53 protein-coding genes (1 of these 53 running past the window's edge) are annotated in these 57671 nt (G+C 52.1%); 20 read left to right on the top strand and 33 right to left on the bottom strand.

Going from position 1 to position 57671, the window contains the following annotated elements:
- Nucleotides 1-632 carry the 3' portion of a hypothetical protein gene (locus O0S09_RS04575; RefSeq protein ID WP_268922785.1) on the top strand. Its footprint begins 307 nt before the window's first position, so 632 of the gene's 939 nt are visible here — the last part of the coding sequence; the start codon falls outside the window, past its left edge; it ends in the stop codon at nucleotides 630-632.
- Nucleotides 629-1798 carry an MFS transporter gene (locus O0S09_RS04570; protein ID WP_268922784.1) on the top strand — a complete coding sequence of 390 codons (1170 nt, stop codon included), beginning with the start codon at nucleotides 629-631 and terminating at the stop codon, nucleotides 1796-1798. The genes O0S09_RS04575 and O0S09_RS04570 overlap by 4 nt, the downstream gene beginning before the upstream one ends.
- Nucleotides 1799-1960: 162 nt before the next feature.
- Here the strand turns inward: O0S09_RS04570 and O0S09_RS04565 are convergent, their stop codons facing one another.
- The 5 genes from O0S09_RS04565 to O0S09_RS04545 form a co-directional block, all read right to left on the bottom strand.
- Nucleotides 1961-2668: a PEGA domain-containing protein gene (locus tag O0S09_RS04565; RefSeq protein WP_268922783.1), complete on the bottom strand. Its 708-nt coding sequence runs from the start codon at nucleotides 2666-2668 to the stop codon at nucleotides 1961-1963.
- 271 nt (nucleotides 2669-2939) lie between these two features.
- Nucleotides 2940-3578, bottom strand: coding sequence for an orotidine-5'-phosphate decarboxylase (pyrF, locus tag O0S09_RS04560; protein WP_268922782.1), 639 nt, complete (start codon nucleotides 3576-3578; stop codon nucleotides 2940-2942).
- Nucleotides 3578-4516 carry a deoxyhypusine synthase gene (locus tag O0S09_RS04555; RefSeq protein WP_268922781.1) on the bottom strand — a complete coding sequence of 313 codons (939 nt, stop codon included), beginning with the start codon at nucleotides 4514-4516 and terminating at the stop codon, nucleotides 3578-3580. Before O0S09_RS04555 ends, pyrF begins: the two co-directional genes overlap by 1 nt.
- 147 nt (nucleotides 4517-4663) lie before the next feature.
- Nucleotides 4664-5584: a hypothetical protein gene (locus O0S09_RS04550; RefSeq protein WP_268922780.1), complete on the bottom strand. Its 921-nt coding sequence runs from the start codon at nucleotides 5582-5584 to the stop codon at nucleotides 4664-4666.
- A 65-nt stretch (nucleotides 5585-5649) separates the two neighbouring features.
- A complete protein-coding gene (locus O0S09_RS04545; RefSeq protein WP_268922779.1) occupies nucleotides 5650-6894 on the bottom strand; it encodes a tRNA(Ile)(2)-agmatinylcytidine synthase in 1245 nt (414 codons plus the stop codon).
- Nucleotides 6895-6944: 50 nt separating this feature from the next.
- On the opposite strand from O0S09_RS04545, the gene O0S09_RS04540 reads away from it, so the two are divergent.
- The 4 genes from O0S09_RS04540 (at nucleotide 6945) to O0S09_RS04525 (ending at nucleotide 11845) form a co-directional block, all read left to right on the top strand.
- Nucleotides 6945-7895 (top strand): transcriptional regulator, encoded by a 951-nt coding sequence (locus O0S09_RS04540; protein ID WP_268922778.1) that lies wholly within the window; start codon nucleotides 6945-6947, stop codon nucleotides 7893-7895.
- Between the two features lie 307 nt (nucleotides 7896-8202).
- Nucleotides 8203-9864, top strand: coding sequence for a thermosome subunit alpha (gene thsA, locus O0S09_RS04535; RefSeq protein WP_268922777.1), 1662 nt, complete (start codon nucleotides 8203-8205; stop codon nucleotides 9862-9864).
- Between the two features lie 116 nt (nucleotides 9865-9980).
- Entirely contained in the window at nucleotides 9981-10529 is a 549-nt protein-coding gene (locus O0S09_RS04530) for a hypothetical protein (protein ID WP_268922776.1), read from the top strand.
- A 74-nt stretch (nucleotides 10530-10603) separates the two neighbouring features.
- Entirely contained in the window at nucleotides 10604-11845 is a 1242-nt protein-coding gene (locus O0S09_RS04525) for a hypothetical protein (protein WP_268922775.1), read from the top strand.
- Between the two features lie 7 nt (nucleotides 11846-11852).
- On the opposite strand, the gene O0S09_RS04520 is transcribed toward O0S09_RS04525, so the two are convergent.
- Both O0S09_RS04520 and O0S09_RS04515 read right to left on the bottom strand, forming a co-directional pair.
- Complete coding sequence (locus O0S09_RS04520; protein ID WP_268922774.1) at nucleotides 11853-13031, bottom strand: hypothetical protein; 1179 nt, start codon at nucleotides 13029-13031, stop codon at nucleotides 11853-11855.
- Between the two features lie 67 nt (nucleotides 13032-13098).
- Nucleotides 13099-14601, bottom strand: a complete 1503-nt coding sequence (locus O0S09_RS04515) for a hypothetical protein (protein ID WP_268922773.1) — start codon at nucleotides 14599-14601, stop codon at nucleotides 13099-13101.
- Nucleotides 14602-14980: 379 nt separating this feature from the next.
- Here O0S09_RS04515 and O0S09_RS04510 point away from each other — a divergent pair, with 379 nt between their 5' ends.
- A complete protein-coding gene (locus O0S09_RS04510; protein WP_268922771.1) occupies nucleotides 14981-15403 on the top strand; it encodes a DUF3788 domain-containing protein in 423 nt (140 codons plus the stop codon).
- Between the two features lie 98 nt (nucleotides 15404-15501).
- On the opposite strand, the gene O0S09_RS04505 is transcribed toward O0S09_RS04510, so the two are convergent.
- From O0S09_RS04505 to O0S09_RS04465, 9 genes are all read right to left on the bottom strand, one after another.
- Nucleotides 15502-16977 carry a hypothetical protein gene (locus O0S09_RS04505; protein WP_268922769.1) on the bottom strand — a complete coding sequence of 492 codons (1476 nt, stop codon included), beginning with the start codon at nucleotides 16975-16977 and terminating at the stop codon, nucleotides 15502-15504.
- A 79-nt stretch (nucleotides 16978-17056) separates the two neighbouring features.
- Nucleotides 17057-18001 carry an alpha/beta hydrolase gene (locus O0S09_RS04500; protein ID WP_268922767.1) on the bottom strand — a complete coding sequence of 315 codons (945 nt, stop codon included), beginning with the start codon at nucleotides 17999-18001 and terminating at the stop codon, nucleotides 17057-17059.
- Nucleotides 18002-18057: 56 nt separating this feature from the next.
- Nucleotides 18058-19215 carry an SPFH domain-containing protein gene (locus tag O0S09_RS04495; protein WP_268922766.1) on the bottom strand — a complete coding sequence of 386 codons (1158 nt, stop codon included), beginning with the start codon at nucleotides 19213-19215 and terminating at the stop codon, nucleotides 18058-18060.
- Nucleotides 19215-19751, bottom strand: a complete 537-nt coding sequence (locus O0S09_RS04490; RefSeq protein ID WP_268922765.1) for a hypothetical protein — start codon at nucleotides 19749-19751, stop codon at nucleotides 19215-19217. Before O0S09_RS04490 ends, O0S09_RS04495 begins: the two co-directional genes overlap by 1 nt.
- Nucleotides 19752-19761: 10 nt before the next feature.
- Nucleotides 19762-20055, bottom strand: a complete 294-nt coding sequence (locus O0S09_RS04485) for a hypothetical protein (RefSeq protein ID WP_268922764.1) — start codon at nucleotides 20053-20055, stop codon at nucleotides 19762-19764.
- Between the two features lie 34 nt (nucleotides 20056-20089).
- The gene (locus O0S09_RS04480) at nucleotides 20090-20704 is read right to left on the bottom strand and encodes a TFIIB-type zinc ribbon-containing protein (protein WP_268922763.1); all 615 of its coding nucleotides are present in this window, start codon (nucleotides 20702-20704) and stop codon (nucleotides 20090-20092) included.
- An 11-nt stretch (nucleotides 20705-20715) separates the two neighbouring features.
- The gene (locus tag O0S09_RS04475; protein WP_268922762.1) at nucleotides 20716-21735 is read right to left on the bottom strand and encodes a hypothetical protein; all 1020 of its coding nucleotides are present in this window, start codon (nucleotides 21733-21735) and stop codon (nucleotides 20716-20718) included.
- The gene (locus O0S09_RS04470) at nucleotides 21732-22490 is read right to left on the bottom strand and encodes a TFIIB-type zinc ribbon-containing protein (protein ID WP_268922761.1); all 759 of its coding nucleotides are present in this window, start codon (nucleotides 22488-22490) and stop codon (nucleotides 21732-21734) included. The genes O0S09_RS04475 and O0S09_RS04470 overlap by 4 nt, the downstream gene beginning before the upstream one ends.
- 213 nt (nucleotides 22491-22703) lie before the next feature.
- Complete coding sequence (locus O0S09_RS04465) at nucleotides 22704-24911, bottom strand: adenosylcobalamin-dependent ribonucleoside-diphosphate reductase (protein ID WP_268922760.1); 2208 nt, start codon at nucleotides 24909-24911, stop codon at nucleotides 22704-22706.
- 180 nt (nucleotides 24912-25091) lie between these two features.
- Between O0S09_RS04465 and O0S09_RS04460 the strand changes: the two genes are divergently transcribed.
- From O0S09_RS04460 to O0S09_RS04435, 6 genes are all read left to right on the top strand, one after another.
- Complete coding sequence (locus O0S09_RS04460; protein WP_268922759.1) at nucleotides 25092-25643, top strand: pyruvoyl-dependent arginine decarboxylase; 552 nt, start codon at nucleotides 25092-25094, stop codon at nucleotides 25641-25643.
- Nucleotides 25644-26022: 379 nt separating this feature from the next.
- Nucleotides 26023-27786, top strand: a complete 1764-nt coding sequence (locus O0S09_RS04455) for a lectin like domain-containing protein (protein ID WP_268922758.1) — start codon at nucleotides 26023-26025, stop codon at nucleotides 27784-27786.
- 195 nt (nucleotides 27787-27981) lie between these two features.
- Nucleotides 27982-29391, top strand: a complete 1410-nt coding sequence (gene purF / locus O0S09_RS04450; RefSeq protein ID WP_268922757.1) for an amidophosphoribosyltransferase — start codon at nucleotides 27982-27984, stop codon at nucleotides 29389-29391.
- A gap of 472 nt (nucleotides 29392-29863) precedes the next feature.
- Nucleotides 29864-32032 (top strand): PAS domain S-box protein, encoded by a 2169-nt coding sequence (locus O0S09_RS04445; RefSeq protein ID WP_268922756.1) that lies wholly within the window; start codon nucleotides 29864-29866, stop codon nucleotides 32030-32032.
- Nucleotides 32033-32371: 339 nt separating this feature from the next.
- On the top strand, nucleotides 32372-34081 hold the full coding sequence (locus tag O0S09_RS04440) for a cache domain-containing protein (RefSeq protein WP_268922755.1): 1710 nt from the start codon (nucleotides 32372-32374) through the stop codon (nucleotides 34079-34081).
- Nucleotides 34082-34083: 2 nt separating this feature from the next.
- Entirely contained in the window at nucleotides 34084-35547 is a 1464-nt protein-coding gene (locus O0S09_RS04435; protein WP_268922754.1) for a substrate-binding periplasmic protein, read from the top strand.
- 88 nt (nucleotides 35548-35635) lie between these two features.
- On the opposite strand, the gene O0S09_RS04430 is transcribed toward O0S09_RS04435, so the two are convergent.
- The 6 genes from O0S09_RS04430 to O0S09_RS04405 all read right to left on the bottom strand — a co-directional run bounded on the left by O0S09_RS04430 (nucleotide 35636) and on the right by O0S09_RS04405 (nucleotide 42058).
- Entirely contained in the window at nucleotides 35636-36526 is an 891-nt protein-coding gene (locus O0S09_RS04430; protein WP_268922753.1) for an ABC transporter ATP-binding protein, read from the bottom strand.
- On the bottom strand, nucleotides 36523-37593 hold the full coding sequence (locus O0S09_RS04425) for a FecCD family ABC transporter permease (protein WP_268922752.1): 1071 nt from the start codon (nucleotides 37591-37593) through the stop codon (nucleotides 36523-36525). Before O0S09_RS04425 ends, O0S09_RS04430 begins: the two co-directional genes overlap by 4 nt.
- 10 nt (nucleotides 37594-37603) lie before the next feature.
- Entirely contained in the window at nucleotides 37604-38743 is a 1140-nt protein-coding gene (locus O0S09_RS04420) for an iron ABC transporter substrate-binding protein (RefSeq protein ID WP_268922751.1), read from the bottom strand.
- 4 nt (nucleotides 38744-38747) lie between these two features.
- Nucleotides 38748-39896 carry an ABC transporter substrate-binding protein gene (locus O0S09_RS04415; RefSeq protein ID WP_268922750.1) on the bottom strand — a complete coding sequence of 383 codons (1149 nt, stop codon included), beginning with the start codon at nucleotides 39894-39896 and terminating at the stop codon, nucleotides 38748-38750.
- Between the two features lie 137 nt (nucleotides 39897-40033).
- Nucleotides 40034-40741, bottom strand: coding sequence for a class I SAM-dependent methyltransferase (locus tag O0S09_RS04410; RefSeq protein WP_268922749.1), 708 nt, complete (start codon nucleotides 40739-40741; stop codon nucleotides 40034-40036).
- 165 nt (nucleotides 40742-40906) lie between these two features.
- Nucleotides 40907-42058: an ABC transporter substrate-binding protein gene (locus tag O0S09_RS04405; protein ID WP_268922748.1), complete on the bottom strand. Its 1152-nt coding sequence runs from the start codon at nucleotides 42056-42058 to the stop codon at nucleotides 40907-40909.
- Nucleotides 42059-42177: 119 nt separating this feature from the next.
- Between O0S09_RS04405 and O0S09_RS04400 the strand changes: the two genes are divergently transcribed.
- A complete protein-coding gene (locus O0S09_RS04400) occupies nucleotides 42178-42762 on the top strand; it encodes an FmdE family protein (RefSeq protein ID WP_268922747.1) in 585 nt (194 codons plus the stop codon).
- Here the strand turns inward: O0S09_RS04400 and O0S09_RS10030 are convergent.
- The 6 genes from O0S09_RS10030 to O0S09_RS04375 all read right to left on the bottom strand — a co-directional run bounded on the left by O0S09_RS10030 (nucleotide 42747) and on the right by O0S09_RS04375 (nucleotide 47388).
- Nucleotides 42747-43163, bottom strand: a complete 417-nt coding sequence (locus tag O0S09_RS10030) for a DUF3795 domain-containing protein (protein ID WP_425438237.1) — start codon at nucleotides 43161-43163, stop codon at nucleotides 42747-42749. The genes O0S09_RS04400 and O0S09_RS10030 overlap by 16 nt on opposite strands.
- Complete coding sequence (gene cofD / locus O0S09_RS04395; protein WP_268922746.1) at nucleotides 43160-44074, bottom strand: 2-phospho-L-lactate transferase; 915 nt, start codon at nucleotides 44072-44074, stop codon at nucleotides 43160-43162. The genes O0S09_RS10030 and cofD overlap by 4 nt, the downstream gene beginning before the upstream one ends.
- Nucleotides 44075-44168: 94 nt before the next feature.
- A complete protein-coding gene (locus tag O0S09_RS04390) occupies nucleotides 44169-45506 on the bottom strand; it encodes a sodium-dependent transporter (protein ID WP_268922745.1) in 1338 nt (445 codons plus the stop codon).
- Between the two features lie 50 nt (nucleotides 45507-45556).
- Nucleotides 45557-46957, bottom strand: a complete 1401-nt coding sequence (gene purF / locus O0S09_RS04385; RefSeq protein WP_268922744.1) for an amidophosphoribosyltransferase — start codon at nucleotides 46955-46957, stop codon at nucleotides 45557-45559.
- Nucleotides 46958-46969: 12 nt separating this feature from the next.
- Entirely contained in the window at nucleotides 46970-47143 is a 174-nt protein-coding gene (locus tag O0S09_RS04380) for a 50S ribosomal protein L37e (protein WP_268922743.1), read from the bottom strand.
- Nucleotides 47144-47160: 17 nt separating this feature from the next.
- Nucleotides 47161-47388, bottom strand: coding sequence for an LSM domain-containing protein (locus tag O0S09_RS04375; RefSeq protein WP_268922742.1), 228 nt, complete (start codon nucleotides 47386-47388; stop codon nucleotides 47161-47163).
- Nucleotides 47389-47600: 212 nt separating this feature from the next.
- Between O0S09_RS04375 and O0S09_RS04370 the strand changes: the two genes are divergently transcribed.
- The 6 genes from O0S09_RS04370 to O0S09_RS04345 all read left to right on the top strand — a co-directional run bounded on the left by O0S09_RS04370 (nucleotide 47601) and on the right by O0S09_RS04345 (nucleotide 52425).
- The gene (locus O0S09_RS04370; protein ID WP_268922741.1) at nucleotides 47601-48281 is read left to right on the top strand and encodes a DUF7289 family protein; all 681 of its coding nucleotides are present in this window, start codon (nucleotides 47601-47603) and stop codon (nucleotides 48279-48281) included.
- Entirely contained in the window at nucleotides 48281-48892 is a 612-nt protein-coding gene (locus tag O0S09_RS04365) for a hypothetical protein (RefSeq protein WP_268922740.1), read from the top strand. The genes O0S09_RS04370 and O0S09_RS04365 overlap by 1 nt, the downstream gene beginning before the upstream one ends.
- 148 nt (nucleotides 48893-49040) lie before the next feature.
- Complete coding sequence (locus tag O0S09_RS04360; RefSeq protein WP_268922738.1) at nucleotides 49041-50111, top strand: DMT family transporter; 1071 nt, start codon at nucleotides 49041-49043, stop codon at nucleotides 50109-50111.
- 61 nt (nucleotides 50112-50172) lie between these two features.
- Nucleotides 50173-50784, top strand: a complete 612-nt coding sequence (locus O0S09_RS04355) for a LytS/YhcK type 5TM receptor domain-containing protein (protein WP_268922737.1) — start codon at nucleotides 50173-50175, stop codon at nucleotides 50782-50784.
- Nucleotides 50785-50878: 94 nt separating this feature from the next.
- A complete protein-coding gene (gene ribH, locus O0S09_RS04350; RefSeq protein WP_268922736.1) occupies nucleotides 50879-51298 on the top strand; it encodes a 6,7-dimethyl-8-ribityllumazine synthase in 420 nt (139 codons plus the stop codon).
- Nucleotides 51295-52425, top strand: a complete 1131-nt coding sequence (locus O0S09_RS04345; protein ID WP_268922735.1) for a pyridoxal phosphate-dependent aminotransferase — start codon at nucleotides 51295-51297, stop codon at nucleotides 52423-52425. The genes ribH and O0S09_RS04345 overlap by 4 nt, the downstream gene beginning before the upstream one ends.
- Nucleotides 52426-52644: 219 nt before the next feature.
- On the opposite strand, the gene O0S09_RS04340 is transcribed toward O0S09_RS04345, so the two are convergent.
- From O0S09_RS04340 to O0S09_RS04320, 5 genes are read right to left on the bottom strand one after another with little or no spacing between them, the layout of a single operon-like run.
- Nucleotides 52645-53202 (bottom strand): hypothetical protein, encoded by a 558-nt coding sequence (locus tag O0S09_RS04340; RefSeq protein WP_268922734.1) that lies wholly within the window; start codon nucleotides 53200-53202, stop codon nucleotides 52645-52647.
- A gap of 34 nt (nucleotides 53203-53236) precedes the next feature.
- Nucleotides 53237-54037: a formylmethanofuran dehydrogenase subunit C gene (locus tag O0S09_RS04335; RefSeq protein WP_268922733.1), complete on the bottom strand. Its 801-nt coding sequence runs from the start codon at nucleotides 54035-54037 to the stop codon at nucleotides 53237-53239.
- Nucleotides 54038-54049: 12 nt separating this feature from the next.
- Nucleotides 54050-55771 (bottom strand): formylmethanofuran dehydrogenase subunit A, encoded by a 1722-nt coding sequence (locus O0S09_RS04330; RefSeq protein ID WP_268922732.1) that lies wholly within the window; start codon nucleotides 55769-55771, stop codon nucleotides 54050-54052.
- Nucleotides 55772-55775: 4 nt separating this feature from the next.
- Entirely contained in the window at nucleotides 55776-57173 is a 1398-nt protein-coding gene (locus tag O0S09_RS04325; RefSeq protein WP_268922731.1) for a formylmethanofuran dehydrogenase subunit B, read from the bottom strand.
- A gap of 9 nt (nucleotides 57174-57182) precedes the next feature.
- Nucleotides 57183-57605, bottom strand: coding sequence for a molybdopterin dinucleotide binding domain-containing protein (locus tag O0S09_RS04320; protein WP_268922730.1), 423 nt, complete (start codon nucleotides 57603-57605; stop codon nucleotides 57183-57185).
- Nucleotides 57606-57671 lie beyond the last annotated feature (66 nt).

The following is a 57671-nucleotide window of genomic DNA, read 5'->3' as shown; positions in this document are numbered from 1 at the left end:
TTTGTCATCGTCCCTGGGTTCGCTATGAACGTGAATTCAGCCTTGAAGCTGTCCATATGGACCGGCATGTCAGCAAATTCAACGGGAAACGGGTTTGTGTCGTGTTGAATGATGCAAGCAGAATGATTCTCGCAGGGAAAAAGTTTGACGCTGCAACCACGCAAAATTCAATCTCAGTCCTGAAACTGGTGTATCAGGCAGATCTTCCCCACGGAAAGACAGGGGAAATAATTACAGATCATGGCTCGCAGTTACTTGCAAGCCAGTGGCTGGATCACTGCTTCGGCTTGCAGCCCTGTTTTTATACAAATAAACGGGACTGTTACGGAGAAGCAAATCATGTATGTGAAGAACATTGTAGAAAAATGGGAATAAAACACAATCTCTCAAAAATAACCATCCGCAAAGTAATGGAACGGTGGAGAGATGGTTCCAGATTTACAAAACAATTCCGCACGGAGTTCTCAAGCCTTGATGAAATGCAGATCTGGTACAACACCGTCATGCCTCATCAGAGGCTGGACTGGAACATCATGAAAACACCGGACGAGGCATTTATCAGAAAATTGAGAGTAAATACGGAGAATCATAGTGAGAGACAACAGAAAGACAACACGGAGATACCAGCATGAACCATCTTGCAAAACGGATTGCGGTTCTTGCCGCCGGACACGGCGCGGTTGACTTCTACCTGCCGGTCATCTCAGCGGCCCTTCCGGTACTGCTGCCGTTCTTTGCCGCACAGGGAATCACCTCATATGCGATGGCCGGATTTCTGGTAACGATTATCAATATCATCCCCGCGGTTGTACAGCCGGTTGCCGGATGGATACAGGATCGGGGCGGCTGGACGCTCGGTACAAGCTGGTGCGTACTGATGACTGCGGTTGCCATCAGTTGTTTTGCGTTTGTGCAGAACTACTGGCTGCTGCTGGGCCTGGCGGTCGTTGCCGGAATCGGCAACTCGCTGTTTCACCCCAACGCGTACCAGCAGATCTATCAGTTTTCCACTCCCACCAACCGGGGAACGTTGCTGTCGCTGTTCTCGATAGGCGGCAGTTTCGGCTACGGGGCTGCACCGCTGGTTGTCGGCGCCCTTCTTGTCTGGGCAGGTCTTCCGGCCCTCATCTATCTGATCATTCCGGGAATCATTGTCGCGTTTATTATTTCCCGCTTCCCGCAAAAACCGATGCATGAACCGGCAGTCGCTGACCGTTCGGTCAGCGGCGGCAGTGCAAACTGGCGATGTGCTGGACTGATGCTTGGCCTCAGTTCACTGCGGACCTGGGTGTACTACGGGTTTCTCGCGTTCGCAACGGTGTACCTGACCACGTATGCGGGCGTTGAGTACTTCGTTGCAACACTGTTCGTCACCGGCATGTTCTATGCAGGAATGATCGCAACCCTAGTTGCGGCTGTCAGTTCGGATAAAGTCGGCAGAAAGGAAGTTCTTCTGATCTCCTATGCCTGTTCCGTCCCCGCATATCTGGGTATTTTTCTACTGCCCGCCCCGTTCTCGCTACTGTCACTGCTTGCCGCGGGTTTCTTCCTGATGGCTCCGGCAACGATTGAGATCGCAACCGTGCAGGAGATGATGCCCGGCAGCGTGGGTCTTGCGTCCGGCATTGTGATCGGTATTCCACTGGGAGTGAGTGCGTTTGCGAGTCTGGTGATCGGTGTCCTTGCCGACATCGTCGGCAGCATGCCCGAGGTACTGATGATGCAGGCGATACTGATGGCGGCGACGGTAGTACTGTGTATCTTCCTGCCGTATCCGCTGAAGTTGTGGAGTCGGTGAACGGCGGTACATCCGGAAGGTTCACTAAAAAAGGGTATTGCATCGTTATTCCTGATCATCCCACGACTCGCATGGTTCTGCCATGCAAATCTTGGGCTGAAATTCGATCAATGATGATTGTTTGTAGATAAAACGAATTTCGGTGTGATGCCCTAAAAAAATTCAGGTTCTCCGTATCAGGAGAACTGCTGCGGCAAGACCGAGAAGCAGACCAAGCACCGGCACCGGTGCTTTGGTCGGCGGAGCGGAGGGTGCAAACGTGGTCGGTACCGTGGTAACTTCGGTCGGGGCAACAATGGTCACCGTCGGTTCCGGAGTTGCGGCGGCTTTTCCCAGTGTCACCCGCAGGGTCTCCGTATTTCCGGCGGTGAGCATGTAGTTGTTTTTCGTAACGGTGTTGTAGCCATCCTTTTCAAACCGGAAATCGTGCTTCCCCGGCAGATAGCCTGCCAGCTGGAGACCCCCATCCTTTGCCTCCGGCACCGTTCCGGCATACACGTCATCCACATACACGTTAACGCCTGCCGGCTCCGCATACACCACGACGCCGGCAATCGACGTATTCTTCATCAGATTCGCTGTTACCGACGCAACACCGGAACCGAGAGGTTTCACATACAGATCCGGAACAATGTACTCATCGTATCCGGCGAGAACAACCCGGACATTGTAATGTCCTTCGTAGTGATCGGGCGAAGTGACCGGTGTCTTTCCCTGATAGACACCGTCAATGTACACATCAGCGGACGGCGGACTGGATTGAACGGTGATGAAGTTGGTATTTTCAATCATCGAAGCATTTGCAGCAGCGGCAGGAACGACCAGCAGGAGCGCTGCAAGAAGCGTGAGAAGAACAAGATGTTTCAGCATGGAATGTTTCTCCGGGTATCGGTAATGAAGTACTGGACGGGAGAGGATTAAATCTTTTTTCCTCACAAGGTGTTAGATTTTCATTCCTGCGTCTCCCGCGGAAAATGCAGAACATGCAAAAACTGATTCATTTAGGATTCCGTGATGTATTTACTTCCGTGTGTTTTGCGGGCTGAAATACGATCACTAACAAAAATTGGCTCTCAATCACAGATTTACCGGCAAAACTCCTCAAAAAAAGTTTTGTGAATTTTGTATGGAATATTCTTTTTTATCTCGCCCGCACGCGGAATTCGTGTGCCGCAGCCTTCGGGTCGGTCGCCTCATAGATTGCCCGGCCCACGATGATACCGTCCACGTACTTCTTCACATCCTCCGGCTGTGCACCCTGCGCACCGACACCCGGCGAATAGATCTTCATTGCATCCCCGATAACTCCGCGAAGCATTGCTGTTCGCTCCGGTCGCGTTGCCGGCGCAATAATTCCGTCAGCTCCCGCAGCTTTTGCCATCTCCGCCATCCGCACAGCATTGTCTCCGGATAGGAAATCAAGAGCGCCGGGGTGGCTCATCTCACATACCACAAAACAGACGCCGCCGTGATCATGCGCCGCATCTACACAGGCCGCAAGCGAATCTGATCCGCAGAACGCATGCGTAATGATACCTGAACAGCCCGCGCCAAACACCTCCTCGCAGATAAGCGTATTCGTATTCGGAATATCGGCAACCTTGAAGTCCGCAATGATTGGAATCTCCGCGTTTGTCAGATCTTTCACAATTCCAAGACCCGTCGAAAGCACCAGTGGGTACCCGATCTTAATTGCATCCACCTCGCCGGTACACGCATTCGCCACGCGGACAGCTTCGGTCTTCCCCTTCACATCCAGCGCAAGAAGAAGATCTGCCATTACTTCTGCTCCAGCCGCTCAAGCGTTGCGGCAGCAAGAATCGGCAGGGTAATCGTTGCATCGCCGTACACCGTAACGCCGATACCGCCCTCGCCGATCTTTCCCCAGGACTTTGCCTCATCCAGTGTCGCACCGGACAGCCCACCGAGGTCAGGCCGGTCACCGGTCAGCTGAACCACATACGTAAATGCATTCTCCGTCATCAGCATCGTCTGTAATGTGAAGTTCTTCGGAACACCGCCGCCCACCAGAACCGCGCCCGCCTTCTTCACCGAAAACGCCGTGTTCAGCAGATCATGCATGTCGCCGATCGCATCCAAGATGGTCTTTTTGTGGAACTGGGAAAACATCCAGTACTGCAGACCCAGCACCGAATCCTGAAACGCCGGACAGTACACCGGCACATCATGCTTTGCCGCGGTTGCAAGAATTCCGGTATCCACCTGCTCGCCGATCGTCCGCAGCAGCTTGCTGATCGTAACCGGCTGCTCCGGCAGACTGTTGTACACATCCTGAATGAACTCTTCGAGCTCCTCATACGCTTCGTTGGGGAGGAACACATCATAGATTCTGTTGATCTCATCTTTTCGGAGTTCAAGATCATCGCACCCCGCCTGCCCGTGATAATGGTGGCAGCCGATAGCCTCGATTAAATCATGCGTGAGGTTTGCGCCCGTTGACGTGAGAATGTCGATATGTCCCTTCTCGATTAACGTTGAGACAATACCGCCCATTCCGGCCGGAACCATCGCGCCGGACAGACCGAAGAACTTTGTCATATCCGGATCGGACAGCATCTTCTCATAAACATCAACCGCGTGGAAGAGGCTTCCGCCGTTGTATGCTCCCGCTCCCCCCATTTCCCGAACCAGCTCGTTCACCGTCATGCCTGCGCGGGGAATAAACTGTTTTACTGGATCATTACAGTGTTTGTGCATTCTCTTGTACCTGACCTGAAAGTAATTCCATAAAGTTAGGTGAGATACAGCAATAAGATATTGGAAAACAGGTTTGGCTGTGGTGAGGGCAGCAGTATCCACACTGCTTTGTACTCCACATCCCCCACCTAACTATACTATTATGCGTTAGCAACTTTTAATCTTGCCGTCTCTTCCCTTGAGGAAACCCTGTTTGCGGAGGTCGTTGACGACTCCCGCAAGGTACTCGGCGGAGAGGTCAAAGGAGATCACATCCTCGGTCACACCGAGCGGGAAGGCCGGCGCTTCAAACGCTTCCAGCAGTCCGGCTTCGGTGGCGATGCCGCCCGAAACAAGATCATGGATCTTTGCAACCAGTGCCTGTTTGAAAAAGATTGCATCCACGAACCGGCCTGCTTCATCATCATCCACATCAAGGTGGTCAAGGAAGTCACCAAGATCGTCAATACCCTGGGCAAGCACGATCTCGGCACCGGTTGTGACCACGTATCCGGTTGTCGATGATGTTCTGATGTGGCTCGTAATGCCGGTTCCTTCGAGATCCTCGGGTGCAATGCCGCCGAGATCGGTGTAGGCATACATGACGCGCAGTTCCTTGGGGTCCTTTACGCCGATCAGCGTGTACTCCGGCGTCTCTCCTTCAATCTTCAGGAGTTCATTGTCCTCAAGGGTTCCGAGAATCATCAGTGAGTTGACGAACTTTTCCGTTGCGGTCTTCTGTATGTCGTCGTTGCCGTTTGCATCGATGCTTTCCAGCTGCGCAAGCAGCTGTGCGGGCGTTGCATCGGCCAGCACGTCGCCCTCTTTGTGTGCGGAGAAAAATTCGGCAAGGGTTTTCTCGCGGTTCTCCAGATCAGTTTTGATCTGGGCAAGGTCGCTGTCCTCTTCTTTTGCAAGGAGTTTGGTGATGAGTGCATCGAATGCGGCGATGGTTCCTTCAAAGTACGGGGTGCCGGAGAATGTATGCTCAACCGAGATGCGGGCGGAACAGTCCTTCTCTTTGAGATATTTCTGGAACTCTGCGGCGTCCTCCCGCGAATAAAATGTGATCTTCTCCTCAAGAGTCATTGTTATGTATCTCTTTGGTGCGGGTGGTGTTATCTTTTCCGCCGTGTGATCTTTTCCTTCAGCGGTTACTCACGGAGACTATTCGTTTCTTCCTGTATACGGGCAATCGGTTTTGCCAGATGCCGGCGTGCATCGGGCGGGACTTCATACCAGCCTTCGGCAATCCCCCGTATCTGTTCCGTAATCTCTTGGGTCCGGATCCGCCCGGAACAGCTGCGGCATTTGTATCCTTTGCCGTATCCGGCAGAGGTCATGCGGCCGCCGCAGACCGGACACTTCGGGGACTTCCGCACCCGCGCGGGACGGAGCGTGTTTGCCCGGAACTTTTCCAGATGCAGCGCATCTTTCCTCCAGCTGCCGCAGAGCGTAAGATGGTCGCCGGACTGAAGTTTGCGGACCGTGTGCCGGAAGTCCTTCGTCGGTTCAAACGCAAACACCCTGAGGTTTGGTCCGCCCGCGTCGGGAGTGAACAAAAAATCCACGTGACCCCCGCATTCGGTCATCGGGGTGTCGGCTACAACCCCGTCGATGCGATAGGAGCATCCCTCCTGCGGTTTGCCCTCGTAGTCCAGAAGGTGCGCATCGGTTCCCTGATTGGTCTTCCATACCTGGGAGAACGCCGGGGGTTCGGAGATGAGCAGTTCGGCGGAACGTTTCACCCATTCCGGTGATTCTCCGCGAATGCCGTAGAGTACGGGATCCTTTCCGTGCGGTACACAGACAACCGTACCTGCGGCGGGGTCCACGGTGTCCCAGGTGTGCGGGAATGTTGCGGCGGCCGACGCGAAGAAACTCTCCGCCATAATTTCCCGCGGCGTTCCAAATCTTTCTACTGACCGGTAGGCGAGCAGTTCATAGGTTGCGTCCGGCAGGACGGAGGAGACTGCGGCGAGAGCACCGATGAGCCCGCGGCCGCATTTGTAGCCGCGGTAGAGTGCGCCGATCTTTTCCAGCCGCCGTACCGTTTCCCCGATGGTACAGAATCTTTGCAGTGCCTGATAGTAGAATGCCGGGTCTGGCCGTTCGTTTACGACGACGACACCCGGATTGGTGTTTTCACAGTCGAACTCTGCGAACTCCTCGACCAGTTCGCATGCGGCATTGAAGACAGCCTCCGGTGTTCCGCCGGAGATTTCCAGACAGACCGCCGCGTTGCCCCGCGTTTTCCAGATCACATTCGGGTTCAGACGAACCAGCCGCAGCTCTCCAAGGGTGTATCCTGCGCGCTGTAGATTTTCTGCGAGCATTGCGCCCAGATAGGTGGTGCACATACCGTCCGGAGAGTCCGTGTCGTCTATGCCGAGGAACATTTTATCGATACTAATTTATTGAACTGCATTACTATTACGATTATACGATCATGTCCAACGACCGGCTGCTTCAGAATGTGGTCAGTATCCTGATCATGGCAGGCTATAATGTATCGGAACGCTGCGAGATACGTCCGCGGAGTTTCGATCTGATGACCTCAGACGGTGAGCATCTGCTGGTCATCAAGGTCGTGTCCCAGATAGACAGTGTCAACGAGGACATTGCCTGGGACCTGGACAAAATTGCCCGGCATCTGGGTGCCGTTCCCCTCATCATCGGGGAGCGGGCGCGTGATGCGCCGCTGGAGCGCGGTGCAATCTATCTGCGGTACAGTATCAATGCGGTGTCTTCTGCGACGCTGTATGATTATCTTGCGGAGGGTGAGCTGCCGCTCGTGTATGCATCGCCCGGCGGTCTTTATGTAAACATTGACGCCGACCGGCTCCGGGAACTGCGCGAGGAACAGTCGATGTCCCTCGGCGATCTCGCCCATGCGCTTGGGGTTTCCCGCCGGACCATCAGCAAGTACGAGGGCGGCATGGGTACTACGCTTGAGGTTGCCATGCGGCTTGAGGAGCTGTTCAATGATGATATTGTGATGCCGATCGATCTTCTCAGGTATACGCCGGCAGCGGAGGAGCGAACGCCGGCATCACTGCCGTCGGGACACAGTGATGATGCCGATCCCCATCAGCAGCCTGCCGACCGGCTGCGATCGATCGGTATCAGTGTGCAGGAGCTCCGCCGCGCGCCGTTCCATGCGTTCGCGGTGTTCGAGAATGAGACGATTCTCACCTGTTACGGTACTGCACAGAAGACCGTGCGCCGGGCTGAACTGGTCGGAAACATCTCGCAGATTTCCGGTACCCATTCTTTGTGTGTGGTCTCGGACTACCGCAAGGAGAAAAAGATCGGCAAAACGCTTGTGATCGGTGAGGAGCGGCTGAAGGATGTCTCCGACGGTTCGGATCTGCTGGAGATGGTGACAGAGAAACAATAATTTTTCCCGCGGGACGGATTCCTGACTATCTTTTTTTCTGCAAACCTCTGTTCCCACCACAGACCTCTTGGAAAAGGCCGTGCTGTCCGCGGCCTTTTTTTCTGTCGTATGTCTCAGGAATAATCGGTTTGGCCGGTATTGCTCCGCCCTGCGGGCGCGCCCCGGCAGAGGATCTCCGCCCCCGGAAAATTATCTTACATTCTTGTCCCGATGCATTTGCAATACAATCAAATTTATATAGAACAACAAAGCAACCTAATCTGCATACATTACTCTGTATGCCACAGAGTATTTGGAGATAAAAATCATGTCAGCACAACTTGGCGGACAGCCTATTCTGATTCTGAAAGAAGGCGGATCCCGTACCCGTGGACGGGATGCCCAGAGCATGAACATTGCTGCAGCAAAGGCAGTTGCCGGTGCAGTAAGAACCACCCTCGGTCCGAAGGGCATGGACAAAATGCTCGTCGACACCATCGGCGATGTCGTCATCACCAATGACGGTGTGACCATCCTCAAAGAGATGGACATTGAACACCCGGCCGCAAAGATGATGGTCGAGGTCGCAAAGACCCAGGACGACGAAGTCGGCGACGGAACCACCTCAGCAGTCGTCATTGCAGGTGAGCTTCTGAAGAAGTCCGAAGAGCTTCTTGAGCAGGACGTCCACCCGACCGTTATCACCCTCGGATACCGCCAGGCCGCAGAGAAGGCACAGGAGCTTCTCAAGACCATCGCAGTCGATGTCAAGGCAAAGGACAAGGAAATCCTCGCAAAGATTGCAGGAACCGCAATGACCGGCAAGAACGCCGAGGCATCCAAGGACAAACTCTGCGACTTAATTGTCCGTGCAATCACCCTTGTTGCCGATGCAGACGGAACCGTTGACACCGAGAACGTCAAGGTCGAGAAGCGTGTCGGCGGTGCAATCGAGGACTCCGAGATTGTCGAAGGCATGATCATCGACAAAGAGCGTGTCCACCCCGGCATGCCGAAGACCGTGAAGAGTGCAAAGATTCTCCTCCTCAACGCAGCAGTCGAGTACAAGAAGACTGAAGTTGACGCAGAGATCAGCATCACCAGCCCCGACCAGCTCCAGCTGTTCCTTGATGAGGAAGAGCGCATGATTAAGGGCATTGTCGAAAAGATCAAGGCATCCGGTGCAAACGTCCTCTTCTGTCAGAAGGGTATCGACGACATTGCACAGCACTACCTCTCAAAGGCAGGCATCCTTGCCGTCCGCCGTGTCAAGAAATCCGATATGGAAAAACTCGCCCGTGCAACCGGCGGCGCACTGATCTCCTCCATCGACGCAATCAGCGCTGATGAACTTGGTGTTGCAGGTCTTGTCGAAGAGCGCAAGGTCGGCGGTGAAGAGATGATCTTTGTGGAGAAATGCAAGAACCCGAAGGCAGTCTCCATCATCATCAAGGGCGGAACCGAGCACGTGGTTGACGAGCTTGGCCGTGCACTTGAAGACGCACTCCGTGTTGTCGGTGTTGTCGTTGAGGACAAGAAGATTGTCGCAGGCGGAGGAGCACCGGAAGTCGAGCTTTCCCTCAGACTCCGTGAGTACGCCGCAACCCAGGGCGGACGTATCCAGCTTGCCATCGAGGCATTCGCATCCGCACTTGAGGTCATCCCGAGAACCCTCGCAGAGAATGCAGGTCTTGACCCGATCGACAAGCTTGTCGAGCTTCGTGCAGCCCACGAGAAAGGCAAGAAGACCTTTGGTCTGGATGTCTTCGAAGGCAAGCCGGTTGACATGCTGGCAGCAGGTGTTGTTGAGCCGCTCCGGGTAAAGACTCAGGCAATTGCATCCGCAGCAGAGGCAGCCGTCATGATTCTCAGAATCGACGATGTCATCGCATCCGCAAAGTCCGCAGGCCCGTCTCCGGAAGAGATGGCAGCAATGGGCGGAGCAGGCGGCATGGGCGGTATGCCCGGCGGCATGCCCGGTATGATGTAAATCTCCCCAATATCAATTTTCTTTTTTCACCGATCATACCGCGGAACTCCTGTTTGAAAAAACCTTTTCCTCCCTGAAACGCTATATTCTCCCGCAGCAAAACAGTACAGCAGTTCATGGATCCGCTGACCATTCTTTTCGCATACCTTTCCACGTGGGTGAACAGCCTCAACTACACGCTGGGTGCCGCAGTAATTGCCCTTGCGTTCATCTATTTCACCCGGACTCTTCCCATCAGCCAGCGGATTGCGATTCCCGCAGTTGTCGGCGTGTTCGTGTCGGTTCTGGGAACTGGCATACTGTTTCCTGCGTCCGCCCTGCCGCAGCTTGGTTATCCTCTCTGTCTTTTTGCGCTCGGCAGCGGCTGTGCTCTCAGCTATCTTGCGGTAACAACCTTCACGAAACAAAATCTCGGCTGGGTGCTGATCATTGTGGCATCGCATCTTGCGGCATACTGCGTTATGCTTTCCACAGGATTTGTTCCGCTGGTGGGCAGTTCCGTTTTTGGATTCTTCCTTGCAGCAATCCTCTTCTGTGCTGTCTTTTCCGGCGTGTTCACCGTTCTTGTCCGGTGCTGGAATCCTGCATGGACACCGTGGTGGATCTCCGGGGATGAGGAGGGACGCAACGCATTTCTCCGCAAACTCCGGAGAAAAAAGAAGTGACCGGGCACTGCTGAATTACGAACTTTAACAAAGAACCAGCACCAACCATTTATGCAATATCTGAGACGGTAACTGTGCGACCCGAAGTTCTCTATGAATACGATCTCCCGATCGAGATACTGGATGAGATCCCGGCCGACGAAGAGGTGCTGGAAGTGCTCTACGCCCGCAGCAGTGAGAACTATCATCTTCCGATCTTAATCACGCGGTTGCGGATTGTCTGTGCGTATCCGGAGACGTCGGTGGTGTACCGGGTGTTTCAGATCAATTATGTGGATCTGATGCAGGTTCATGTGAAGTTTACCCGCGGTCTCTCCACGGTTCTGACCTTTACCCGTCTGGACGGCGAGATGAATGTGTTTGACCGCATCCGCAATAAGCCCGAGGAGGTGCGGGCAGCCCTTCTGACGTTCCGCGATCTGATGATCGAGAAGGTGGGCGGTGAGTGGAAGTTCCTGCACCGGCAGAGTCTGCTGACGGATGAGTACATGGTGAAGGAGAGCGATCCGGTTCTCTCCTCGGTTCCGACCATTCCGGCAGAAGATCTGTTCGAGGATAAAGAAATGCCGGGTCTTGGATGCTATGAACCGACGGAGAAACTGTTTGAACATTTCCCGCCGGAAGCTGAAGACGGGGATGTGTTTGAGGAGGTCCCGGAGATCGTTCCGGCAGTTGATGCGGAGGTGAAATCGGCTGCCATGAACTCACGGGTGCAGCGGATGATCGAGACGGCAGAAAGCGAAGCCGAAGAGGCGGAGATTGCGGAGCTGACGGACGCTTCCGTTGATGATGCGACGGTTCTCGGAGACGGTCCCGGGGTTACCGATTCTCAGTGGGCGAATGAGGACGGAGGGGATGCAATGATTCTGCCGGAGCAACATCCGCATTACCGCAGCTCCGGCGGCGGTACACTTGCGAAGCTTGCAGCCGAGCCGCTGGTGCCGGTCGACGAGGATGATTCCGAGGTGTATGTGACCCCGAAACCGTCACCGAAGAAACAGATGGAGGAGGAAGCGGCGGCGGTGATTGCAGAGGAGCTTGATAGGCTGCCGGTTCCAGAGGTAAGAGAGCCGGTAAAGGTGTCGCTGCCGACTCCTCTGCCGCGTGCTTCATCTGCGCAGATGATGCCGTCCGCACCTCCGACGGAAAAGACGACGATTCCGATGTCGATCACGCTTGAGCCGCAGGATTCTTTTGAGGAGGAGACGGTTGATGCGTGTCTTGAGTCGCTGAAACTTCTGCGGGATACGGGTGTGATCACGGAGGAGGAGTATAAGGATCGCTGCCTCCGGCTGTTCAAGAAGAACGGTGCGTGATCTTTTTTTATTTTCTGCGGAGCGTTCCGAGGATTACCGCTATTCCGAATGCAACTGCGAGGATGCCGAGTCCGAATCCGGGTGTCTGCGTGGCGGTTGGGATGGTTTCTTTGTTCAGCAGTTCGATCTCTGCCGCGGCGGTGACCGGTGTGTTGAGTGCTGAGATTTTCAGCGTATAGTTTCCTGCTTTGAGTCCTGCGGTGTCGATTGCCGTTTCCCAGAATGTTTTGTCAAAGGTTGTGCTGTATATCTGTACCGGTTCTGTTCTGAGGCAGCCGGTTCGGATTTCTGTACGGGAGGTGAAGGGTCTTTTCGGTATCAGTTCATACACCAGTGTTGCTGCGTTTTTGGTGGCGACGGATCCCTGCACGGTAAGTGTTTCTCCTGCAACTGCATGTTTCACGGAGGATATTTCTATTGTGCAGTCGTTTTCTTTTCCGGTGCCGAAGAGAAGGAAGGTCCGGTTCTGCGTGCCGAGATCGTAGTCGATGCCGGATGCATCCACCCGGTACATGTCCGGCGGGAGGTCGGTGGTGTCAAGGGAGATGTTCCAGTGATACGATTCGGTGGTTTCCTTCGGTACGAGTATTTGCATCTGTTTTACGAAGGGAAGGGGTTCTGCGGTGTCGGGAGCGGTGGTGGGCTCGAACCACACCGGCTGTATGGTGATGAGGAATCTTCCTTCCTGCGGCAGGAATACGGATCCGGTAAGGGTGACGGACGTTCCGCAGTGTTGATCCGGGATTGGATCGATAATGACCCAAGGTGTTTCCGGCGTTGGTTCAAGGAGGTGATAGGTGGTCCTGAACCAGGCCGGCGTGTCAATCGAATAAATTTTTACCAAAAATTCCCGTGCATACCCGAACTCAGAGGTATTCATGATGACATGCCAGACATTTGTGCTTTTGGCGCCCTGCTCTACCTGAATTACCGATGAAGTCATTCCGGAGTTTCCTAGTGGGGTACATACCCGTGTGTCATGGCATTCCCAGTCAGTCCAGTAATGTTCAAAGAGCAGTTCGCTTTCCGCCGGGAGATTTGTTTCTCCGGAGATTGTGTATGTTGTTCCAAGCATCTGATCCGGGATAGGATCGATGGTTATCCAGTATTCTTCCTCCGCCGCTGCCGCCCCGCAGGGGATCATCAGCAGTATGCATACCACCACTATGAAAAATTGGTTCTTCATCGTTCATCACATCCCAATGCGGGTATGTGGAACTGGAGAATATAAAAAAAGATTGGACAAAGTCTCGTCACTTCCGTGTGAACATCACTGCCGCTGCTGCGGCGATGAGTGTCGCGACGAATGCAAAACCCGGCGCCTGTGTTTCCTTCGGAGGTTCTGTATTCGTCGGGGGGACATAATGTTCCGGATAGAGTTCGAACTCCGTGCGGGGTGCGGTGACATCCACTTCGATTCCCACGACTTTCACCACATAGGTTTCCGCCGTCCAGTTCCGGGTATCGATTGACACACTCCAGATGTTGACATTGTTTTCTCCCGGTACAATTACGGTCGTCATGGAAGTTCCGGATATGAGGCTGTAGCATGCTTTGGAGTCATGGGCAAGCACCTCGTCAATAAAATATCGCGGCAGAACCTCGATTAAGAGCTGCATCCCGTCGTCAAGACCGGTTGTACCGGAGAGAGTGAAACTGGAGTTCTGTGTAACAAACGGTATTGGATCCATGGCGATCCACTGCCGATCCTTGGGAAGTGCAAGTGAAAAGACCGGGCCGGAGAAGTACGGAGCATCCGCAGCAACGACCGTGTACGTTCCCATGCGGATACCTTCGGTGTCCAGTTCCGCCGACCAGACGGATCCTGATTCGATCAGTATCTCTTTGGAAAATACCGGCTGATCCGGTTTCTTCGGAGAAGGTCCCGGGATGACGTTATACACCTCGACCGTGATTCGCTCTCCGGGAGGAAGGTTTGTTGTTCCGGAAAGAGTGATCACATCACCGGTTGCGGCATCGGCAACTGCGTCAACGGTTGTCCAGCTTCCGGAACCGGAGATGGTACGGGTGGCGGAAACGGTTTTCGGCATCTCCGGAAGGAATGCCGCAGCCGCGTATCTGACATTTGGTTCTGCCAGGCGGTACGGGGTTAAGGATGACTGAATTGCCCAGTGATTGATCCCGTGTTCACCTGCGGTCACAACGCCGGAGGTTTCGTACACGAGGGGAAGGGAGAAAACATGATCCGAATCTCCCGTGATGGTTGAGGCAATCTTCCCGACATCCACGAGTACAACCGATCCTGCCGGTGCGGAGGTGGTACCGGAGAATAGATACGAATCACCCGATGCGGGATAGACAACCGGGTTCAGGGTGATCTGATATTCTTTGGAGGGAGAAGGGGATATCGGTTCTTTGCAGAGATTGAAGTATGTGGTCACGCTGCTGCCGGAGACCGCGTCACTTACCCGTACTTCGTACTTGTCGGCAAGCATTTTCGCGGTGTCGTTTGCCACGCTCCAGAAGCTGATGCCTGCTGTTCCTTTGATCACGGTTGCTTTTCCGGAGAATGCAGCCGGGTAGTCGGATGTGACCTGAAGAGTTGCCGGGCGTACCACGATATCGAGTTGTGTTCCGGGCACTGCATTGGTTGTGCCGGAGAGTATGAGTGTGTCTCCGATGGCAGTGTCAGGGGTCGGATCGATTGCGATCCACACGTCATCTGCTGCCGCTGTGGTTCCGCAGGCGAAGATCAGCAGACCGCACAGCAGTATCGTGAAAACTATTTTCTTCATTTTTTACCACACCTCAATAGCAGGTATGTGGTTCAAAAGAATATAAAAAAAGATTGGACAAACTCTCGTCACCTCCGCATCAGCCGGACACTGCCAGCATATACCTTCCATTCCGGAATAAGAGAAAACATAATCTCCACTGAACAGAATTCCGTTCCGCTCATTCTGTCCGGACGCTTCCATCTGGACCGGACAGTTTCCCGGAGGAAATGCCCGGGGTTCCTAAAGAAGTACCAGCAAAGCAAAGACAAAAGCAGATCGTCTCGCATTATTTCCGTACATATGCAAAAGGAAACTGACAGATTGAACCATTCCCGATATCGATATAATGTATCCGGAACCAACCGATACCTCAAAAGTTGAAGCAGAGATAACAGCTATGGCAGTATTACAGAAAATCCCTCCAGAAAATAAGATAATCTCTCTTATTGGAGCTGAAGCATTTTCGTATTGGGCGAAAATATGTCTTGAAATCAACTTGCTCTATGACATGGATACGATCTGGAGTGACGGCGGGAAAAAGTGGAAATACGAATATAAGTACCGGCGTGGCGGGAAAACCTTGTGCGCCCTGTATGCGCGACAGGACTGCTTCGGCTTTATGATTATTTTTGGACAGGACGAAAGAAAAAAAGTTGAAACCATCAGAAATGATCTCTCAGCCCGAACGATGGAATTATACGACACCGCCGATACCTATCACGACGGCAAATGGGTTATGTTGAACGAATCTGTTCCGATAGATGACATACTCACGCTTCTGAAGATAAAACGAAAACCGAATAGGACGTTTGCCAAATAACTTCCTGATTATCGGGGAGGGAAGCTAACCGCAAAAAGAAGAGACCACCAAATACCAAACTCACCATCTGTATTTTTTCTGCCGAATCTCTTGTGAAATCACATCATCGCAGTAAGTGACTGAATATACCCCTCCAGCAGAGAGATCGTATCCTCACGGGAAACGGCAGAATTGCTTTGTATTTTTTTCCTGAGAGAACTCTGAAAGCTCGCAGTCATTTGGGGTTCATTGAAAAAATATGTTACCGGTTGCTCAATTTTACCGAGAACAAACGCCCCGGTCCGCTCTTTTACCTGCATAACGTAGGGTTCCTCCGGAGAGTGAATCACTGCGTGATAGGCAGGGCACGTCCTGAGAAGACAAATGATCTGCCGCAGATGGGCACAAAACCCCTCAGGTGTATACCACAGAACAGGAACATCTGGATAGGATACACGTGGAATCCGGACTTTTCCCTCCAGTACCATTCCGGGTTCAGGAAGATGAAGAAGGTCATACACCTTACAAAACGACAACTGCTGCAGGATATGGGCAGCCCGATCCTGCACATATGCGAAAAGATCCTCCCGGCCGACACGGCTGCAGCAGTCATTCAGAAAGCCAGGGGGAAATGAGATCTCCGAAAGGTACTCAGGCATCAGATGTATCGTTCCGTTCGTCTCTTCCCACTCCCATAAAATCGTCTTATATGCAGGGTTCGCAGAAAGCACCGAATATTTTTGCATCAGCGGTTTACAGATACTGATGTAATCCTCGAACTCCTTCGTAAAAGCACGTATCGCCTCGGGATCAGTGATATACAAGTTCGGTGCGGCATCAATATTATCCTGAATAGAAAATGAACTGATAGCGGCAGTTTCCGGAGCGATAAACAACGTCCGCCGATAAATCCCGTCTTTTGGTTCCGGACAGTAGTAGGGTTCAATCCTGTCTGTGGTATAGAGAGGAAGCCATCCGCGTATCGCAGCATCCATCTCCTGACCTTTGCGGCTTACCGTATGAATAATTTTAATGTGATTTTCCTTCTGTAACACCCGCATCAGGAGAGTACCCCATTGGCGGAAAAATGCTGGTTCTGTCATCCAGTCCATGTTCTCATCGCTGAACAAAAGCAGCGTCTGGGTACCTTCGTGCCGGAGAATCTCGGTTAAAAATCTGACAACCGCATCCTGTTTTCCTTTGCAGCCGTAGTAGAGCGTGTCCACTGACTGGCAACCGGTCTTTGGTGTTTTCCAGGTATCCACATCTGTCTCCAATGAAGTCTTCTCCCTGACATCGGTTTCGGAAAGCCAGTGCATTAGAATCGTAGCGAGGAAGGCCTTATCCTCAGGGAATGTATCGTTCATTCCGCATGCCTGCATAATGGACTGTTTTTGAAAATCATCGGTAATTTTTTCGGCAAAGAACTCCCCCATGGGCTGCAGTAGATCACTGTTCTTGGGAAGAGGCCGCGAACCGTTCCGGAGACGACAGATGTAGGAGGGGACCACTGATAAGAAAAGTGCCAGAGAGGTATTGGTTGTCTTGGTAATATTCATGAGATTGTCAAGCTTCCGGCAGAACACAATGAACATAACTATGTCATGCCTGCTATATATCAGTTATTTTTCTCGGGAAATGGATGGTTCCAAGAATTCCCGGGATCGTTTTGTCTCAACGATTCTCTGAAAATTTCCGGAAAAAGAAGTCCACCACGACCTCTTTCAGTTCTTTATGGTTTCCCAGTTCAAAATGATCCCCTTCGTAGGAAACCAGTTCCGCCTCCGGAAATCTTTCAGCCATACTCTGTACAGAAGCATACGGGACGATGGAATCGTCCCGCGCTGCAATGATCAGTGCCGGACATTGTACATCGGGAACTGCGATCTGTGGCTGAAACTGTAATACCCGCAGAATGGAGCGTGCCGGAAACAGATTTGTCCAGACAATATGTTTACCGGTTGCACGCTGCTGCAGGGAAAGTGTCAGGACATCATAGCCAAACTTTCTGCCTGTCCTCTTCCATGCTATCTGGTACCCTGGATAAAAATCCGGAGATTCACAGTCGGCGAAGAGATATACCGGGAGTTTCATGGGGATACAGATCGGCGAAAGTCCCAGATGACTACTGATATCGTCCAGCAGAGAGATCAAATACAGCGGCAGGAAAAATCTCACCCCTCTGCCAAGCACGTAACTCTTCGGATCCATACAGGGAATGAAGCATCCGATTCCGGCCAGCTGATGATCCTCTGCTGCGGTTATCATGGTATGCCCGGCAGATACCGACACTCCGCACAGTCCTATCCGTTCTCCGTCAACCTCTGGCAAAGCTCGCATATGGGTGATTGCTGCATGTAAATCCCGTACCTGCTCCCCGGGATCAATCAGATTTCTTAACACACCTTCTGAAAAGGTAAGATTTCTGAAATCAAATGTGTAGACCGCAATCCCCGCAGTAAGTAATGGGCAGATAAACGGCATCAGTCCGGCAAACCGGGGATACCCAAGCCCGTGTACAAAGATAAGTACCGGAGGTTTGTCAACATTGTCGGGAAGATACAAATCCCCGTCACACCACAACCCGTCACTCTGAAACGGCGAATGTACATACCTCATACGTCTCTCTCCTCCAAAAAGAAAAAAAACCGGAATGTCGAACAGACCTCCAGCATTCAGAGTTTGTTGCCGCACTCGGCACAGAACTTCATGCCCGGCATGACCTTCGCTCCGCATTCCGAACAGAATGACTGCCCGAGTTTACTCCCGCACTCAGGACAGAACTTTGTCCCTGTCGGAACCGTATTTCCGCACTTTGGACAGCTGTCCCCCGGCTGTGGGGCAGCCGTAGCGGCAGCAGGCTGCGGGGCCGCGACCGTGGCCGCGGCAGGAACCTGCCCGCCAAACGGTGCGGGCTGTCCTCCTCCCATCCCGCTCATCCCCTGTGCCATCATGTTCCCCATACCAAGCCCTGCTCCCATACCTGCTCCCATCATTGCAAACCCTGCTCCTTCTCCCCCGCCCTGTGCTGCTCCCTCACCGATTCCCTCAATCGCCTTCCCGGACTGATACTGAATATAGTTCACCCCAAGAGCAGACATTGCACCCCGCTTGTTGATCGCTTCCTGCACTTCCTCGGGCATATTGATGTTCAGACCGGTAAACTTCATGATCTTCAGACCGTATATCTCAGTCTCTTTCATGAGTTTTGCAAGGCACAGCTGTTCAATCTCCTGGAGATATGCGGGCATGTCAAGTATCCCCATCTGTTTCTTACTCTTCAGCTCTCCGAGTGTATCGTTGAGGATCATCACAATCTGATCTTTCAGCCAGGATACAATCTCTTCTGAAGTTGTCAGGCCTTTTGTTCCGATAAACTCCGTGATCGTCAGAAGCGGATCTGTTACTTTATAGGAGAACTGCCCAAACATCCGTAACTGTACAACACCGAAGTCGGTGTCCCGGAACGCCAGCGGCTGATTTGTACCGAACTTATCCCGGAACTCCCGTTTCTGTACCCAGAAAAACTCTCCTATCTGTACGTTTCCCACCAAGGTTCCCGCAATATTTTTCAGAACAGGAAGGTTCTGAGTGGTCAGTGCATACCGGTCAGGCCGATCAAATACCTGCAGTGCTTTTCCATCCCGGAAGAACACCCCGTACTCATCTTCGCGGACCAGTACATTATCGTTCCACATTACATTTCTTGGAAGGCGCCACATCACGTTGTTGCCTTTCTGATCCTCAACCCAGTAGAATCCTTTCCGGGCGTCCGCTCCTTCAATATCTGTTCCGGATCCGATTTTTTCATTGAACTTTGAGAATAACCCCATTAGAATGCACCCATCCCTGCCATTGTCTCAATTCTCTTCTCGAATGCTGATCGCAGTGTACTAAGATCTGATCGTACCTGCCGCAAACAGACTACCGTCTCAGAAAAATCTCCGGAGTCCGCTGCGGTGACTGCTAACTGGGTTGCTGAGGCTGCCGCCGTGATATCATGCAGAAGAGAGAGATCATACTCGTACAGTCCATTGAGATCTGCCTCATCCACACGGTATGCCGGAGAAATGCCTGAGTACCCCTGCTCTGCATGCCGGATACGTGACTCCAGTGTTTTTGTCTGGGAGATAACCGCTGCAATATCGTTCATCAGGTCAAGCTCGAGATTGTTTCCGGCTGTTTCCCGAACCGATTCCAGTCCCGAAAGAACATTGGCATTGAGGAAATCCGCTAGCTGCATACGTAGCATGCTGTCTGCTATGCGGACATCTTCACGAAGCCGGTAACCGCGAAATCCCGGTATGGCGAGCTGAAGCTTTTTGATCAGTCCCCGTTCATCCCGTACGCTTTCCCGTAGATCAGTCATAATGCCACCTCTACTTTTTTCCTATGATGTAGACCATTCCCACAACGGCAAGCACAACAATTGTTGCGCCTGCCAACAGGGGAAACGATACTGTTCCACTGGTTACTTTCGGCAGAACATCCCACAGGATCAGAAACACGCCAAGAACAACGCCGGCAGCTCCAGCTCCGGTAATCATGAGATCCTTTCGTCCCATCGCAAAAGAAAGTACGGCGACGAGAAGGCCGGTACCGAGGAAGAATATACCTGCTGATATCATCATGCCAAGTCCGAAGTATCCTGCGAGAATTGCGGTACCCAGCATCAGGATTACTCCGAGCCAGGCTATTTGAAATCGTTTATCTTCTTTCGTTCGCATGATTCACCCCGAGAGTAAATGTTTTTCCGGATTTGTATACCGGCAGATATACCACGCGTGTGGTATGAATGGTAAAGTCGTAATCTAATTCCTGCAGTGTACCGGGAATTTCTGTTTCATACCGGAGGAACAGGAACTCCGCGTTGTCTCCTGCGGTCTCCTTTTCCATGGTCATCAGGGCGCGTGTCCCTCCCCGGAAATCTGGGCTGGACGCGAGCTCCGGCTGATCCAAAGTTAAATCCATGTTCCAGACGCGGGAAACCTCCTCTGGAATTTCAGCGGCGGCACAGACATAAAAGTCCCGTGCCCCCCGCATCTGCCGCTGGTCTTTGATGAACCGGCCGATTTTTCCTCCGGAAATTTTTTCCTTTCTGACCACGGGTTCTGCATGCACAATCCAGAACGGAACATAGATGAGTTCACCTTTTCCTTCTTTGGATACACCGGATATCTGATACGAAACATCGTTCAGGCCTTTTGCTGATTTCGTATACAGATGAATCCTACCGCAGTGAGAACACTGCAGCATCATATCCCGCGTTTTTGATTTGATTGGCGCCCCGCATCCAGGGCATTTGAGTTCTTTGAGAATCATTTCAGTTCACCTCAGGAAAAGTAATCGTGTGTGCCGGTCACCACCGTGTCCACTTTACCGATCGTTGCGCCGTGCGCAATTCCGGAACCTTTCAGGTTGCCCTGAAGGACTTCGTCTCCGTAGCGGAACTGCTGATAACTGTACCAGATGAGTGTCGCCGCAACGAAGAGGAGAGGAACGGCAAAGCCTGCGGTATCTTCCCCCATTCCGATAAAACCGATTCCCGCACCTGCCAGTGCTCCGGCAATGGTTCCTCCTCCTCCGGCATACCGACCCTGCCGTTTCACATTTCCAGGAGCACGACCGGAGACTATTTCACCGGTGATGCCGTCAACGGTTGCAAAGTAGCTGCGATCCTGATAGATATACCGGACAATCCAGAACGGATAGTACACCTTGGTGAATCCTTTGGGGAAACAGAATCCTTTGGAGAAGGTAACGTTATCCATTGTCCGTTTGCCGTCATCAATTGCTTCGGCGATAATTGCCTCACAACCATTCTGATAGCTGTCGTCTTTGGAAAGGGTGGCAGCAAATGTTACCATATCCCCTTCATCGAAGCTGACCGCTTGGGCTTTGTCTGGAATCCTGATGGAATCAATCCCGAGATCTCCCGGCATGCAGGCAATGTCATTGTACACATACTCACGGTTGATGAGTGCTTCACGGGGAGTTCTTCTCGTATGTCCGTCACCATCCTTATGCTCTTCGTATCCACAGACACAGGCTTTTCCCCGGGAGATCAGACGCCAGAACGGGAGGTAGATCGGATATATTTCTGCAATCTCTGTATCTTTGTTTAAGTTTTCGGCCATTGCACCGTATGTCATCCAGTTTTTGACAGATTCTTCTGCCTCTTTTGTGGTGACAGTGAGTTTATACATCACCTGTGCAACTCCTTCTTCTGCATCCAGAGAGAAAACCGAGTCACAGTATTTACACAGGGCAAGGCTTTCCCCTTCCTCACACAGGATCTGTCCGCCGCAGGAGGGGCAGGTCATAGTTACCAGAAGTTTTGCTGTTTCACTCATTTTGCCGGCTCCGTAACTTTTTGTACAAGCTTTGTTCCAAGAATATTACCGGCAAAAAATCCCGCAATAACCAGTACGAAAAAGACAGGATTAACCAGAATACCAAGGAATCCGCCAAAAAGACCGAGAGCTGCGGCAAGTCCCATCACGGAGAGATAGGATCCGGAACTTCTTCCCGGGAACGGGCCAGGGTACACATCCCCGGAAGACCCATCAATAACCAGTCCATAGGTTTCTTCTTTGAAGGTGTAGGTGATTTCATACACCGGGAAGTACACGATTGCCTGATCCAGAGCTTTTCCGGGAAGTTCCGGGAGATACGAGTCTATGCTGAGATCCGGAATCAGGATCTCCGCCCCGTCAGTTGATGCGGCGCTGTCGAATACTATCAGATTTCCGGGTGGAATGCTGAGATTTTGCATGCCGGGCAGTGTTGTTCCTTTTGCTGGTTTCACTATGATCTGTTCTTTGTCCTTCACCTGCCGGCGGAACCGAAAGACCGGGAAATATTCTTTTGTAAACTTTGTAATCACAGCATCGTGTTCCAGTTCTTTTGCCATTGTCGGCCCCGCGGACCAGCGTTTGAATATTCCTTTTGCTTTTGTTTCGTCAATCGCGAAAGGCACTAGATAGAAGAAGAGTGCAGAACTTCTGTCAATGTAGGTGGTGGTCTGACAATATTGGCAGGCGGCAATATGTGTCCCGGGTTTCACCTCAAGTCCGGCACCACATTTCGGACAAGTAAATTGTGGCATACAATATACTTTGATCGTGCAGCAATTGAATGTTCTGTCACAAATTGTGACAAAACAATGTTGTAATAGTTACTGAGTTTACATAAACCACAACTTCAAAAATAATTGTTATATGTAAGAATAAGTTCAAAAAATAGTTATGAAATTATTGTGGTTTGTCCCGCCCGTCTCCGGGCGGAGGTAAAAACCCACATGAGAAAAAAAGCTGGCCGATCAGCTGCAGCCCGACCATCCGCAGTGCTTGCAGATGCCCATGTTGCATCCCTCGCCGAAGTCCAGCGGCTCGCCGCACTCCGGACACGGATTCCCCTTCTTCGTTCCGGGCGTCACCGTCTCCACCGTCCAGTTGTCCAGCGTTGTGATCGCCTGATTCGTCGCCGCAAGCTCAATGCACTTGCCGACCACATCCGCACAGGACAGACCCTCCGAGTTCTTATTCCGCAGCGCCGAAATACAGCTCACCTTCGCAAACTGCTTCACAAACTTCTCGTACGGCACACCATTCTGCAGACCCGTGCTGATACTTCTGCCGAGTGCATTGCTGCTTGCCTCGCATCCTGCGCCCACCGTCCGGATGAATACCTCCATCGGCTTTCCGTCCAGCGTGTTCACCGTAATATACAGACGGCAGCATCCCGACTGGGCCAGGAATGTTCTGCCGTCCAGCTCACGCGGGCGGGAGAACAGGGGCTGCACAACCTTCGGCTCCGGAACAGCCGCAACCTCCTCCTTCTTTTCCTCCTTCTTCTCCAGCGCCAGCACCACATCCTCCCGAGAACCGGTACGGTACAGCGTCATACCCTTGATGCCCTCCTTCCATGCAAGAAGAACCGCGTCCGCCACATTCTCCTTCGTAGCTGCAAACGGCATATTGATCGTCTTTGAGATCGACGCATGCACATGCTTCTGGAACACCGCCTGCATCAGCACATGATCCTTCCACCGGATATCCAGTGCCGTCTTAAACACCGCACGGAACGCATCCGGCAGCCACAGAACATCCTGCACCGACCCTGTCTCATGTACATGACTGATAACCTCATCGCGCTTCGCCTCGGCTTCCGCACCGGTAAAGCCCAGTCCTGCAATTACGCGGCGCAGCTCCGACTCGAAGTACGGATGCACCATGATAAACGTCTTACCGACCGTGTTCCGGCGCGTGTACGCATACGAAAACACCGGCTCAATACCCGATGAACATCCTGCAAGCAGTGAAATGGTCCCTGTCGGGGCAATCGTCGTAAGAGCAGCGTTGCGCATAACCTTCCCCTGCGTGTCCCAGACAGACCCCTCATATGCCGGGAACGTTCCCTTCTCCTTTCCAAGCCGCTCCGACTCCTCCGTTGCCACATCATTGATGCGGGTCATAACCTCCTCACAGAAGTTGCGGCCTGCCTCCGAATCGTACGGAATGCGGAGCATCAGCATCGCATCGTGCACACCCATCAGACCAAGGCCGACTTTCCGGGTGCGGTTCGTCGCCTCCTTGATCTGCTCAATCGGGAATACATTCTTCGTGATGACCGCGTCTAAAAACCGGACCGCCATCCGCGTCATCTTATCCAGCGCATCATAGTTCACCCCGTCTGCGCGGATGAACTTCGCGAGGTTGATACTTCCCAGAACACAGGACTCAAACGGCAGCAGCGGCTGTTCACCGCACGGGTTCGTCGTATCGATCGGCCCCAGCTGCGGCGTCGGGTTCTTCTGGTTAATCGTATCATAGAACAGAATACCCGGCTCACCGTTCTTCCAGACCCCTTCCACAATTCCGTCCCAGATCTCACGGACCGTTACCGACTCGCCTTCGGTCGTCTTCAGCCACTCGCGATCCAGATCGCCTGCGGCAACGGCTTTCATGAACTCATCGTTCACCATCACCGAGATGTTGAAGTTTGAGAAGTCTCCCTCTTTTGCCTTGCTTCTGATGAACTTCATGATGTCCTTGTGCCAGACATTCAGAATGCCCATGTTCGCACCGCGCCTGCGTCCGCCCTGCTTGATCACGTCCGTTGCCGCATTGAAGACACGCATAAACGACACCGGGCCGGACGCAACACCGTCCGTCGAACGGACCGGCGAGCCTTCCGGTCTGAGGTGGGAAAAGTTGTAGCCGGTACCGCCGCCCGACTGGTGAATAATTGCGCCCCAGCGGATGGCATCAAAAATCTCCGGCAGGGAATCATTCACCGGCAGCGTAAAACAGGCGGACAGCTGTCCGAGCGGTGTTCCCGCGTTCATCAGCGTTGGCGAGTTCGGGAGAAATTCGAGGTTCATCATCGCCTCAAAATATTCCTTCGTCTCCTCCGGTGTTTCGCCGAGGGCATCCGCCACACGCCGGCACACATCCTCAAAGGATTTTTCGCCGACGCGGTAGTAGCGTGCGGCAAGGATACTGTCTACAACTGAGTCCGCCATCATATCAACCTGATAATATTAGTACAATTTTCATTTTGCCGGAGGAAAAGGGGAATATCCATACGGCTGGGTGCAGAGTACTTACCAAGTAATTAGCGAGCACGATTATTAACTGTTAACATTCGGGGGCCGGAGGGTAAATCACAACTATTAATGAGATGCACACCGACTTTCTAAAGAATTATGGTTGTTCCCGAAAAGGTATTTTTCACCAGGGGATGCGGCGTCCACAAAGACAAGCTGGTATCCTTTGAAATGGCTCTCAGGGATGCGGGACTGGCCCCGTACAACCTCGTAACCGTTTCCTCCATCATGCCCCCGGATGCCGAGATCATCTCCCGCGAGGAAGGTCTTCCCCGTCTTTCTCCGGGTGAAATTGTCTACTGTGTCATGGCGCGGACGGAAACAAATATTCCGGGTCAGAACATCGCCGCAGCCGTTGGTCTTGCGGTCCCGGAGATCCACGGAAAACAGCACGGTTACCTCTCCGAGTACCATGCCGCAGATATCACCGGTCACGAGTGCGGTGAGTATGCCGAGGATCTTGCGGCGACGATGCTTGCAACCATCATGGACATCCCGTTTGATCCGGAGACCGCATGGCAGGAGCGCGAACAGGTGTACCTCGCAAGCGGCAAGATCATCAAAACCAGCCACCTTTCCGCGTCTGCAACCTGCGGTGCGGACGGGAGATGGTCGACCGTTGTTGTTGCCGCGGTCTTTATTCTGCCGTAACCTGCTCTTTCATTCCGGGTTCCGGTGTGTATCCCCGCATACGGGGAACGGGGAACTTCGGAATTATGTTGCATAGTATGAGGGAGAGTATTCTTTCTCCGTTTTTTTTTGAACCGGTCGTGTTGTTTGCACTGCATTCGATCCTCTGTCACGTGACAGCGGCATATTTTTCTGATGAATGTGTTCAATCAATCGACAGATTTATCTTTTTCAATCCGAATGTATCTTCAAATACGAGTATCTATTGTGTTGCTGTGGGTGTGTTCTTACGCAGCAGTTGGATGAGAGCTGGTTAAAAATGATTAATGAAAACTACATACAAAGCACTTCCCGGGTATCGGGTCGTCTGCCTGTTTCGCTGAGGAGAGGAAAAGTTCTCATGAATAAACGTTATTTTGGTACGGCAATTTTCGTATCATTTGCAGTCCTGATGATGCTGTTGTTTGCCGTGACACCTGCGGCGGCGGATGAGACTCCCTCTACCGTATCAGAGTATGGATATATTGATGACGGGTACATCCCGCCTGACAGTGATCAGGATATCGGCACGGTTGTACCCGGACTGTCACTACCCGCTGAATACCTCCTGAACCAGAACCTCCCATTACAACATCAAGGAACCTATGGTACCTGCTGGGCATTTGCGGCAACAACTGCTGCTGCTTCCGATCTGATGACGAAGGGGTTTCCTTATGTGAATTTTTCAAAACACCAGTTTGCCTACTTTACCTATCAGCGTGATGATATCACCAATATGACACCTATTGCCGGGCTGGAAGGTCTGAAAGGAGACAGGATTATTCCCAACTATAACCGTGCACTTGCAGAACATCCGAATTATATGGGTCTCGGCGGATATCAGACGACTGCAGCATTCACTCTTGCATCGTGGACAGGACTCGCTGACGAGACATCCGCACCTTACAGTGACGTAGACACGAACCGGGGGCTGCCTACGAGTCTGGCTGTTGATGCAGACACCTATATTCTGGCAAACGCGGCCTGGATGAATATGCAGGATAGACAAGAGATAAAATACATGCTTTATACCCAGGGTGCCGCAGCTGTTGAGATAAATGTGAGTGAGATATACAGGATACCCTGCAGTGATGGATGTCCTGCCCTTTATTGTAATGACGATGTCCCCGCCAATCACGCGGTCACGTTAATCGGATGGGATGACAACTTTGCGGCAAGTAATTTTAACAACAATCCGGGGGAGGACGGGGCATGGCTGATTCAGAACTCATGGGGCATTTGCGACGAATCATATATCTGGGTATCGTATTGTGATAAAGCCCTGTGCGAGGCATATTTCTATGACATGGTCCCGAAAGAGACGTATGAGAAAAATTATCAGTATGACGGAGGTGCATCACGTAATGTCAGGTGCTATTCGGGATCTTCAAACGCAGCAATGGCTAACGTCTTTACCGCGTCAGGCTCTGACAGAATTGATGCAGTCTCTTTCTTTACCAACAATTCAGATGTGAATTACGGGATTGCAATCCACACCGGTTTGACAGATGCCTCAGATCCGACTTCGGGTACACTGAGAACATATCAGTCAGGAAAACGGCAGTTTGCAGGATATGCAACAATCCCTCTCACCGAACCTGTGGAACTTATTGAAGGTCAGACATTTTCCGTGGTAATTATATTGTCTAAAGAATCCCGTAAAGCGGGCGAAGAGTTATGGATTGTTGTTGATACTACTTCCGGTACTCCTGAGGACAGTTTCCGTTCCGAGACGTATGCAGAACCCGGTCAGAGTTTTAGCAGTTCAGATGGAGCGTCTTGGTATGATCTGTCACAGGATCATTCTACAAATGTACGGGTAAAAGCATTCACCAACTCTTACGTTCCTGCATCCTCCGGAAACGCGATCAAAGAACCGTCCGTGTCAACCAGAGACGAGTATACTTCCGGCTGGTATCAGGACGAAGACGGTACCAACGCATGGAACTTTTTTGATGAAGCTATCGACGATGACATGACACAGTATCCCAAGTGGGCGGGTGTCAGTACAGCGCCGCCGACACCTACCGCTGCAGATGTCCAGCCGACCCGGACACCTGTTCCTGCATGCGGAGTGATCGCGAGTCTGCTCGCCGTGGCAGTTCTCCTGCGGAGAAAGGAATAACTCTTTTTTCGGTGAGGTTTCCAAGGGAGTCATCGGGACGTTCTTTTCCGGGAAATGAATGCAAATTCGTTGTTCGTGTACTTCGCAGGCGGCGTTACAATCAAGGGAAAACTATGGCAGTCAACAAACAGAATTACCTACAACATTGGTTCAGGACACAGAACTAAATCCGAGCAGCACTAATACTCCTCACACATGTGCGGTATCGCAGGCATCGTCGCAAACTTCGAGGTTTCGGGTTCATTGTACTGGGCACTGTATGCACTTCAGCACCGCGGGCAGGAAAGCGGGGGAATTTCCACATACGATAACGGAACAGTCCACAAATACAAAGGATACGGTCTGGTTTCCGAGATATTCACAAACGACATTCTGCAAAGCCTCTCCGGAAAAACCGGACTCGGCCATGTCCGGTATCCGACCACCGGCGGATCGAAACCGGAGAATATTCAGCCGTTCAACTTCCTGTTTCGCGGTCACTCCCTTTCCATTGTCCATAATGGAAATCTGGTCAACACCGACGAGCTGCGCTATGAGTATGAAGGCCGCGGTCATATCTTCTCCACCACCTCCGACACCGAGGTGATCGCCGCAATTCTCGCAAACGAGATCATTCACGGTCACACCGTCGGCGAAGCCATCAGCTTCTGCATGCGGAGTATTCGCGGATCGTATGCGGTCATCTTCATGCTGGACGGCGTTCTCTATGCATTCCGCGATCCGCTCGGCATCAAGCCGCTTTGTCTCGGGGAGTTTGAAGACGGCGGGCACATTGTCGCATCAGAAAGTGTGGCTCTTGACGCGGTTGGTGCAAAACTTCTCCGCGATGTTGCTCCGGGAGAAAGCATCCGCCTCAAAGCAGACAATGTGTACCCGCGGCAGATCATGACGGCAAAGTCTCCCGCCCACTGTGTGTTTGAGTACATCTACTTTGCTCGCGCCGACTCGGTGATCGACGGCATCTCGGTCTATGACGTCCGGCAGAAGACGGGATCACTTCTCGCCGGTGAGTCTCCTGTCGTTGCTGACATAGTTTCACCGGTTCCGGACTCCGGCACTGCCGCTGCCACCGGCTATGCGGCGGCATCAGGTATCCCGTTCCGGGAGGCACTGATCAAGAACCGTTACACCGGCCGCACCTTTATCATGCCAACACAGGCAAAACGGGAGATGGCTGTCCGGATGAAACTGAATCCGGTCCGCGGTCATATCACCGGAAAATCCGTGGTACTGGTGGATGACAGCATTGTCCGGGGCACGACCTCGCGCCGTATTATCGCACTCGTTCGAGAGTTCGGCGCAAAGGAGGTACATCTCCGCGTGGCGTCCCCGCCGATTATTGCGCCGTGCTATCTGGGTACCGACTTCCCGACGCGTGAGGAACTGATCTCCCATCACAAATCCGTCGGGGCAGTCCGGGAAGCAATTGAGGCAACAAGCCTTGCCCACATCTCTCTGGAAGGGCTGGTCGAGGCTATCGGCATTCCGTGCAGTCATCTCTGTACCGGGTGCCTGACAGGAAAATACCCGGTTGCAATCGACGGTGAGGAAGAGGAATCCCACGGCATTGAGATGATCGATCCTTACAAAAATCCTGACCTGTAACTTTTTTTTTACAGATGCTGTTTTTGATGCCGTCAAAACAATTCCGAACGGCATGCTGTTTTCAGGTTTAAAAAAATCTAAAAAGGAAAATTGGGGGGTTTTGAGAGTGGTACGTGTGTGTCATTAACCGTTTTGGGGGGTGGATATTGTATTGGGGCAGACCCGCAAACTCCCGCACGTTGGCTGGTGTGTAGGTGTGTGTGTGATGAGGTGTGTGGTGTGGTCAGTCGTTGCCGGACTTCTGTGGTGTGGTGTATCCGGTTGAACGGTGACTGCATGGAATCACGTACGTTTTTTTTCTTGCGTTTGTTCCACAGGTCTGTCTGCATCCGGTGTTGTTGGCACCGGATGCTACTATACTATTCGCATCAATATTATTTAAATTTATTCGTCATTGCATGGCATTGATGTTGGGCGAAGTGGCCACGCCATGAAGAAAGCATTATAGTCGTCGAAGGCAAATAAATGAGTAATGAACGAGTCGGCAGGCGATTTTTCCGATATTCTTTCTCTTCTCAAGGACAATCCCCGCGGGATGTCAGTCACGGAGATCGCAGAGGCCGCTCACCTGAACCGCAACACCATCGCACGCTACATGGATACGCTTCTTGTCTCCGGGCAGGTAGAGATGCGAACGTTTGGCAAAGCAAAAGTTTTCTTCATCTCCAAACGCGTCCCGGTCTCTGCAATGCTGAATCTCTCCTCGGAGATGGTGCTGCTGGTTGACGGGGATCTTCGCGTCATTCAGGTAAATGAGGCGCTGCTCTCCTTTTTGTCCGTAACCTCCGACGAGATTACCGGCTCCCTCATCTATGAAGGCCCTGCAAAACCGCTCTGCAGTGACATGCTCACGGATCAGATCCGCCATGCCATTCGCGGAGAGACCGTCCGGGGTGAACTGCGGATATTCCGGAATAATCAGGAGTATTATCTGGATCAGAAGATCTATCCTATGGTTCTCGCCGACGGAAAACCGGGTGTCACCGTCGTCCTCGATGACATCACCGAACATGTCCGCGCAGAGGCTGCTCTGGAACAGAGTGAAGCAATGTTTCGCAGGCTCGTTGAAACGGTGCAGGACTGTATCTGGTCGGTGGATGAACATGCGATCATCCGCTATATCAGTCCGCAGATTACCACCATCTGCGGCTACTCCCCCAACGAGATGTTCGGCAGACGGTTCTCCGATTTCATGCCTCCCGGTGCCGGAGTACGATTTTCCTGGGAACTCACCGCCGAAATATCCCGTGAGAGCGGATTCACCCTGCTTGAGTTTCCGTTTATCTGCAAAGACGGGACCCGCATCTACTGCGAGTTCTCCGGAACCCCCGTGGTTCTTGACGAGGAGTCAAACATGTTCCTCGGCTATAACGGGGCTCTGCGCAACGTCACGGATCGCCGAAATGCCGAGCAGGGCGTCAAACGGTGGAAGCTGTTCCTTGACGGTGTCATGGATAATATTCCGGGCATCATCATCGTAACCGATGTGAAAACAAATTCCATCGTCTATTCCAACCTTGCCGCAGAACAGTTTCTGCACATGAGCCGGTCCGAGATCCGGAGTCTCACCTCCTCCAAACTTCTCTCCCGTCTTGGTTCCGGTCACCTGATCGACGCCCATGATCAGGTGAAGGCGTTCCGTAAACCGGTCAACGTCCCCGAGGATCGCGTCGAGGTGGACGGGACGGTTCATTACATCTCCGCACGCGTGCTGCCGATGGTTCTTTCCGCGGACCGCGAGTATCTGCTGACGATGGCAACCGACATCTCCGATGAAGTCGCGGATCGGAATCGTCAGCTGCTGACGCGGGAACTTGCGTTTGTGCTGGAAGGCATTTCCAGTACACAGGAGATCTGGGGGCCGGCAATGGAGATGCTGCCGAACATCAGCGGATTTGAAGCGGTCGCCGTGTATCAGCGGAGTATTTTTGACGACTACGTTCTGTTCATGTCCCGGAAAGGACGGTTTGCTCCGGCAATTCCCCGCGACTCGATTGTGGATCGCATTGTCCGCAAAGGTGAGCCGGCAATCTTTGACCAGTACCGGATGGGGCTGTTTCTGGAAGGAACCCTCGCCATCATGGACAATGCCGCATCCCTTGTTCTCATGCCGATTGTACACGAAAGCAGAACGGTTGCCTGTATTGTGCTTGGTTCAACCGCGCCGCAGCTGCCGGATACCGTGCTTCGCGGCATTCTGATGTCAACGGCATTCCAGATCAGTACGGTTGCTTCCCGCTGTCTGTTACAGGAGAAACTTCAGCGGGAACGCGATCGTACCCGGAGTTATCTGGATGTCGCGGGAGTTATGCTGGTTGTTGTTGGTCGTGACGGAGTAATCGAGATGATTAACCGGTACGGCGCAAAACTTCTCGGATACACCGAGGCTGATCTGATCGGCAGGAACTGGTTTGAGATGATCGTTCCGGATACCGTGCGGGAAAGTCGGCTTGCGGCGTTTGAACAGATGGTGTCCGGAATGCTGAATGTTGAGGATCGGGTGTATCACGGTCCGGTACGTTGCAGTGACGGCACGGTAAAATCGATACGGTGGCGGAACTCCCTTCTCCGGGAAGAATGCGGAAGCGTTGCCGGTGTCGTCTCTTCCGGAGAAATCATCCCGGAAGAGGAAAACCGCTGAAGGGTATTTTGTAACCCTGTCGAAAAGTACGGGACCGCGCGAATCTCCCCTGTTTTCTGTTTTTGCCGGGAGCTGTCCGCCCTCATCTCAGTTCTGAGCTGAAACAATTTTCCAGGAATCTGTATCATCCCATGCATTTCCGGATAATTTGTAATCGGAATGTGGGTTGGATTTATTTTTACAAAAAAAAAATAGATGTGTTTTCAAACAGCATTGTAAGTCAAAACATTTTTAATAGAATATTGGCAATATACAGTCATAGTAGTAAGATACGTTATGATCAAGAGCGACGTACATCGAAATAGTGGGCTCTGCAGGTGTGGTAGAAACAGAATCCTTTTGGTACTGGTGCTGATGACCTTCGCTGTCATCCTTTCCTCAGGATGTCTTAACCTGGGCAGTACAGACATCCCTGAAACAGAACCTGCTGATCTGCCTGCCGATCTCAATACAGCTATCCTTGACTTTTCGCAGGATGTATCCGATCTGGACCGTGTCATTTCCATAGATCTCTACAATCTTGCGGAAGAGTTCAGTGGCGCAGATACGGATACGGACCGGGAAAATATTGCCCTGAACTATTATGCAAAGAATCCATGGATGAGCAACCTCGTCTATTACAATGCGGTAAGCGACGAATTCATTGGCGTGCCCGTCACGATAGCCGAAGAAAATAGAAACTTTTTACCGACCCCGACCGAGCAGATGTTTCAGTCATCCGGCGGAACCATACATTACAGCGCAGTGTTCAATCCCGACAAAGGATATCAGGAACTCGACACCGCCGCAGTTCATGACGGAAACGGAACCTACATCGGATACTTCATCATTCTCTACGATTTCTACGCCATACTGAACCAGCACCCGATGATGATCCACAAAGAGAAATCATACGCTGACTACATCCTCTTTGTTGTCGATGAATCTGACGGAAAAGTAGTGTACGCATCAAAACCCGAAGCAACTGGTGTCATAATCTCCGAAAAATCTCCGTATTATGATGATCAGGCACTCATTCTCCCCGAGACAGACAAATCAGGAGCGTACAAATATACCAGCCGGGCATTCTATACCTACAACTCCGGTCTCACCACCGAAAAAATAACCGCATGGAAAAACATCCCTGCATACAAGAGAACCTACAAAGTCTATCTCATACAGGAACTCAACAAGCCTCCGTTAACAACGGAGAAGGTATTTGCCCCCGCAACAGCGGAGACCATAGACAATGTGATCGACCTGTTTGTATTCTCGTCAAACTTCGGAAAAGAGGCTGCCATTGCACGGGTAAATGCCCAGCACTATTCAACACCTATCTATATCCTTGACATGGAAGGAAAGGTACTTGCATCGCCGTACAAAGGTCAGACTGGGCTGAACTTCCTCAACAATCGCGGTGCATACGGATATGCCTACACCAAGGGAATGGTGAACACCGTCCTTCACGGAGGAGGTTTTGTTTACTACGCATACCCGATCGAAGGGACCGTAACATCCAATGCAGCCCAGTTCAGTAACTCCTATGTTCTTCCTCTCGATGACGACTGTTTTGTTCTCGGGTACTTCTCTGCCGATACCGATGTCCTCATTGTTGACCAGCAGAAGAGAGAGGATGTTGTATCGGTTTCCCGGGAGATCATCAGACGTGCAATAGAGGAAGGTGTCGACAGTGTTGCGTATGAGATCAACACCGCCAGCAGATCAGATGCAGGATACTTTGTTCCTTCTATTCAATCGGAGATAAACGAGATTTCCATAATGGATTTCAACGGGTTTGTGTATGCTTCCATTAAGAACCCCGCTACTGTCGGAGAGGTTGTAATGGATTATGTTGATGTGTACGGCGGTTCGACCACCAGAAAAGAGATCATGCTTGCAAAGTCATACGGGGGATTCATGGTTGATCTGACTGCAAACAAGACACGGGACGGATACGTCGATTTATGGCTCTTATCGGTAGAGCCGATCGGTGAAGAGAAATTTGTTCTTACGTCCGTTTTAATCGGAACGTATGAAGATCTGCTGACCCCCTACTACGAGGTTCGATAGTTATGAAAAAGAAAATTATAATCGGAATTTTACTTCTCGCTGTACTCATGATCATGTTCACCGCGGGATGTGTTGACAGTACCAGCAAACAAGCCTACGTCATCGGCGTCGATACGGCCATGTCTCCCTGGGAGTACATCGACAAGGACGGCAATCCCCAGGGCATCAACATGGATCTGATCGAAATGATTGCAGCAGATCAGGGATTCAGTTACACGTATTATGTTCCGGAGAATGCCGGCTGGGAAATGGCTCTTGTCAACGGCAAAATTGATACCATCGGCGCAGTTGTCATTACTCCCGAGCGTGAAGACAAGTATGTATTCGTTGAAATGCCGTTTGAGCCAACCAGTTATCTGGTGATCGCACGTGCCGATTCGGGACTGACGCTCGATGATGTTTTAGCCGGAAACGCAAGCATAGCCGTTTTTGATAACAGTGTCTATGTTGAGTGGCTGAAGACTCATTTCGGTGATGCGTATAATACGATGGTTGCTGACGGAAAAATCATTATAAAAGTTACTGCCGATGAACTTGCATTTTCCGTTCTTTCACGTGAGGCGGATGCAGCAATTGCGGGTACGATGACACTGGGAAGCCAGCTGAATACGTATCAGCCGCTGAAGTTCCTAGGATTTGTCGGGGAACCGAAGAGCATCGGGTTTATCATGAGAAAGAATGAGACCGATCTGTATCAGAAACTGACCGCCGGATTCGAAAATATCCAGCAGACCCCTGAGTTTGCCGATCTCGTCAAAAAATACAACCTCCAGTACCGGAAGGATATCTACACCGTAGGAATCGATGAGTCCAATGAGCCGTGGACGTATGTCGGAGCTGACGGAAACTACACCGGGTTCGACATTGAAATGGTTACGTGGATTGCGGAGCAGGAAGGTCTGGACATTACATTCAAACCGACTTCATGGAAGAGAAACCTCAATGAGATCGTCACCGGCAACCTTGATATGTGGGCAAGCTCTATGGGAATTACCGACGACCGGCTCAGGTATGTTGCGTTCTCCAATCCGTATTATATTTCCGGCATTGGTGTCGCGGTACGACCCGACAGTCCGCTTACGAAAGATGATTTCGAGAAGGCCGACGCAAAGATTTCCGTGGTGTATGAAAGTACCTATTCCAGCTGGCTTGAGAAGCATCTGGGAACCGATGTGTACAATCGGAAGATAAAAGACGGATCAATTGCGCTGGTGGCCGATCACAGCGGAATGGTTGCAAAGTTAACCTCAGGTGAGGTTGATTTCATTGTTGTGGGAGATGCACAGATGAAGGCTGCTGCCAGTAAGGCCATAATGAAGCCGGTCTTTATCGACGAGGGTGTTGAGGAGTTTGGTATTGCCATGAGCAACGGAAACTTTGTTCTCCAGAGTCTTATCAACGACGGTATTTCCAAGTTTATCAGTTCGGGAAAGTCTGCCGAGCTGCAGAAGAAGTACGGGGTGTAACAAAAAAGAACAGGGAGTAAGAAACCCTCTCCGGTAATTTTTTTGAAAGATTTTCTGCACAAAAACCGGCATGAAAAAATGCCGGAGGTTACTTCGGCACCACCATCGGCAGATTATTGTGCATCACAATATCGACTGCAATGCCGTACACCGCCTCGATCATGTCCGCCGTAACACCGCTCCGGTCACATGCCGCATAGATTTTTCCGTCCTTCATGAATAAGAACCGGTCGGCAAACCGCAGGGCGAGATTGAGATCATGCATCGTCATAATCGTTGCCACGTTATGATGATCCACCACGTCACGGATGACGCGGAGAATTGCCATCTGCCGGCAGAGATCCAGCGCCGATGTCGGTTCATCCAGCAGAAGGACCGACGGCTCCTGTACAATTGCCCGGCAGATGCAGACCCGCTGCAGTTCGCCGCCGGAGATCTCATCGATGTAGCGCAGCTGCATCTCGGCAAGACCGAGACGCCGCAGGGCGTCTTCCACGATTTCATAATCCTTCTCCGTTACCTTCCAGCCGAGATGCGGCTTTCTGCCGAGAAGCACCGTGTCAAACACCGTCATCCGTGCCGACTCATTGCGCTGGGCAACATATCCCACGTTTCGTGCAATCTCTGTGCCCGACATCCTGGTAAGGTCCATCTCCTCCAGAAGAATTGCTCCCGTCTTGGGTTTCAGGATCAGGTTCATACACTTCAGAAGTGTGGACTTGCCGACACCGTTCGGTCCGAGAATCGCAAGAATTTCTCCCCGGGCAACGCCTACCGTGATGTCCTGTAAAACCGGATCGGATCGGTACTCAAAATCTACGCCTTCCACCGTGAGGATCGCTTTTCCGGGGGTGTTTCCGTGATGCTCGTGCGGCACGTCATGCGAATGCTCGTGGATATGCGTGTATCCTTCGATATGCGAGTGTTCGTGGACATGGTGTCCGTGATGCTCTTTGTGCTCGGGATATTCTTCCTTCACATCCGCCGCCCCCTGATGATGAGATACAGAAACACCGGCGCTCCAAGAAACGCCGTGAGAACCGCGACCGGCAGAACATGCGGCGCGATCATAGTACGTGCGACCGTGTCTGAGATCAGCAGCAGTACCGCACCGCAGACGAAACTTCCCGGAATCAAAAACCGGTGGTCGTCACCGATTACCCGCCGCACCATGTGCGGACAGACCAGTCCGACAAATCCGATGACGCCGAGGAATGCCACGACCACCGCACTGATCACGGATGCTGCTATCATGCCGAAGAGCCGGGTCCGTTCCACGTTCACGCCGAGACCGCGTGCGGTCTCGTCTCCCGCGTCGATTGCATTGTAATCCCAGCGTTTGAACAGGATGTAGGCAAACGCCGCTACCACCACAGCCGTGATGATACCAAGCTCCATCCAGCTGGATCGCGATACGTCGCCGAACTGCCAGAACACAATGGATGCAAGCTTTGTGTCGTCCACGAAGTACTGAATCGCCATCAGCCCGGCACTGAACAGGGAACTGATCGCAACGCCTGCGAGTACCATCGTCTCCGGTGTTGCCGACCGCATCTTTGCAATCAGCAGGATGATCACGGTCGTCAGCATGCTGAAGAGGAATGCACAGATGGTTGTCAGATACGGGTTATTGACGACGACGGCGTCGGCGATGCTGCTGCCGGTCGTTCCTGCGCCGAACATCAGAATACCAATCGCAGCACCGAACGCTGCGGCATTGGAAAGACCGAGCGTGAACGGTGATGCAAGAGGATTTCTAAGAATCGACTGCATGGCAACACCGGCAATGGCAAGGCCTGCACCTGCAACAACTGCGGTCAGTGCCTGCGGGATTCTGATGTTCCAGATGATACGTTCATACAGTCCTGTTCCCTGACCGCCGAGAAGGGTTGCAAGAATGTCGGGGATCGGAATGGATACCGCTCCGACCGACACCGACACAAAGAACATGATGACTGCAAGGACAATGCCTGCGAGGATCAATGTAATTTTTCTTCCCACATAGGCCCGGTAGTGCTCCGGGGCAGATCTGTTTTCCCGCTGCATAGATACTCCGTTACAGGAGAGGAATCTCCAGTTTCGTGAACGACAGGTTGTTCACATTCGCGTTCAGCTGTTCGTACACCGGAGCACCGACCACGAACCGGTAGATCTCATCGGCCTTTGCTGCCGGATCGATGTCGGCGAACTGTTCGGGATAGAGAACTTTGCCGATGTAATAGGCATCCGCAAGGATAGTCTCATAGTTTGCACCCATCGAAGTATGGGGCAGAACCGCATACACCTCCCCTGTCTGTACGGCGGTCATTGCGTTGTAGGAGGGATCGGTCGAGAGTTCCACAATCGATCCGCCTCCCGCTGCGGTCAGCGTTGCAAGGTCCACAAAGATGATGTCCGGGTTCCAGGCAAGAATCTGTTCCTTGGCAACTTTTGCATTCTCCGTCGTGCCCGTGCCGGTATCCGCCCCTGCGGCAGTATTCCGTGCGTTAAGGTAGCGGAACGGCAGATAGTTCGGCTGGGTGGAATAAAATCCGTGTGATCCGGAGTATGCAACTCCTCCCACATACAGCGTCGGTTTTCCTTCGTCGGGAATGTCCTTTGTCCGGCTGGCGAGATCCTCTCTGATTGCATCAAAGTATTTCAGAATCTCTTCGGCCCGTTCCTCTTTGCCGAGTACTTTTCCTAAGAGCCGCAGGTTTGCGGCGAACTCGTCCGGTTTTGTGCCGGGATCATACTGCGCGTACAGCACGACAGGAATTCCGGTCTTTGCGGTAAGTTCATCCGCTTCGCCCGCAAGATCGGTTCCGCTTACACTCTTGAGGATCAGGTCGGGGGATGCGGCAAGCAGCCGTTCGGGATCGATCTGCCCTTTGGCGGTTCCCAGCGTCGGAAGGTTCCGCAGTCCGGGGTTTGCAAGACCGTACGGACGGAGGTCGGAGGTCTGTGTTGTTTTTCCGTCCTGACTGTCAACCGCAACGACACGGTCCAGGGCCCCAAGGTAAGCAACAAGCCGCGTTGATCCGGATCCGGACACGGCGATCCGCTGCGGGTCGGCGGGTATGACAACCTCACGCCCGGCGACATCGGTTATGGTGATAGTTTCAGTTTCATGAGGGTCTGACGGCTGAATACATCCTGCTGTGAGACATACGGTGATCAGCACAAGCAGGATACCAATACTCATTATTTTTTTCATGGGGTCACAACTCAAGTTTCTGGTAAGATAGCCCGTTTACATCTTCTTTCAGCTGTTCATAGACGGGGGCACCTACTACATAGGTATAAATCTCGTCTGCTTTTTGTTCAGGGTCTATGTCGGCGAACTGTTCCGGATAGAGAATTTTACCTACATAGTATGCATTGGCAAGTGTGGTCTCGTAGTTGACAACATAACTGGTATGCGGGTTGACCGTATACACATCTCCATTTCGAACCGCTTTCATATTCCGGTACGATGGATCATTCTTCAGTTCCGTCACAGCACCGCCTTCGGCAGCCTGAATAGTGGCGAGATCAACAAAGATTATGTCAGGATCCCAAGCAAGAAGCTGTTCTTTTGCGATCTGTACATATCCGATACTTTCCGATGTTCCATAGCCGCTTACGATGTTTTTCGCTTCGAGTATAGTGAACGGGTAGTAGTATGGGTTTGTCCCATCCATGCCGTGAGATCCCCGATAAGAGACACCACCAATGTAGACAGTGGGTTTTGCATCTTCTGAAATGTTCGGAATGCGTGACTGAAGGTCAGTAGTGATGGAGTCAAAGTAGGCTATGAGATCTTCAGTACGCTGTTCTTTGTGGAAGATTTTTCCTATCATACGGAAGGTGTCCTGGATTTTATCTTTATCAGTGATGTAATCGCCTGTGTAGAACATGACTACTGGGATTCCAGTTTTATCCTGAATTTCATCGGCATTCTCTCTTGTCGCAGTGAACATGGAGAGGAAGAGAACATCGGCACCTGAGGATAGAAGTTTTTCGGGATCCACTTCGTGTGTCTGGGAGCCAAGAGCTGGAATTGTTTGAATCTCTGGGTGTGCGTGAATATAGGGGCGCATTTCTCTGGAGGGTTTGTTGAGCATGCTGTCTCCATAGTCTACAATAACAACTCTGTCCAGCTCGACGTTCAGATAAACGAAATACCTGAGAGCACCCGAACCACTGACTGCAATCTTTTGAGGATTATCCGGAATCGTTACTTCACGACCTGCCGCATCGGTGATCGTTATGGTGTCGCCGGTATTTTCTGTACCTGTCGTTCCCACACATCCCGATGAGATGCAGCAGATGAGGAGAATCATACAGGTAATTCCAAGAAGAGAGTAGTTTTTCCAGCCTCTGTCCATAAAAGTATGTCTTCGCCCACAGTATTAAATATATACTATTTGGTATGAAAAAATGAGTTTTTTAATACGTACATGTGCCCGGTCTTGTCATAACCTTAATTCCATTTATTACCAAATAATCTGTGAATGTTGTTTTATCAAATTATATCCCACCATATGTGTGCATAGTGTTCTAATGCTGGGAACTGATACCTCCCATCTTTGAGGGGAACTAGATGTGTTCTCAGATAATTCACAATGATGTCTTTTTGTTCTTCTTTGACTATGGGGAACTGTTCCCAATAGTGTGCCAGTGCTTCTTCTTCTGAGGTGTAGATATATTCTGTCTTCATGCGATGTACGGTCAGATTCGCCATAATTCCTTTCTGATACAGCGTGTTCCAGACAAGATTGGATCGGGGTTTTCCCATGAACTCTTCTCCATAGAGTTCTGGCCAGAGATCACGGCGTACTGTTTCCCAGTGCGGACTGGACAAGAACCAGAATATGTGTACCTGCCGGTTTGCCGTGTTGTTCATTTTATCAAGTGCATCGGACAAGTTGGGGACTGCCAGTGAAAATGAGGAGATGATATAGTCAAATACTCCAATTTCTTCGGGTTTTACTTCTTCCCAGAGTTTGGGGATGACCTGGATGTCTGTGGTTACTCCTGATTCTTGCAGGTAGGTTTTCATCGCGGAGACCATTGGTATGGATGGTTCAACGACGGTTACTTTACATCCTCTTTTCGCTAAAGGAACGGCAAGGGTTCCCGGTCCGGATCCGATATCAAGCACGGTTGATCCGGCAGGGAAGGAAAGAAGGGAGAGTTGTTCTTGTATCCGTGAAAATGTTTTACTGTTCATGTCCCGTACCATACGGTCTACATGTTTTTGCAGGGAGAAGTGATCTGCACTGGAAAGATAGGAAATGTTTTGTTCCTGTTTCGTATACTGTTCATTCCATTCGCTACTTGCATCATTCATAAATTTCCACCTTGGAGAGATAAGCTGATAAAAAAAGTTTGAGATCTACAACTCCACTTTCTGATAGGAAAGGTTCTGGACATGTGATTTCAGCTGTTCATACACCGGAGCACCAACCACGAACCGGTAGATCTCATCGGCCTTTGCTGCCGGATCGATGTCGGCGAACTGTTCGGGGTAGAGGACTTTGCCGATGTAGTAGGCGTTTGCAAGACTGGTCTCATGGTTTACGTTCATCGAGGTGTGCGGGTTGACCGCATACACTTCGCCGTTCTTGACCGCTGAAAGTCCTGCGTAGGAGGGATCATTCCGGAACTCGGCAAGCGCCCCGCCTTCCGCAGCGGTCAGGGTTCCCAAGTCCACAAAGATCCTGTCCGGGTCCCAGGCAAGGATCTGTTCCTTGGCAACTTTCGCGTATCCGGTCTGACTGGTTTCACCGATGCCGGAGGCAACGTTCTTTGCGCCAAGCAGAGTGAACGGCAGATAGTTCGGATCGGTTCCGTCTGCTCCGTGGGCACCGTTGTAGGAGATGCCGCAGACATACACCGTCGGTTTCCCGGCGTCAGATACGTTCACGACACGGGTCCTGAGGTCATCCTCGACGGATCCGAAGTAGGCAATGATCTCTTCGGCGCGGGCATCCTCGTGCAGAATCTTTCCGAGCATGCGGAGGGTTTCACGGATCTGATCCCCTTTGGTGACATAGTCACCGACATAGAACATCACCACCGGGATACCGGTCTTTGCGGTGATCTCATCGGCAACTTCAATCCGTGAACTGCTGGCGCCGCCCATGAAGAGAACCTCGGCCCCCGATGCGAGAAGTTTTTCGTTGTCAACAACCGCCATGGCTGACCCGAGCTCTGCACGGTTCTTGATTGCCGGATTTGCGAGGAGATACGGCCGCAGTTCGTTTGATCGGGTAAAGAGGCTGCTGTCCTGATAGTCAACCGCAACGATGCGGTCAAGGTCGGTGTTCAGATACACGAAGTACCGCATGGATCCCGAACCAGATACGGCAATTTTCTGCGGGTTGTCGGGGATGGTAACTTCGCGACCGAACGCGTCGGTTATGGTGATGGTCTGGGTGTGTTCGTCTGAAGGCCCGGGTGTGGATACACACCCTGCGGTGAAGCAGAGAAGAACAACAAGAGCACATCCTGCGAGGAGGGAAAGAGATCGGCGGCACACATTCATGTTATCACTTCATTATTTTTTCATACTGAATAATAAGTGTATGGAAAAACATTGGCCAAACAAACTAACAGATTTTCATATCAATACTATTAATAGGAGGAAGCGGCGACTATGTTGCTATGAAAAACTTCGCCGATCTTGTAGCATTTCACGGTCACGCCTGCGGCGGCCTTGCGCTCGGGTACAAAGCCTGCGAACTTGCCGCAGAGAAACTGGACCTGCACTTCTCCGAGGATGAGGAGATTGTGGCAATCACAGAGACCGACTCCTGCACGGTTGATGCCATTCAGGTACTGCTCGGCTGCACAGCGGGCAAAGGCAATCTGTTTGTACACAACTGGGGCAAAACAGCGTTCTCGTTTTACCGCCGCGACACTCAGACATCCATCCGGCTTGTTGCCGTCCCCGATGCAGTTCCGAAGAACACACGGATGGTGGAGCTTCGTCCAAAGATCATGGACGGCTCGGCCACACCTGCCGAGGATGAGGAGTTTCACCGTCTTGCACATGCACATGTGGATGAGATTCTTTCCTTGCCTGCGGAAAAACTGTTTACGATCAAGGAAGCAGTCCAGCCCCTGCCGCAGGAGGCAAAGATCTACAACAATGTTGTCTGTTCCGTCTGCGGCGAGCAGGTGGCGGACGGTCTTGCAAAACAGATCGAGGGGAACTATATCTGCATCCCGTGTCAGATGCGGAAATAATTCTTTTGAAAAATTTTACCCCTGTAATTTTTTCCACACTCCCTGCACACCCCATCATGCAGGGAAATAATCCCGCCGCAGTCACACGTCCACCTCGGCAGTTCCTCTGCAAGAAAACTTTCGGCACCGATCTCTTTTGCCCGGATACCAAAGGCAGCAAGACTCACCCGATACCGCCTGACATACCTTCTGTCAAGATTTCGTATTCGTCTGCACGGAAACTCTCCGCACAAAAAACAAAAGGGCAGTCCCTTCTCACCGGCACACCGGGAGATGTCGCAGTCTCTGCAGTGTACCGGTTTTCCAGGTTCATCCGATGCACAACCTGGGCAGGGATTGTTCTTTTTCAGATGCCGGGAGCAGACCGAACAGATCATCCCGCAGACCGCAAATGAATTCATTTCCGCGGGAAGTAGGAGAGCAGATCCCACGCAAGGGACTCAGCCTTCTTCTCATTCGTCATCATCGTATCCAGCCGGTGCGCACCCGGGACGTCAATCTCCGTATCGCGTTTGTCCTGAATAAACATGCTCACGACATCTTTGTACACCTCCCACGTCCCGTAGGAGGTCGGCGCATAGCCCCATGCCTGCATCAGTGCTGCCGCAGGGCCGCTGACCGGCCGTCTGCCGATAAAGGGACTGACCGCAATCGTGAACTTTTCCCGCAGTGCCTCGCGGACCCCGGCGCACTCCAGAATGGGACCGATACTCGTCACCGGATTTGACGGCCCGATAATTACCCCGTCACTCTCCGTAATTGCTGCGATCACCTCCGGCGTTGCCGCAAGCGGTGCATCATTCGCCGTCTTCCGGACGATTCCAGTAATCGGTACATTGCCACGCCGGCCCACCCAGTACTCCTGATAATGCATCAGCGATCCGTCCTCTGTCCTGACATAGGTTGTTACCTCCTGATCGGACATCGGGAGAATCTTTGCCTGTACCCCGTAGGCTTTCGCAATTTTTTCCGTCGCTGCAGTCAGGGTCATGCCCTGCCGCAGAAACTCGGCACGGGTAATGTTGGTCGCACGGTCGCGGTCGCCGAGCGGCAGAGGTTCGGTGTAGCCGAGTTTTTCCATTGCATGAAACGTCTCGAACGAATCGCCGCGGATGCCCCACCAGCTGTCCGTGTTCAGCAGTCCGGAAAAAAGATACTGCACTGTATCAATATCGGGCGAAACATACAGACCCGACATCCAGAGATCCTCGGCGGTGTTGACCACCACCGTAATCTCATTGTCCCGCAGAATCTGGCGGAGTCCGCGGATGAGTTTCGGCGTGCCGGTTCCGCCGGACAGTACCGTTATCATGATACTAAGTAGAAGGGTGCTGCACCGTAATCAAGATGCCGTGTTTTGTGCGGCGGGTCTCGTCCGGATGATAAAATGGGAAAGGGTACCGCTTTCAGAGAACCGAAAGCAGACCATAGATCAGAATCGCCGCAATACAGATCGGTGCGATGAACTTCACCATCACCACATACATCCGCTCTGCCTTGAACAGCGACGAGCGTTTCACCTCATCGATAACCACCTTCGGTTTTACAATCCAACCGATGAAGATACAGGTGAGAAGCGCCACAATCGGCAGAAGAATACTGTTGCTGAAGAAATCAAATATGTCCAGCAGTGACATACCGGCAAGGCTGATCCAGTCAAGAACACCGAACCCGAGTGAGATCGGCACGACCAGTGCCATCGTAAACAGAAACACCAGTCCTGACGCAATCTTCCGGGACACGCCGAACCGGTCCCCGAGCACTGCAACCGGCACCTCAAGCATGCAGATGCAGGAGGTCAGCGCTGCAACCGCTACCAGCACAAAGAAGATAGCGGCAACAACCGAACCGAACGGCATCATATCAAACACCTTTGGCAGTGCCTGAAACATCAGTCCGGGTCCTGCCCCGAGTGCTTCTGGACTGCCGCCGGAGAACACAAACACCGCAGGAATAATCAGCAGACCTGCAAGAAACGCAACGCCGGTATCAAAAATTTCAATGGTCCGCACTGACTTTTCCATATCGGTCTTCTTTGCAAGATACGAACCATAGGTGATCATCACGCCGAACCCGAGCGTCAGCGAATAAAAGACCTGCCCCATTGCGGCGAGTACTGTCTCTGCCGAAAACTTGGAAAAGTCCGGGTAAAGGTAGTACCACAGACCATCCATTCCTCCCGGAAGGGACAGACAGTAGGCCGTAAGTCCTATCAGCATCAGAATCAGCATCGGCATCAGGATTTTATTCGCCCGTTCAATTCCCTTTTCCACCCCGAACAGCACCACAATACAGGCAAGTGCCACAAAGATCAGGGTCCAGAGAATCGGCTCAAGCGGCAGAGCAATGAATCCTCCGAAAAATCCGTCCGTCGCTGCTGCATCAGCGCCGCCGGTGAAGTACACCGCCGCATACTTCATTACCCATCCGCCGATGACCGAATAGTAGGGAAGAATAATCAGCGGAACCAGCAGTGACAGATACCCGATGAACGTATATTTTCGGTTCAGCTGGGCAAATGCTGTTACCACACTCGTTCCGGTTGATCTACCGACGGCAATCTCGGTTATCATAATGGTGAATCCGAGCGTCACCACGAGAATCAGATAGATCAGAAGAAAAATACCGCCGCCGTACTCGGCTGCAAGGTAGGGAAACCTCCAGATATTTCCAAGACCTACTGCAGCCCCTGCGGCGGCAAGGATGAATCCCATCCTGCTGGAAAACAAACCACGTTCATTCATAGTACAACACACACTGATTGAAAAAAATATTTGCAGCAGATATCTGCTGCTTAGTTTTCTTTTGCCGGAGTTATCCTGCGGCACGCACAACACGATTCGTTCGGGATGTCCAGCGGATATGCTCCGCAGGAACAGGCCATACACAGATCTTCTTGGGGAATACCTACCGACTCCACCAGGTCATCAGCCGAGATGTACTCAAGGCTTGTTGCATGGATCATCTTGCGGATCTCTTCCACCGATCTGCCGTTTGCGATCAGTTCCTCACGGGTAGGCAGGTCCACGCCGAAGTAACAGGGCGCAACAATCGGCGTTGAACCGATGCGCATGTGGACTTCGGCTGCACCGAACTCTTTTACCATGTCCACAATATGGAGTGAGGTCGTGCCGCGGACAATGCTGTCGTCCACAAGGACAACGGACTTTCCGCTGATGTGGCGACGCACCGGATTGAGTTTCATCCGCACTGCATTCTCCCGCAGACTCTGGGCAGGCATGATGAAGGTTCTGCCGACGTACCGGTTCTTTAAGAGTCCTTCCATGTAAGGAATACCGGACGCATCCGCAAAACCCGTTGCAAACGCTGTGCCGGAGTCCGGCACCGGCGAAACAAGATCGGCTTTGACCGGATGTTTTGCCAGTCGTTCGCCGATTCTCCGCCGTGCGTCATAGACCAGCACGCCGTCGATCACCGAGTCGGGGCGTGCGGTATAGACATATTCAAACACGCAGTATGCTTTGTGGTCCGCGGTCAGTACCTGGCGGCCGGACACCCCGTCCCCGGTGATGGTGACCAGTTCTCCCGGTGTGATGTCACGGAGGAATGTTCCCGACAGTGTGTCGATTGCCACACTTTCCGAGGCAACAATGTAGCCGCTGTCGGTCTTTCCAAGACACAGCGGTTTTGTTCCCAGCGGATCACGGAATGCGTACAGTACCCCGTCCAGAATTGCAACACCTGCGTATGCCCCCTTCAGCCGCTGAATTGCATTGACAAACGCATCCTCTGCGTCTGCTCCTGATATGAGCTCATGGGCGATCATCGCCGCAATCAGCTCTGCGTTTGTGGTCGTTGAAAAGATGTGCCCTTTCCCCTCATATTCTGCACGAAGAGACTCGCGGTTGTCCTGCACCAGTGCAACACTTACGGTAATGGACAGTTCATGGCCCTGAAACGAGAACTTCAGCGGCTGAATGTTTTCCATTCTGCCGCGGTGGGCTTTCTGGGTGTAGAGAACCTGTCCGATGCCGACCGTGCCGGGAAGCCCGGATAAGATCTGTTCGTTAAAAACTTCGGCGAGCTGGCCGGGACCTTTGTGGGTCCGAAGAGTCTTTTCGTGAAAAGTAGATATTCCTGCAGCCTCCTGACCTCTGTGCTGGAGTGCGTGCAGGGCGTAATACAGGGGGTAGGCGACACCGCGAGAATCAACGATGCCGGCAATACCACTCATACAACAACCTTTTTAGTTATCTGCTGCTTTCTTCGTCCATTTGTATCCGCGGATCTTGGAACTCTTGCCAAAACCGCATGATGAACAAACACCGTGCCGGGCGTGGAATGACTGTTTTCCGCAGCGGCGGCAGATGATGTGGGAGTGCTTGTTGCGCAGACCCATTGATGGTGTGCCTTTTGTCATTGTTTACTTCACCTCATTTATTCTACAGACGGAGAGATGTAGATGACATTGTCGCCGCGGACGATTAACGTGCCGAGCTGAACGGTGCCATTCTCTCCTTCTTCCTCAGCCTTGTCAAGAACCAGGTTCATGTGAACGTCATAGCCCTGGAGAACCCCGCGGATCTCCCTCCCGCCCTTCAGTGAAATAATCACCGGCTGGCGGTTAAGGACCTGATCTAAAATTTCAAGCGGTCTCTTTGTCATAAGGATACCTCGTTTTTCTCCGGTAGAGTCTTTGGGACTCATGGAAGAGTGCTTAATGTATTCGTCCCCCACACACATAAAGATAGCGTCAGACGAGGCATTGGATTACATTTCACCGTCATGATGATCCAGGGCATCTCTTCAGAAATAATAGTATTTGCATTGTCATAAGATAGGCAAAATTATATTGCGGGTTTCGGGAAAGTTCTGATATGCACCCATCTGCGGATGACGGGCTTTCTGAAGTTGTCGGGTTCATCTGCATTCTTGCATTGATCGCGGTTGTTTTTTCCATCTGGGCAGCAGGAGGTGTTCCTGCTGAAGAGCTGCAGAAGGAACGGGATATCACCGCGGCGGCTGCGGTGCAGTTTTCGGATATGAAACTTGCAATGGATCTGCTGTGGATTGCGGGAGAGCCCGGTGACGCCCGGTCGGTGATGATCGATGCAGGGACTCTGAGCATCGGAATCTCGGATGCGGCGATCCATGTGTCAGACAATGAGTCGGCGTCATCCTATTCTCCGCTCAGACTGTCCTATGGCCCGGAGTTTCGGTATGCGGAGCGTTTTGTACTGTCATCCGACTGCGGGGCGGTTACTCTTCTGACCGGTGGGACACGGTCGGTGATCCTTCCTCCGTCCGTTGCCCGCCGTGGAGGTGATGTCTGTCTTACGATCCCTGTTCTTGCGTCCCCCGCGGTGGAAGTTTCCAAAACGGATCCGATCCTGCTCAGGTTTTGTGTGAAAAATATCCGTGAACGCCGGTTCGTCAATGCATCTGTTTCCGTTGCGGGTGACCCCCTTCTCGGGAAAATGTTTGTGCAGACGTTTGATACTGCCGGACCAGTCAATCTGACCGTCCGGGAGGTACTCTACCGGATTGAGGCTGCCTGATGTGTGGTGATGATGCGGTTTCCGAGGTGATCGGGTTTTCCCTGATTCTTGTGATGATCATCCTCGCTCTTGGTATCTGGGCGGTTCATACTGCGCCGCAGTTCACAGAGGATCTGGAACGTACACAGAATGAGAATATTCTCCGGCAGTTTGCGGCATTCAAATATGATCTGGACAGCTTTCTTGCAGCGGGGAACACCGGAGTCTATGGCCGAAAAATCTTTACCTATGCGTCCGGGAAGCATCCCTCCTCTATCTTTACCTTTTCCCGTCCGCTGCACGGACGGTTCAGTATGGAGCGCGGGCATCCCGCATTTCAGATAGATGGTACCGCATACTATCCGGTGGTCTTTACGTACCGATCCGCCAACCGGTATGCAGAGAACATTGTTCTTGAACTGAGGGATGGAGTTTTCACCGCAGATCCATACGGTCTTACCCTTCCCGGATACGGGAACGAGAACTCCGCAGTTCACATGGTAGTTTCCGATTCCTCCTTTGTTCCCTGGGTGATATCCGGGGAGGAAGAGGTGATCGTTTCGTACCGTCTGGAACGAGTTCTGCAGAGCGGCTCCGGTATCTTCTGTGTGTTTGATTTCAGCATGCGGTGAGGAAACCGCATACCCTTTTCACCCAAATCCGCGGTCAGTACTACGTGCCGCACATCGGGGGATTATTGGTAATAAATTCGCATAACAATCAAAAAATCTCTCCTAACAGAGAGTTATATGCAATTATTGCCAATATTACAAACAGAATATGTCCGCTGCCGCTGCCCCACGGTTTCTTGCAATCGGTTTTGCTGTGCTTGCCGCTGTTCTCTACGGGATCAGTTCGCCGGTCTCCAAAGTGCTGCTGGACAGTGTGCCTCCGGCACTGCTTGCAGCTCTGCTGTATCTTGGGGCAGGTATCGGGATGGCTGTGGTCAGTCTGGTTCAGACTACACGCAGGCAGGAAACCCGCGAGGCGCCACTCAGCAGGAAGGATCTTCCGTACGTTATCGGCATGATTGTGCTAGATATTGCCGCGCCTGTTCTGCTGATGTTTGGTCTTACCCTGACCACCGCGGCGAATGCTTCTCTTTTAAACAACTTTGAGATCGTCACCACTTCGGTGATTGCTCTTCTTCTTTTTCGGGAGGCGATCGATCGCAGGCTCTGGTTTGCGATTCTTTTGATCGTTTGTGCGAGTATCATCCTCACCGTTGAGGATATGAGCAGTTTTGCTTTCTCTCTGGGATCGATTTTCGTTCTGCTTGCCTGTGTTGCCTGGGGTTTTGAGAACAACTGTACACGGATGCTTTCCTTAAAAGATCCGGTGGAGATCGTAATCATCAAAGGGTTCGGTGCAGGCGGTGGTGCACTTCTGCTCGCCCTGTTTGCACGGGAGATGACTGCGGATCTCAGCGGTGTTCTTGCAGCACTTCTGCTCGGATTCTTTGCGTACGGTCTTTCGATCTATTTCTATGTTCTTGCCCAGAGAACACTTGGTGCCGCCCGGACAAGTGCATTTTATGCAATTGCGCCGTTTATTGGGGTGGGACTGTCGTTTGTAATCTTCCAGATACCGGTGACCGTTTCCTTTGCTGCTGCCACGGGAATTATGATTGCCGGAGCCTACTTTGCTGCGACCAGCGGTCACCGTCATCGCCATGTCCACACACCGCTGATTCATGAGCATCGTCACTGTCATGATGACGAACACCATACTCATGTCCATGATCCGCCGGTGGAAGGGGAACACTCTCATCTGCATACCCATGAGACGATGATGCACAGCCATCCGCATGCACCGGATCTTCATCACCTGCACGGTCACGAGGATCATTGATTTATCTTACTTGGGATCACCGGTATTCTCAAATAGGCAGGGGTTCTTCATTATACATAGTATGGATGCGACTGCAGGAGGTCTCATTGTGCTGTTCGGTGTGAATCTTGGATTTGCCGCGGTGCTTGGAATAATTCTCGGAAAATCCCGTCTGCTTGAGGATATGAAAGGGGATTTTACCGACTGGATCAAATATTCTGTCGGAATTGCTATTTTTGGCATAATGTCGCTGTTTGGTTCGATTGCAAGCATTGAGTACGGTGGTGCACTGCTTAATGTCCGTGACGGCAGTCCGATATATGGCGGTCTGTGGTTCGGCCCTGTCATCGGTGTTGGTGCTGCGGTTATCGGTGCTGCTTACCGGTTCACGCTCGGCGGTGCAACCATGGTTCCCTGCTGTCTTTCGACGCTGTTCGCAGGTGTGGTAAGCGGTGTTATCTGGTATTTCTATCGTGAGAGGATTACCACGCTTACAGCGACTCTGATCGCCGTTATCATGGGATGTGTCCATATCCTGCTGGTCTGTTTCCTCACCCCGAACGACTTCGGCTGGACGGTAATTTCGGATACGCCGACAGGTGTTGGTATTCTGATTCTGGTGCCTCTGTCGGTTGCAATCTTTTCCTGGTGCTACCAGAGAGCGAGAGTGCCCGCCCCGGCAGCCGGGCAGTAATTTTTTTCATCACTTCACCGCCAACTCATTTTTGAGTTGAGACTTTTTTGTGAACCACTATATACTTTTGCGACAGAATTGTACTGAGATTACCATGACCGACAAACCAGTCAGACTCGGATTCGTTGTTGCAGAATTTAACCGCGATCTTACGTATATGATGGAGATGGAGGCGGAGGAGCACGCCAGGTTCCTTGGTGCGGCAGTTCATGACCGGATTTATGTGCCGGGCGCCTATGATATGCCTCTTGCCATCCGCAAGCTTCTGAAAAAGCAGGATATTGATGCGGTTGTTACCATCGGCTGTGTTATTGAGGGCGCGACGGATCATGATCAGATTGTGGTGCAGCATGCGGCACGGAAGATTCTTGATCTTTCCCTTGAGTTCGATAAGCCGGTTGCGCTTGGTATCTCCGGACCCGGTATGACAAGACTTGAGGCTGAGGACCGTATTGAGTACGGGAAGCGTGCGGTTGAGTCGGCGGTGAAGATGGTCCGGAGACTTAGCGAATGAGATCGGTTTCGGATACGATTACGGCGGTTGCCCCGTCGGCTACGATGGCGATGAGCAACCGTTCCAAGGAGATGATCGCGTCCGGTATTGATGTGATCAGTCTTGCGGTGGGCGAGCCGGATTTTGCAACACCTGCCCATATTACGCAGGCAGCAATTGATGCGCTGACCCGCGGCGAGACGCATTATGCGCCGTCCCGCGGTATTCCGGAGCTGACGCAGGCGGTTGCCGATAAGCTGAACCGCGAGAACCACATTGCGGCGACGCAGAAGCAGATTATGGTGACGGCGGGCGCGAAGGATGCTATCCGTATTACGATGATGGCGCTGCTGAACCGGGGTGATGAGGTTGTGGTCATTGATCCGTCCTGGGTTTCATATGAGCCGTGTGTGCAGATTGCGGGCGGGAAGGCTGTGCACTATTCTCTGAATGCGGATTTTCAGGTGGATGAATCGATTTACGAGGTGATCACGGATAAGACGAAGATGATTATTGTGAATACACCGTCGAATCCGACGGGTTCGATCCTCGGCAGGTCGTCACTGCGGCTGATTGCGGATGTGTGTATGGATCATGATCTGTTCTGTCTTTCAGATGAGATCTATGAGAAGCTGGTCTATGGAAAGGAGCATGTGTCGATTGCGACGGTTGGTGATATGCTGGAGCGAACTGTGACGATTAATGGTTTTTCCAAGGCGTATGCGATGACGGGGTGGAGGCTTGGATATCTTGCGGCGCCGCTTGAGGTGATTCCTGCCATGGATAAGGTGATGCAGCATTCGGTCGGCTGTGTGAATACGTTTGCGATGTGGGGCGGTGTGGCGGCGCTGAACGGGGATCAGAGCTGTGTTGAGGAGATGCGCCGGCAGTTTGCGGAGCGCCGGAAGTATGTGATTGGCCGGCTTGCGGGTATGGGTCTTTCCACTGCGCCGGCGGAGGGTGCGTTCTATGCGTTCATCAATGTGGGCGGTGATGATGTGGCGACGGCGAATCTGTGGCTGGACAAAGCGCATGTTGCGGCAACGCCGGGTACGGCGTTTGGTGCTCCGGGCTGGATCCGCATTTCGTATGCGGCGTCGATGGAGCGGCTGAAGGAGGCGCTCGATCGTATCGAGGCGGTGAGGTAAAAATAGGTGCGGGCAGGAGTGTCTGCCTGTCTTTTTTTGTTGTGCGGGGCTGTAGGGTCCCGGCCTTTCCTTTTTTTTCCGCAGCTCACCCTATATCCGCAAAAATGTCGACGTCTGCCTTGCTGCAACCGTCCACATCCACGGAAAAATCCAACGAAATGAAGAAAAATCTCCGGATCTGAACCGGAACACACGTTTTTAAAAAGAAAAAACCAAAAATTATTTTTCTTCCATCAGTTCGCGCACCTCATCAATGTAACGAACCTCGGCCAGATCCATACCACAGAGACAGTAGCCCTGTTTGTCCATAACAAACACCGGATACTTCGCCACGTCCTCCGGAATCGGCTCTGTCGGAATCTGCTTTACATGCAGAAGATAGGGAACATCCAGACCGATATGCGAAGTAAGTTCCTTCATTTCCCGAATCCAGCGGGCAAGCTGACGGACATCCACCCCGTCCCACTGTAAAATCCGGACCAGCGTCTGATACGTGTCCCGTTCATACACCAGATGATTTCCTTCCAGCTGCGCATTTACCGCATCCGCATAGGTTGTAGCCCACTTCTCCAGATCATCCGCAGGACCCAGAATCGCATCCGCATAGAACCGCAGCTCTTTTTCCCGTTCAGAATCAGAACAATGCGCAGCTGAATCCTCCATACTGCGGATAACTCCGGTGATCTCTCCGTGAATCCGTCTCAGATCCTCAAACGCGTGCTCAAGATCATCATGCAGATGAGTACTGAAGAAAACCGGCTTTTCATTATTTTTCATAGGAATCTCTCAAAAAATGTTGACCTGAAGAGATTTATTTCTTCAGGTAGAGGTTGGCGAAAACCGTCTGACCCTTTGAGGTCGGGTGGCGTTCACCAAGGTCACCGATATAGTGGGCAAAGACAGCCTTCTCGCCGTCAACCTCGGCCTCTACATCGTCAACATACTTGTAGCCGGGCATCGGGTTCTCGATCGTGCCGTAGACGTACACGTCGCCTTTCACGGCCTGACCACCGACACGGCCCTCAACGTTTCCTTTCAGGATGATCGTTCCGCCCTCACCGTGGGTCAGCACATGGATAAATGCATCGCCCTCGATGATGATCGTTCCGCCGCGCATAAAGGTACCGATATCATTGCCTGCCGTGCCCTTCACGCGAAGAACACCGCCGGTCATGCCGCGCCAGTCGCCGCGGTATGCGGAACCGACATGATTCTGAGCATTGCCGTTCACGGTCAGCTCGCCGCCCGCCATAGCAATGCCGGTGAAGGAGTCAACGTTGCCGTTCACGGTGATCTTACCGCCCTTCATCCAGCCGCCGGTGTACATATCGGTGTTGCTGTTGATCACAATCTCGCCTGCGGTCATCTGCTGACCGATACGCTTCACACGGGTCCAGTCACCGTTTAAGACGATCCTGGTCTCGGCTGCAGTTGCACCGGCAGCACCCTCAATAGTGGCATAGGCCGAAAGGGGATACTTGATCTTACCTTCAGAGATCTCAATTGCGCCGATCTCTTCAACAGATTTTCCGGCAAACTGATCCGGCGTAATAAGATCCGCCTCAAAGTACAGCTCCGGCTGTTTTGTCAGTGTTACAGTTACTGTATTCATCTTGTCTCCACCTTACTGGGTGATGTCCACCTTGATTGCATACGGGTTGTGCACGTGCTCATCGAACACAGCATAGTTGTCCAGCTGAACGGTGTAGGAGTGCAGGAACTTGTCGCGGATATCACGCTCGACCTGCTTGTTCTCCGGCACAATCGAGTTGACCCAGACCGTCTTCTTCGGCATGCTGTAGTTGACAATATCGTGGTTCTCAACTGCAAGGATACCATCCTTGAAGAAGGCAAAGCTGCTGCCGAATGCTTTCTCGTACTGTTCGGGATCGCTCGGGAGATTCTCCGGATCGATGTCGTAGACAGCAACGTTTGCGGCATGACCGGTCTTTAAGCTGCCATACATGTCCTTTAAACCGAGTGCTTTTGCAACACCGGCACGGGTCATCTGGGCAAGCTCGTAGAGCGTAAGTTCCTTGTCGGCAAGTTCGCCGATGTAGGTTCTGTCGATAACCTTGTTGCCGTACTTCAGCTGGTTCTCAATGACGTCGTTACGTGCCTTTGCGGAAAGCAGCCACTTGTAGATTCTCGGGTATCTCCAGAACGGACCTGCATTCGGGTGGTCGGTCGTGATGTAACAGCGGTCTTTGTCCTTTGCAAAGAGTGCAATTTCCAGACCGATTGCCCACTGGGCACCAGCAATGAAGGTCTTCGGGTCGTAGACGAACGGAACGATACCAGCAGCCGTCTCCAACTCCACATCCACGTTGGACCACTTCAGGTGGTTCATATGGGTCAAGTGGTACTCGAACGGACCGTCGGCGGTCATCGTGGTGGTTTCATCAAGCGTGACCTGACCGACATCAACGGTCAGCTTCTTCTGGCTGTTAACGTAGTCCATAACTTCCTTGGACTTGGACTCAAACGAGTCGGACTTGAAGGAGTCACCGCCGTAGCAGTGGAACTGGATGTGCGTGTGGTGCATGACCTGTTCACGACCGAAGTCGTTGTTCGGAGAGAAGCCTTCAACGAGTTTCAGGGTGTCCAGGGTGGTTTCGTAGTTGCCCGGATTGCCGAGGTTGTTTGCATGCACGTGGACGGAGTGGGGCAGACGGAGATACTCGTTCGTTGCCATCAGGCCGGTGACAATTTCAGCCGGGGTGATGTCAAAGTACGGAACCTTGTCGTGGATGGTGATACAGTTCAGACCCCATCCCCATGCTTCGGTTCCTCCGGGGTTCACACACTTCAGACCAAATCCGCGGGTGGCGTTCAGAATCCAGGATGCGTAGGCACCGGCGTTTTCGATCTCGCCGTTCTTGAAGTACTCCAGAAGGAACCAGTTGTTTGCCAGAACCGGCATGGCTCCTTCATCGATAATCGGTGTGTCGCGGATCTCTTCATGCACGTGGGGTGCCTCGAGTGGCGGCATTGCAGCTTCCATTGCAAAGGCGAATCCGAGGCGGGCGTAGTCGTAACCCGTCTTGGTGGTGCTCGGAACGGAGAAACCCATCTCCATTCTGGTGTTCTTTCCACGCATCGGGGAGCGGAACAGTTTGTCTTCCGGACGGAAGAGACGGCCCATGTCCACCTTCGGACCGGCAACGTGGGAGTGGATATCCACACCTGCGGCCATAACCAGCTTGCCGGATGCATCAATGACTTTGGCAGCACTGCTGACTTTGTCAACAAATTTGCCGTCTTTGATGCAGATATCCATCTTCTGTGCGTTGATGTTCTGGGTCGGATCAACAACACATCCGTTTTTGATGATATATTCGGTCATGAACTTATGCCTCCGGCTCAAGTTTCACCGGGATTAAGGACGGAATTGCCTTTGCATACTCCCATTTGCCGTCACATTCAATGCCCTGTTCCTTCAGCTCAAGCATCCGGTTCAGGATTCTGTTGAACAGTTCCTCGTCAGTCAGAATGCCGTTGTACGGCGGGACGACTGCACGGTACTGGATTGGCACGTTGTCCATGCGGTAGCAGATACCACCTGTCTCAACACCGACGATTGCAACCGGGATGTGCACGTCGGAAACCGTTGCTGCCATATTGACGCTCGGGTCAATGGTGACCATCGGGATGTGGGAACCGAGTTTTTCGAAGGCACGTATCGGGAAGTGTGCTCCGGCGTCAGTTCCAATGTTGATGAATGCATCGACTTCGCCACGGTTAGCAAGATCCACCGAGGAGGTTTCTCCGGGGTTCATGTGTGCGTGTGAGCCTTTCGACAGATCGATACAGTACGGGAAACCGAACTGCCAGGACCAGACGACACCGGGACCTGCAATGTTGTAGTGTCCGCGCATTGCCATGATCGTACACTTGGTAACTTCGTTGATGTCACGAACCAGATTGATGGCGATGTCAATGTTGTGGTTACGACCGTCGGAGTGGCAAAGACCCATACCGAAGAAGATGTGCACATACCGTCCCTTCTTGATGATATCGCAGACTTCCAGGATCTTTTCTTTGGGAACGCCGGCAACAATCTCCGGGACGTCATCTGCGTAACCGTGCATGACCATACGGAAGGCGTCAAACAGGTCGTAGTCGTGACCCTGTTTCACCTGCAGGAAGTAGTCAGCACAGCGTGCGGTATCGGTGTATCTCGGATCAACACAGATGACTTTTCTGCCACGGTGACCTTTGTTGGTGAAGAATCCTCTCGGAAACACACCGTAGCGGGACATGTGCCGCGGGTGGGCGTGTGCCGGATTGGATCCCCAGTAGATAACGACATCGGCACGGTTCTTGACCTCACCAAGAGTACAGGACGGGTATCCGGTATCGAAGATTGCAAGGAAGGAGGAACCATGGCAGATGGATGCACAGTTGTCGAGGACTGCTCCTGCTTCTTCTGCAACACGACCGGCTGCTGCCTGACCTTCACAGTTGGTAGAGCCAAATCCGTAAATCAGCGGCTTCTTTGCCTTGATCAGCATACGGGCAGTGTAGTCGATTGCTTCATCATAGGTGATGTCCTTGTAGGTTCCGTCCGGCTGGCGCATACGCGGGCTGCCGACACGGCCTTCACGGGATGCATGGTGGTAGATTTCCGTACCGATGATGCAGGCGTTTTTAACCTCAAGAATTTTGCCGTCTTCGACGGTGACTTCCAGGTCGTCACAGCAGGCACCACAGTACGGACATGCGACATTTTTGATTACTTCTGGCATTATTTAACCTCACATTGGCCACAGAAGCTGGCCGTTCCATTTGTTACAGGCTTTCTGTACGAGTTCAACTGCGGGAACGATTCTTGCATCCGGAGCAGGTTCAATGGTAACCGGGAAGCCGCTGTACTGCGGTTCGCCCGTGGACTGGGTCCGCGGGGGAACAACCTGGTTGGCCCAGACACCCTGGCGGATGTGGCAGAGACCGCGGGGGCAGGTCTGACGTGCAATGATTGCTTTGACAAACACTTCGCCGCATTCGCTGGTTACTTTGACAACAGTGTTGGGTGAAATCCCCATCTCCCTGATGTCATCTGCATTCATCTCAACAACGGTGCAGACATCAAAATATTTTTGGGTGGTTTTTCCAGCTTCCATTGCTTCGCCTTCTTCGACGGCACGCTGGGTAACCATATTAAGATGTAATGTTTTCATCTTAGAGTCCTCTTCTCTTTCTTTCTGCTGCAATGGGGCTTGGTCCGATCTCTTTTACGGTGTTGA

Source organism: Methanocorpusculum vombati (genome assembly GCF_026891935.1).
Classification (GTDB): Archaea; Halobacteriota; Methanomicrobia; order Methanomicrobiales; family Methanocorpusculaceae; genus Methanocorpusculum; species Methanocorpusculum vombati.
The sequence above is the reverse complement of the archived record's forward strand: the minus strand, read 5'-3'. Positions and strand labels throughout refer to the sequence as shown.

What these genes read in the sequence shown, in the direction of transcription:
- O0S09_RS04570 (WP_268922784.1), top strand. Translation starts at nt 629, where the DNA reads ATGAACCATCTTGCAAAACGGATTGCGGTTCTTGCCGCCGGACACGGC.
- O0S09_RS04565 (WP_268922783.1), bottom strand. Translation starts at nt 2,668, where the DNA reads ATGCTGAAACATCTTGTTCTTCTCACGCTTCTTGCAGCGCTCCTGCTG.
- pyrF (WP_268922782.1), bottom strand. Translation starts at nt 3,578, where the DNA reads ATGGCAGATCTTCTTCTTGCGCTGGATGTGAAGGGGAAGACCGAAGCT.
- O0S09_RS04555 (WP_268922781.1), bottom strand. Translation starts at nt 4,516, where the DNA reads ATGCACAAACACTGTAATGATCCAGTAAAACAGTTTATTCCCCGCGCA.
- O0S09_RS04550 (WP_268922780.1), bottom strand. Translation starts at nt 5,584, where the DNA reads ATGACTCTTGAGGAGAAGATCACATTTTATTCGCGGGAGGACGCCGCA.
- O0S09_RS04545 (WP_268922779.1), bottom strand. Translation starts at nt 6,894, where the DNA reads ATGTTCCTCGGCATAGACGACACGGACTCTCCGGACGGTATGTGCACC.
- O0S09_RS04540 (WP_268922778.1), top strand. Translation starts at nt 6,945, where the DNA reads ATGTCCAACGACCGGCTGCTTCAGAATGTGGTCAGTATCCTGATCATG.
- thsA (WP_268922777.1), top strand. Translation starts at nt 8,203, where the DNA reads ATGTCAGCACAACTTGGCGGACAGCCTATTCTGATTCTGAAAGAAGGC.
- O0S09_RS04530 (WP_268922776.1), top strand. Translation starts at nt 9,981, where the DNA reads ATGGATCCGCTGACCATTCTTTTCGCATACCTTTCCACGTGGGTGAAC.
- O0S09_RS04520 (WP_268922774.1), bottom strand. Translation starts at nt 13,031, where the DNA reads ATGAAGAACCAATTTTTCATAGTGGTGGTATGCATACTGCTGATGATC.
- O0S09_RS04515 (WP_268922773.1), bottom strand. Translation starts at nt 14,601, where the DNA reads ATGAAGAAAATAGTTTTCACGATACTGCTGTGCGGTCTGCTGATCTTC.
- O0S09_RS04510 (WP_268922771.1), top strand. Translation starts at nt 14,981, where the DNA reads ATGGCAGTATTACAGAAAATCCCTCCAGAAAATAAGATAATCTCTCTT.
- O0S09_RS04505 (WP_268922769.1), bottom strand. Translation starts at nt 16,977, where the DNA reads ATGTTCATTGTGTTCTGCCGGAAGCTTGACAATCTCATGAATATTACC.
- O0S09_RS04500 (WP_268922767.1), bottom strand. Translation starts at nt 18,001, where the DNA reads ATGAGGTATGTACATTCGCCGTTTCAGAGTGACGGGTTGTGGTGTGAC.
- O0S09_RS04495 (WP_268922766.1), bottom strand. Translation starts at nt 19,215, where the DNA reads ATGGGGTTATTCTCAAAGTTCAATGAAAAAATCGGATCCGGAACAGAT.
- O0S09_RS04490 (WP_268922765.1), bottom strand. Translation starts at nt 19,751, where the DNA reads ATGACTGATCTACGGGAAAGCGTACGGGATGAACGGGGACTGATCAAA.
- O0S09_RS04485 (WP_268922764.1), bottom strand. Translation starts at nt 20,055, where the DNA reads ATGCTGGGTACCGCAATTCTCGCAGGATACTTCGGACTTGGCATGATG.
- O0S09_RS04480 (WP_268922763.1), bottom strand. Translation starts at nt 20,704, where the DNA reads ATGATTCTCAAAGAACTCAAATGCCCTGGATGCGGGGCGCCAATCAAA.
- O0S09_RS04475 (WP_268922762.1), bottom strand. Translation starts at nt 21,735, where the DNA reads ATGAGTGAAACAGCAAAACTTCTGGTAACTATGACCTGCCCCTCCTGC.
- O0S09_RS04470 (WP_268922761.1), bottom strand. Translation starts at nt 22,490, where the DNA reads ATGCCACAATTTACTTGTCCGAAATGTGGTGCCGGACTTGAGGTGAAA.
- O0S09_RS04465 (WP_268922760.1), bottom strand. Translation starts at nt 24,911, where the DNA reads ATGATGGCGGACTCAGTTGTAGACAGTATCCTTGCCGCACGCTACTAC.
- O0S09_RS04460 (WP_268922759.1), top strand. Translation starts at nt 25,092, where the DNA reads ATGGTTGTTCCCGAAAAGGTATTTTTCACCAGGGGATGCGGCGTCCAC.
- O0S09_RS04455 (WP_268922758.1), top strand. Translation starts at nt 26,023, where the DNA reads ATGAATAAACGTTATTTTGGTACGGCAATTTTCGTATCATTTGCAGTC.
- purF (WP_268922757.1), top strand. Translation starts at nt 27,982, where the DNA reads ATGTGCGGTATCGCAGGCATCGTCGCAAACTTCGAGGTTTCGGGTTCA.
- O0S09_RS04445 (WP_268922756.1), top strand. Translation starts at nt 29,864, where the DNA reads ATGAACGAGTCGGCAGGCGATTTTTCCGATATTCTTTCTCTTCTCAAG.
- O0S09_RS04435 (WP_268922754.1), top strand. Translation starts at nt 34,084, where the DNA reads ATGAAAAAGAAAATTATAATCGGAATTTTACTTCTCGCTGTACTCATG.
- O0S09_RS04425 (WP_268922752.1), bottom strand. Translation starts at nt 37,593, where the DNA reads ATGCAGCGGGAAAACAGATCTGCCCCGGAGCACTACCGGGCCTATGTG.
- O0S09_RS04420 (WP_268922751.1), bottom strand. Translation starts at nt 38,743, where the DNA reads ATGAAAAAAATAATGAGTATTGGTATCCTGCTTGTGCTGATCACCGTA.
- O0S09_RS04415 (WP_268922750.1), bottom strand. Translation starts at nt 39,896, where the DNA reads ATGGACAGAGGCTGGAAAAACTACTCTCTTCTTGGAATTACCTGTATG.
- O0S09_RS04410 (WP_268922749.1), bottom strand. Translation starts at nt 40,741, where the DNA reads ATGAACAGTAAAACATTTTCACGGATACAAGAACAACTCTCCCTTCTT.
- O0S09_RS04405 (WP_268922748.1), bottom strand. Translation starts at nt 42,058, where the DNA reads ATGAATGTGTGCCGCCGATCTCTTTCCCTCCTCGCAGGATGTGCTCTT.
- O0S09_RS04400 (WP_268922747.1), top strand. Translation starts at nt 42,178, where the DNA reads ATGAAAAACTTCGCCGATCTTGTAGCATTTCACGGTCACGCCTGCGGC.
- O0S09_RS10030 (WP_425438237.1), bottom strand. Translation starts at nt 43,163, where the DNA reads ATGAATTCATTTGCGGTCTGCGGGATGATCTGTTCGGTCTGCTCCCGG.
- cofD (WP_268922746.1), bottom strand. Translation starts at nt 44,074, where the DNA reads ATGATAACGGTACTGTCCGGCGGAACCGGCACGCCGAAACTCATCCGC.
- O0S09_RS04390 (WP_268922745.1), bottom strand. Translation starts at nt 45,506, where the DNA reads ATGAATGAACGTGGTTTGTTTTCCAGCAGGATGGGATTCATCCTTGCC.
- purF (WP_268922744.1), bottom strand. Translation starts at nt 46,957, where the DNA reads ATGAGTGGTATTGCCGGCATCGTTGATTCTCGCGGTGTCGCCTACCCC.
- O0S09_RS04380 (WP_268922743.1), bottom strand. Translation starts at nt 47,143, where the DNA reads ATGACAAAAGGCACACCATCAATGGGTCTGCGCAACAAGCACTCCCAC.
- O0S09_RS04375 (WP_268922742.1), bottom strand. Translation starts at nt 47,388, where the DNA reads ATGACAAAGAGACCGCTTGAAATTTTAGATCAGGTCCTTAACCGCCAG.
- O0S09_RS04370 (WP_268922741.1), top strand. Translation starts at nt 47,601, where the DNA reads ATGCACCCATCTGCGGATGACGGGCTTTCTGAAGTTGTCGGGTTCATC.
- O0S09_RS04365 (WP_268922740.1), top strand. Translation starts at nt 48,281, where the DNA reads ATGTGTGGTGATGATGCGGTTTCCGAGGTGATCGGGTTTTCCCTGATT.
- O0S09_RS04360 (WP_268922738.1), top strand. Translation starts at nt 49,041, where the DNA reads ATGTCCGCTGCCGCTGCCCCACGGTTTCTTGCAATCGGTTTTGCTGTG.
- O0S09_RS04355 (WP_268922737.1), top strand. Translation starts at nt 50,173, where the DNA reads ATGGATGCGACTGCAGGAGGTCTCATTGTGCTGTTCGGTGTGAATCTT.
- ribH (WP_268922736.1), top strand. Translation starts at nt 50,879, where the DNA reads ATGACCGACAAACCAGTCAGACTCGGATTCGTTGTTGCAGAATTTAAC.
- O0S09_RS04345 (WP_268922735.1), top strand. Translation starts at nt 51,295, where the DNA reads ATGAGATCGGTTTCGGATACGATTACGGCGGTTGCCCCGTCGGCTACG.
- O0S09_RS04340 (WP_268922734.1), bottom strand. Translation starts at nt 53,202, where the DNA reads ATGAAAAATAATGAAAAGCCGGTTTTCTTCAGTACTCATCTGCATGAT.
- O0S09_RS04335 (WP_268922733.1), bottom strand. Translation starts at nt 54,037, where the DNA reads ATGAATACAGTAACTGTAACACTGACAAAACAGCCGGAGCTGTACTTT.
- O0S09_RS04330 (WP_268922732.1), bottom strand. Translation starts at nt 55,771, where the DNA reads ATGACCGAATATATCATCAAAAACGGATGTGTTGTTGATCCGACCCAG.
- O0S09_RS04325 (WP_268922731.1), bottom strand. Translation starts at nt 57,173, where the DNA reads ATGCCAGAAGTAATCAAAAATGTCGCATGTCCGTACTGTGGTGCCTGC.
- O0S09_RS04320 (WP_268922730.1), bottom strand. Translation starts at nt 57,605, where the DNA reads ATGAAAACATTACATCTTAATATGGTTACCCAGCGTGCCGTCGAAGAA.